This is a genomic window from Bradyrhizobium sp. SRS-191 (genome assembly GCF_024586915.1).
Lineage (GTDB): Bacteria > Pseudomonadota > Alphaproteobacteria > Rhizobiales > Xanthobacteraceae > Bradyrhizobium.
In genome coordinates this window covers 173,015-230,685 of sequence record NZ_JANBVS010000010.1, presented here as the reverse complement: position 1 = coordinate 230,685, position 57,671 = coordinate 173,015, and the positions used below count along the sequence as shown (strand labels likewise).

Here is a 57,671-nt window from a genome sequence, read left to right as displayed (position 1 = left end):
CAAGCCCAGCGATTTCCGCCTCGAGGAGCACGCCATCCCGACGCCCGGCGCCGGCGAGGTGCTGTTGCGCACGATCTGGCTGTCGCTCGATCCCTATATGCGCGGGCGCATGAGCGACGGGCCGTCCTATGCCCAGCCGGTGCCGGTCGGCGGCGTCATGGAGGCGGGGACGGTGTGCGAGGTGGCCGCCTCCAACAATCCGGGCTTCAAGCCCGGCGACATCGTGCTGGCCCGCGCCGGCTGGCAGACGCATGCGATCTCCGACGGCAAGGGCCTCGCTAAGGTCGACCCGAGCCTCGCGCCGATCTCGACCGCCGTCGGCGTGCTCGGCATGCCCGGCATGACCGCCTATACCGGCCTGCTCGACATCGGCCAGCCGAAGGCAGGCGAGACCGTCGTGGTCGCCGCCGCCTCCGGTGCCGTCGGCTCGGCGGTCGGGCAGATCGCCAGGATCAAGGGCGCCCGCGCCATCGGCATCGCCGGCGGCAAGGACAAATGCGACTACGTGAAGTCCGAGTTCGGCTTCGACGACTGCCTCGACCATCGCGACCCCGATCTCGCCGCCAAGCTGAAAGAGGCGTGCCCCAAGGGCATCGACGTCTATTTCGAGAACGTCGGCGGCCCCGTGTTCGAGGCGGTGTTCCCGCTGTTCAACGCCTTCGCCCGCATGCCCGTCTGCGGCCTGATCGCGCATTACAACGATACCCAGTCGGTGGCGCCGAAATGGGCCGGCGCGCTGATGCGCAACGTGCTGACCAAGCGGCTCCTGATCCGCGGCTTCATCGTCTCCGACTTCGCCTCCCGCCATGGCGACTTCCTCAAGGACATGTCGGCCTGGGTCCGCGACGGCAAGGTCAAGTACAAGGAGCATGTCACCGAGGGCCTGGAGAACGCGCCGGGGGCGTTCATGGGCCTGCTCAAGGGCGCCAATTTCGGCAAGCAGCTGGTGCGGGTCGGGCCGGACAAGGCCTGAGCCCAAAGCCTGAGCCACACTTGATGTGAAAGTTCAGCGCGGCGGTAAAATCACGGGAACCACGAGGGCTTATCGGGAGTCCTGAGGGAACCGGTTCATCATGAGGGCCCGGCATCATGCCGGGCCTTCTTCATTCCAAAGGGGGATTTTCGATGTCGCTGCCCATGGTGCTGCTGCCCGTCTTCGTCGAGGTCGCGCTGACGTTTGCGCTGCTGTTCTGGAATAAGAGGCGCGGCCAAGCCACGGACGCCGCCGACGAATTCGGCCTGCCGACCTTGTTCTACGCTCTGATCGCGATTGCGCTGCCGCTGCGCCATGCCGATCTGGTGATCGTGCTGCTGTCCTGGGTGTTCGTCGTCGCCCGCTTCGTCAATGCCGGCTTTCTCAGCGGGGCAGACAAGCGTGGGCTCGCCTGGATCGCCTCGGCGCTGGTGCTGCTGGCGATGTGGCTGTATTTCGCCCTGAAGATGCTTCTCCTGATCTAGAACGGAAGTCCTGATGACCCCCGCCGCCCGGCTGTCCGCCGCCATCGACATCATCGAGTCCATCGAGTCCCAGAGGGCACCGGCGGCGAAGGCCTTGAAGGACTGGGGCACCAGCCATCGCTTCGCCGGCTCCGGCGACCGCGCCGCCATCGCCGGCCTCGTCTGGGACGTGCTCCGCCGCCGCGCCTCCAGCGCCTATGTGATGCAGGACGACACCGCGCGGGCGCGGGTGCTCGGCATGCTCAAGCTCGAGCGCGGCCTGGATGTCCCGACCATCGCCGCGATGTGCGACGGCAGCCGCTTCGCGCCGCCGCCGCTGTCAGCCGCCGAGGAAAAGGCGCTGGCCTCGCGCACCACGGATGGCGCGCCGCCGCCGGTCGCCGGCGACTATCCCGACTGGCTCGACCCGTATGTCGCCGCCGTGTTCGGCGACGACCGCGTCGCGGAGGCCATGGCGATGGCCAGCCGCGCGCCGCTCGACCTGCGCGTCAACACGCTGAAAGCCAAGCGCGAGAAGGTGCAGGCCTCGCTGAAGCATCTCGGCGCGGTGCCGACGCCGTGGTCGCCGATCGGCCTGCGCATTACGCTCGGCGCCGACGCGCGCAATCCCGGCGTCCATGCCGAGGAGGATTTCATCAAGGGCTTTGTCGAGGTCCAGGACGAGGGCTCGCAGCTCGCGGCGCTGTTCACCGCGGCCAAGCCCGGCGAACAGGTCATCGACCTCTGCGCCGGCGCCGGCGGCAAGACGCTTGCGCTGGCCGCGATGATGCAGGGCAAGGGCCGCCTGATCGCCACCGACGCCGACAAGCGCCAGCTCGCGCCCATCCACGAGCGGCTGTCCCGCGCCGGCGTCCACAACGCCGAGATCCGCTCGCCGAAGGGCGACGCCGACCCGCTCGCCGACATCAGCGCCTCGGCCGATCTGGTCGTCATCGACGCCCCCTGCACGGGCACCGGCACCTGGCGCCGCAACCCCGACGCCAAATGGCGCATGCGCCCCGGCGCCCTGGAGATCCGCCTCAAGGACCAGTCCGAGGTGCTCGACCGCGCCGCCCGCCTGGTCAAACCCGGCGGCCGCATCGCCTACATCACCTGCTCGGTGCTGCAGCCGGAGAACGGCGAGCAGGTGAGGGCGTTCGTCGAGCGGCACAAGGCGTTCACCATCCAGCCCCCGGAGCAGACCGCCACCGTCCTCTGGGACAAGGCCGAGGCGTTCGCCGAGGCCGCCCTGCAAACCCCCGAAGGCTGGCTGATGACCCCCCGCCGCACGGGGACGGATGGGTTTTTCGTGTCGGTGCTGAAGAAGGCGTAGCTCTCTCCGCCGTCCGAAGGTCTCTCCGCCCTCGAAGGTCTCTCCGCCGTCATTGCGAGCGCAGCGAAGCAATCCAGGGGCTCGGGTGGGACTCTGGATTGCTTCGCTGCGCTCGCAATGACGGGGGACAGACAGTTGCGCCACCCCACGGCACTGCCCGAGGGGAAAAGGAGGCCGCGGGCCTGTGGCTGCGCCCTCGCCCCCAAGGCGAAGCGAAGCTTCGCCAGGGTGGGAGAGGGCATGCACGACGGTTCGGCAAGCTCGGTTGGGTGAGGGGTATGTTTCCACAGGCGCCGCTCGCGGAAAGATACCCCTCACCCAACCGCGTGCGCGGATGGGCCGTACATGCCCTCTCCCACAAGGGGAGAGGGCGCTGTATCGAACAGCCGCGTTGAAACGCGTCACGGCGCGGTGAATCCCCGCCTTCCAAGGGTTGCGAGTCCCCCCGCAGCGGCGTAATTCCTTGCCATGACAGCCCCATCCAACACCCCGACCGCCGCCGCCACCGACACCTCCGTGGCCGCGCTCCACGACAAGATCCTGATCGTCGATTTCGGCAGCCAGGTCACGCAGCTGATCGCGCGCCGGGTGCGCGAGGACGGCGTGTATTGCGAGATCGTGCCGTTCCAGAAGGCGGAGGCCGCCTTCCGGCAGATGAACCCGAAGGCCGTGATCCTTTCCGGCGGCCCCGAATCCGTCCACGAAGAGGGCTCCCCGCGCGCCCCGCAGCTGATCTTCGATTCCGGCGTCCCGGTGATGGGCATCTGTTACGGCCAGATGACGATGGCCGCCCAGCTCGGCGGCACCGTCGAGGGCGGCCACCACCGCGAGTTCGGCCGTGCCGACGTCGAGGTCAAAACCAACAGCCTGCTCTTCGACGGCGTCTGGCAGACCGGCGAGCAGCACCAGGTGTGGATGAGCCATGGCGACCGCATCACGCAGATGCCGCCCGGCTTCTCCGTCGCCGGCGTCTCGCCGAACGCGCCCTTCGCCGTGATCCAGGACGAAAAGCGCAAGTACTACGGCCTGATGTTCCACCCCGAGGTGGTGCACACGCCCGACGGCGCAAAACTGATCCGCAACTTCGTCCGCAACATCGCCGGCCTCGGCGGCGACTGGACCATGCACGCCTTCCGCGAGGAGGAGATCAAGAAGATCCGCGCGCAGGTGGGCAGTCGCAAGGTGATCTGCGGCCTCTCCGGCGGCGTCGACTCGGCCGTGGCCGCGGTGCTGATCCACGAGGCGATCGGCGACCAGCTCACCTGCGTGTTCGTCGACCACGGCCTGCTCCGGCTCAACGAGGCCGAGACCGTCGTCGATCTGTTCCGGCACCACTACAACATCCCGCTGGTGCATGTGGACGCCTCAAAGCTCTTCCTCGGCGAGCTCGCAGGGGTCACCGACCCCGAAGCGAAGCGCAAGACGATCGGACGACTCTTCATCGACGTGTTCGAGGCGGAGGCGAAGAAGATCGGCGGCGCCGACTTCCTGGCGCAGGGCACGCTCTATCCCGACGTGATCGAGAGCGTCTCCTTCACCGGCGGCCCCTCGGTGACGATCAAGTCGCACCACAATGTCGGCGGCCTTCCGGCCCGCATGAACATGAAGCTGGTCGAACCGTTGCGCGAACTGTTCAAGGACGAGGTCCGCGTGCTCGGCCGCGAGCTCGGCCTTCCCGACGTCTTCGTCGGCCGCCACCCGTTCCCGGGCCCCGGCCTCGCCATCCGCTGCCCCGGCGAGATCACGACAGACAAGCTCGACATCCTGCGCAAGGCCGACGCCATCTACATCGACGAGATCCGCAAGGCCGGCCTCTACGACACCATCTGGCAGGCTTTTGCCGTGCTGCTCCCCGTCAAGACCGTCGGCGTCATGGGCGACGGCCGCACCTACGACTACGTCGTCGGCCTGCGCGCGGTGACTTCGACGGACGGCATGACGGCGGACTTCTATCCGTTCGACATGAAGTTCTTGGGCAATACGGCCACGCGCATCATCAACGAGGTGAAGGGCGTGAACCGGGTGGTGTACGACGTGACGAGCAAGCCCCCGGGGACGATTGAGTGGGAGTGACTGGGCGTCTGGCACTGGCCCGCACCTAGAGGCAACGACGATGAATGGCGGAGAACCGTCAAATCCATTGCGGTAGCGTTGCGGGATACATGGGAAATCGCGGTTGAGGAAATTGTCGGGCACGTTATCCGGCGCCTGTCCAACGGGTCAGAACGCCGGGACTGGTCAAACTGACCGCGATCACTATTGCCGACTGCGAGCCTATACCGGACGCATTCGGGCGTTGCTCGGAGCTGCTGCATAGCGCAGCCCTTGCTTTGAACCGTCCGCTGCCAAGGCCAGATGCACTGTCAGCCGATATTGATGCTCTCGCGACTTGGTCAGATGACCTCCGGCAGCGCCAAGGCGCTGCAAGATTGCCCTGATTTCTAGCCGGTGCCGACTATGACCTTGAAACTGTTAATCGATACATCGGTGTGGCTTGATCTAACAAAAGACCCTCGCCAACTCCCCCTGCTAGACGCTTTGTCGACAATGACAGAAGCGAACGAGGTTGCGCTGATCCTCCCGCAGATCATCATCGATGAATTTGCCCAGAACCGAGATCGAGTGATGGCGGCGAGCAGAGCCAGCCTTTCGAGCCACTTCAAGCGGGTTAGAGAGGCAATCGTGCAGTTCGCTCCCGAAGATGGGCGAGAAGCGACGCTCAAGCGGCTAAACGAGATTGATCATCGCATCGCCACTCGTGGTGAGGCGGTGAACGAGGCTGTGGGCCTGATTGAGAAGCTGTTCGCCACGACGGAGCCTGTGCCAATCAGCGACAGTATCAAGGCACGTGCCGCTGATCGAGCTATCGCCAAGGTCGCACCTTTTCACCGGCAGATGAACGGCATCGGAGATGCGATCATCATCGAGACTTATGTTGACGCGCTGGCTGAGCGTGAGGATGACGACGTGTGCGCGTTCGTGACCCATAATATCCACGATTTCAGCCAGAAGGGAGCGGACACACGCTTACCGCACCCGGACCTAGAAGCTCTCTTCGACGGGGCGCGCTCCCGATACTCGACCAACTTGGGCGCGCTGCTCAATGAGTTTGCGAGCGATCTGCTCGAAGAGATCAAATTTGATCGCGAATATAGCCAGGAACCCCGGCAGCTATCTGAGTTGCTGGAGGCGGAGGAGAAGCTGACCCAGCAGGTCTGGTACAACAGGAAGTGGGGCATCATCGATCGCGTCGAGCGCGGAGCAGAGAAATTGGTGCCCAAGGAGGAGTGGGAGAGGGCGACTCCGGAAGAACGCCGAGGCCTAATGGTTGATACGATTTGGGAAGGAATGCTTGCCGCGATGAAGCGGACCGAAAATGAGCTTGGTCCAGACAGTCTAGGTCCCTGGACCGACTTCGAGTGGGGGATGATCAACGGCAAGCTGTCGGCAATACGTTGGGTGCTCGGCGATGAGTGGGACATGCTGGATACATAGGCGAACTGGAGGTTCCGGGTGTCGCGATGTCTGCGACAGCCATCCCGTAGCACGGGTGAAAGTGCTGCATGAGGGCGCCCATGGCGCCGCACGATGATAAGGGGCCAGCGTGGGCACGGAAATTACGCTCGATGTTGCCGGTGTGATCGTCACGTACAGCAAGAACCACCGAGGGATTGATCATGGATCGCTTTTTCAAGAACGGGACCGAAAGGCGATCAGGAGCGACCAGCTCAACTACGATTGGTATAAAGAGGAGGGCGAGGACCCCACGCCCTCAGAGATGGCGTTCACGCGACCGCTTAAGCACGTCGTTCCGCGCCTCGAACTCCTGGGCTTCAATTTGGAACGCGTCCGCCGTGAATATGACGCAGTCGCGCAAGACTGGCTAGAGGAGAGGCAGTCTCTCCGGGACGATGATGACGAGCCCGTTCCCGACCTGATGAGCTTTACAGAGTTCTGCACGTTCGTCACCGCACACGCGCTCGATGGCCTCGACGACACATTTATCTCGGGTACGGACAATGTAAGCGAAGAGAAGATCCGAGGGCGCTTCAGTGGGATGCAGTTCGAGCGGATTCCCCGCTGCCGCCCCTACGATGTACATGCCTATTCGGAACGAAGCTTCTTCGGCGGGCTGGTAGATATACTTCACCCGTATTCAGTTCTTCGACTCTTTGCGGATTCGAAGGCGAACGAGGACGCTCCCGTTGTCTGGCAGTATGGACCGTTGCTACAGAACGGGTGGGCAACAGAGCGGGAGTTCGTGCCTCAAGCTCGGCGAACGGAGACGTTCCTGATCGCAACCGAGGGCAGCTCGGACGTCCACATCTTGACGCATGCGCTCGCGTTGTTGCGGCCAGGGATCGCGGATTTCTTCCGCTTCATTGACGTGAGTGAAAGCCATCCATTCTCGGGCACAGGCAACCTGGTGAAATTCGCGGAGGGGCTCGCTAAGATAGATGTTCAGAATCAGGTCGTCTTCGTATTCGACAATGACGCTGAGGGGCTCGACGCCCATCAGCGTCTGTCCACACTCACCTTGCCTGCGAATATGCGTGGAATCATGTTGCCTGAACTTGAAGAGTTCCGCTCGTTTCCAGCGGAAGGTCCTGAGGGGCTCCACAACTCGAACATTAACTGCCGCGCTGCGGCAATCGAGTGTTATCTCGATCTCAACGTCGGCGGTCACCCGCCGGCCAAAGTGCTTTGGACCAACTACAAGAAGAGCCTTGGCACGTATCAAGGGGCGCTGGAGTACAAGGAATCCTATAGCAAGGAATTCTTGAAGCAGTTGGCCGAGACGTTGGCTCTAGGTACATACGATGTGCGCAAGATCGAGTCGGTTCTCGATCTGCTCATTGCCGAATGCACAGCAATCGCTCTCGACCAGTGGGACCCGGCGAACATCGAATTGAGAGACGGCTCCTGATCGCTGAGAAAAGCAATTTCCCGTTACGGTGCATAAAACTCTCGTGATCCGATCAGGAGCTTGACGCCTCAGAGCACGCTTCCGCTCCTCACCCTGAGGAGCGCGCCTCTTAGCGCGCGTCTCGAAGGGCGAGGCCCAAGCTGAGGCCTCATGGTTCGAGACGCGCCGCCGTGAACACTTTTCGTCATGGCACGATCCGTGGTGCGGCGCTCCTCACCATGAGGATTTGGCACCGAAGCCGGTGCTGCACATTGACCATGATCACGCCAATCGGCGTTTTCATGGAGACCGGCTAGCTCCGCACCCCGGAGATGCAGGTGAACCATGAGCAGCGGGCTCATCGAAGGTGCTCCTTCACTGCCGCCGATTGGCTGAATGATCCTCTGCCCGACGGTCAATCCTCGCATGCCCCGCATGCGTTAACTGCCCGTCGTGCCAGTTTGTCGCGCACTTCTTTCTTGCCACGTCGGGCAAATCACCTCCACATTCTCGCGCATCCCGGCTCGCTGAAGAGGGACGTTTCGCGATCGTCACGAGCGTCGAGCAGGGGAAGCGATGGGCGCGTTGCTCTGCAGCCTGGTCTCACGACCGGGCCGACGAACGGAGCGAGGCGACGGCGAAATGGTGTGGTCCTGGCGTCCCGATGCTGACGCCAAGCCGGCGGTGATGATGAGCCGCAGGCGACGGGGGCAAGACAGCCGGTCCCCGGGGAGAGCGCCTATAAGTCGCAAAACCGTCGCGCAGGGAAGGCCGGATATTGGGCTGAACCTGTGGTTCTGCCGCGTGCTTTTTGCTGCACGCGGACCGCGGGTATCAGCCGATACCCGGTCTTCCCTGCGCCTCTTCGTCTCGGGAGAGGTTCATTCGAGAGAACAACTCGGGCGGAGATCGCCGCGAGATCGCTCAGCCATGCCTGCTGCTTGAGACGTGCAACACGCGTCCGGTTCGACCTGGTCTTTGGTGGAGACATGGACATCGGGGGATCGGAAAAGAATTCGCAGAACGATCCAATCCGCTTCCGACATGGTCCCTTAGCGTCGTCGGAGTGCCGCAGGGGAAACGCCTGCGGCAACTGACCGAGCGAGGGACAAACATGGACCGATTGTCAGGGAAGATCGCGCTCGTCACCGGCGGAACCAGTGGCATAGGATTGGCGACCGCAAAGCTGTTTGCGGAGGAGGGCGCCTTCGTCTTCATTTCGGGGAGACGGCAGGCTGAACTGGAGACGGCCGTCGCCGCGATCGGGGCGAGCGCCAAGGGCATCCAAGGCGACATTGCGAACCTGGGTGATCTCGATCGTCTGTTCGACGAGATCAGGAGAAGCAAGGGTCGACTGGACGTTCTGTTCGCCAATGCCGGTCTCGGCGAATTCGCTCCTCTCGGATCGATCACCGAGGCGCACTTCGACAAGACCTTCGGCGTCAACGTTCGCGGGACCCTGTTCACCGTGCAGAAGGCGCTGCCGCTCATGGGTGAAGGCTCCTCGATCGTGCTGAACGCGTCGATCGCCGCCATCAAGGGCATTCCCGCATTCAGCGTCTACGCGGCGACGAAGGCCGCGATCAGGTCGTTCGCCCGCGGCTGGAGCGTCGATCTCCGAGATCGAAAGATCCGCGTGAACGTCGTGAGCCCGGGCACGGTGCCCACGCCTGCCTACGACAAATTCGGCATGACGGACGACCAGATGGCTGAGTTTCTGAAGGGCCACAACGATGTGGCGCCGGTCGGGCGGGTTGGACGGCCGATCGAGATCGCGGAGGCGGTGCTTTTCCTGGCGTCCGACAAGAGCTCCTTCGTCAACGGCGCCGAACTCTTCGTGGACGGCGGCGCTGCTCAGGTCTGATCATGCCAACGGTTCGAGAGCATCGCAGCGGATGACTTGGCTGAGGCCATCTTGGTTCGAGGCACACGTCGACGCGACCTGGACGGGGGACCGCGGGCCCCGGCTCGCTCTCGCGTAGGAAGGACAACGGTATGTCGGAACGAAACGGAAGCGAAATCGCCTGGAATCGAAGAAGGATCCTCGCGGCCGCGGCGACGGGTATCGTTGGAAGCACAGTCGCGGGACGCGCGTCGGCAGAAACGCTGGCGGACGTTCCCGCTCGAGAGCCGGGGGCCGATTTGGGCGCGCTCAGCGCGCGGTCGAAATACGTGCAGATCGGGCGGATCCCTGAGGCGGGGCCAGGACGCCGCAACGTCGACCCTGCCGATGCCATCAACTCGAAAGCTCCCTTGCAGAAGCTCATCGGCGCAATCACGCCATCCGACCTGCACTACGAGCGAAGTCATGCGGGCGCACCCGACCTTGACCCGTCAAAGCACCGGCTGCTCGTGCACGGCATGGTCCGCAAACAGCTGGTCTTCTCCGTCGAAGACTTGAAGGCGATGCCGGCAGTCTCCCGTACCATTTTTCTCGAGTGCACCGGCAACGGCTGGGAAAACTGGAAGAAGGCCGACGGTAATCTCACCGTTCAAAACACGCATGGGCTGGTCAGCACCAGCGAATGGACCGGCGTGCCGCTGAAGTTCATTCTTGGTCTGGTGGAGAAGGAGGCGGCTTCCACCTGGATGCTTGCCGAGGGTGGAGATGCGGCCGCCGTGGCCCGCAGCATTCCGCTCACCCAAGAGATCGTCGATGAGGCAATCGTCGCTTACGGGCAGAACGGAGAGCCGATCAGGCCGGCGCACGGTTTTCCCATCCGGCTGATCCTTCCCGGCATGGAGGGCAATCTGAACATCAAATGGCTGCGTCGCCTGAAATTCGGCGAACAGCCGTGGATGACCCGATGGGAGACGGCACGCTACACGCAGCTTCTCGCGAACGGGAAGGCCAGGCAATTCCAGCTGCGGATGGAGACCAATTCGGTCATCACGCAGCCGTCGGGCACCATGCAGATAAAGCCGGGGTACAATCGCATTTCAGGACTGGCCTGGAGCGGGCACGGCAAGATCGCCCGGGTGGAGATCAGCACCGACGGCGCTGAGAGCTGGCAGGACGCTCAATTGAACCTTCCGGCTCTGCCCAAGGCCCAGACACGCTTCCAGATGGATTGGATCTGGGACGGCAAGCCGACGAAGATCGTCAGCCGTTCGATCGACGACAAGGGCAACGTGCAGCCCGACCGGGACTCCTTCATCGCCAAGATGGGGACGAACGCGCTGTTTCACTACAACGCCCAGCAGACCTGGAGCATCGACCAGGCAGGAAGGGTCCAAAATGTCCTGTCGTAGAAAGGTGCTGCTCTCGGGCGCGGCCGTGTTCGCGCTCGTCTCCTCCGCGGTGGCGTCGGAATTCGGCCGCCCTGCGACCCCGAACGAAATCGCGCTATGGGACATCGACGTTCGGCCCGACGGCAAAGGTCTGCCGCAAGGCGCCGGCACGGTTGCCAGAGGCAAGGACGTCTTTTCGGAGAACTGCGCGGCGTGCCATGGCGACAATGGCGTCGGCGGCATCAAGGACCGGCTCGCCGGCGGGCAGGGGACACTGGCCTCTGCCATGCCCGTGAAGACGGTGGGAAGCTTCTGGCCGTACGCCACGACCCTGTTCGACTACATCCATCGGGCCATGCCCTACCAGGCGCCCGGATCGCTCAGCGTCGACGATACCTACGCGGTGGCCGCCTACATTCTCAGCCTCAACGGGATCCTGCCTCCCGACGGCAAGCTCGACAGCCACTCACTGCCTGACATTCGGATGCCCAATCGGGACGGCTTCATCCCGGAACCGGAATTCAGCAATGGCAGCAAATAGGTTCGCAATGAGGGGCGCGGCAAATTCGCAGAATCGCTGCTTGCGGCGGCTCCTGCTGACAGCAACCATCGTCCTCTTTTCCCTCGACCTCACAGGAGCAAAGGCCATGGCCGCAGAAGGATTGATCAGCCAGCAGAGCCACTACGAGCCGAAGGAGACCATGGCGCGGCTCGAATCCGCCGTATCCAGGCGCGGCCTGACCATCTTCGCGCGGGTCGATCACGCGGATGGCGCGGCCCAGGTCGATCAATCGCTGCGCCCGACCGACCTGCTGATCTTCGGGAATGCAAAAGGCGGAACACCGGTGATGCGGGCGGCCCAGACCGCGGGCATCGATCTGCCCCTGAAGGCGCTGGTGTGGCAGGATGCCAACGGCATCACCTGGCTGTCGTATAATGATCCGGCCTGGATCGCCGCCAGGCACGCCGCGAGCCCCGAAGCCAACGCCGCTATCGAGGCCATGACTAAGCTTCTCCAGGGCATTGCAGCCGAAGTTGTGTCGGGAAAATAGCGGCACGTGATGTTGTTGCCGGGGGGGGAATACGTTTGTTGATCGATCCTGTCCCGGTCGTCTAGAGCCGGGAGAGGTACACCAGCAGCGCAATTCCCATCACACTGAGGAGCCCGCCCAGCACGATGTCGATACGTGAGCCGGGGATGCGGCGCTCCTCTTCCTTGTCGATCATGGTCGCGTTCCGCAGAAAGCGAACGGTCGCGAGGACGAACAGGAGCGTTGCCACGGCGATCGCCGAGAGTCCCGCGATGTTTGCGAGTTGGCGCCCGGGCCCATGCGGAGTGGCGGCATCCACGGCCAAGCCTGCGGCCTTCAGCATCAGGTCGAATCTTTCGATCAGGAATCCAAACGCCATGACGGCGATGGCCGTCCGTATCCAAGCCAGGAAGGTGCGCTCGTTTGCGGCATGATCCCGAAAGTTGCGTATCATCTGTTCTCGCCGGTGGTCTCGACGGACGCTTGAGAAGCGGATTCTGTCTCCGTTGTGATGAACACCGCAGGCTCGTCGTAGCCGCTGCGGCTGCTGTAGAACACCAGGCCCATCAGCCCGATCCCGACGGCCAACGAGAGGATGACACCCAGAGCCATCGCGACGTAGCCCGCGGTCGTCACGTCGGCTCCGCTGCCGAGCATCCAGCCGAGATAGGCGACGAAGCCCGATGCTCCCAGGAGCGCGACCAGGATCACGATGATGGTCCAGGATCCCACGCCAAGCCTGGCACTCGCCGTCGAAGTCCCCGCGGCAGTCACCGTTGTCTTCCTGGGGTCGCTCATCTCGGTGCTCCCTGTGATGGCCTCAATTAGCTCAGGAGCTCGTGCGCGCTCCTGAACCGGTGACTGAGTTGCAAACTGTGGAACTAGACTCCCTCATAGACCAGCTTGGTGAAAAAGGCCGGCGTGATGACGAACTGGCCCCACTTCCCGTCGAAGACCGCCGTCGGCTTGGCAGCGACCACCGCTTCGAGTGTCGTCTCCTGCTTCTTGAGCCTCGCGACATTGTCGCGGATGGCGACGAGCATGTCGCGATATTGTTGCAGGTCAGCGCGATTGCAGACGGGAAAACCGTGCCCCGAGATCACGATCGTCCTTTCACCGGCCTTTGCCAAATTCGCGTCCGCGGCGCGGATCATGCCGTCGATGCTTCCCCCGGTCGAGTAGTCGATGAACGGATAGATCCCGTTCCAGAAGGTGTCGGCTGCATGAAGAATATCCGCTTCAACGAAGTGGACCGATATGTCACTGTCGGTGTGAGCAGGCCCATAGTACTGGAGCTCGATCGTAGACCGGTTCACCTTCAGCTGTTTCCTCTCGGAAAAGACCTCCGTGGGAATGGCGCTCGGCACCAAGGCGGGAAAATCGAAGTCCCAGTCCTCGACGCGCTGCATGGTCTTCAGATGTTTCCGTGTGTTCTCGTGAGCTGTAATGGTCGCGCCCTCGGCATGTACCCACTCGTTGCCGTCGGCGTGGTCGAAATGCCAATGCGTGTTGACGAGATGCCGTACGGGCTCGGCTCCAAGACTGGCCAGCGCCTCCAGCATTCTCGGCTTCGAAGCCGTGATTCCGGCGTCGATCATGACCTTGCCGTCCGGTCCGCCGAGCACTCCGACATTGCCGCCCGATCCTTCGAGGACGCTCACGCCGCCGCGCAACTTGTGGACCTTGATGGCTGCCGTGGCTGCGTCCGCACGCATCAGGTCCACGATGTTCCTGGCTTTGGCATAAGCAGCCCGAGGAGTCAGCCATCCTCCACCGGCGGCAAGCGTAGCCGATGCCACGCAACACAGACAAAAACGTCGTCTCGTCAATTGTGACACTTGGCTCATCTTGGCCTCCAATCATCCGCAGGTCTCGTTCGGACATCTGGGGCGAATTCGAGGACAGGTACTTGAATGAAACTCCTCAGCTTTGTACGTTTCGCGCACTCGCAGACGCGAAAGCTGCAAAATGGCCGCGCGGAGCGACCCGTCCACTCTGCAGCTACCGCGGGCGATCTGTTGCAATTTGCCGCAGGTCAATTGCTCAAGATGGGTCCGTATTGGATTGGGTCTCTGATGGATAAGACGTACAGAAATTGAGGCCGGTGGCGCCTCGATAGGAACTGACGAATGATACCTCAGGATCTGTTGTCGCAGGAGGTATCGTTCGGCCCGTTTGTCCTGCGGGTGAGCGAGCGGGTCTTGCGCAAAGGCTCCACGCCGGTACATCTGCCCCCGCGCGCGATGGATATTCTTCTTGTGCTCCTGCAGCGGGCAGGAAGTGTGGTCGACAAGGATGATTTGATAGCGCGTGTCTGGTCCGATGCGACCGTCGATGCCGGAAGCCTGCGATTCCACGTCGGGGTGTTGCGCAGGGCGTTGGGGGATGGAGAAGGCGGCGCCCGATTTGTCGCCACTGTTCCGGGCAAAGGGTACAGCTTCGTTTGTCCTGTCTCATCTGATCTGATGAGCGCAGAGGCAGACGATAGAAATCGAGTTGTCGCGCCAAATCATGGCCTCCCACCGCGCCTTGGCCGGATGATCGGTCGCGCTGACGTGGTCGAAAAGGTCTGCGAGATGCTGCTCGAGAATCGCTTCGTCACGATTGTCGGACCAGGCGGGATCGGCAAGACGACAGTGGCCATAGAAGCTGCCTACAAGAGCAACGCGCGGATCGAGGACCCCGTGGCCTTCTTTGACCTGGGACCTCTCAACGATCCCATGCTGGTGCCGACAGCAGTAGCGTCGACGCTGGGCCTGATGGTTCAAACCGACGATCCGACGCCTGCGATCATCAGCTTCATCCGCGACAAACGCATGTTGCTCATACTCGATAGCTGCGAGCACGTCATCACCTCCGCGGCGGAGCTTGCCGAGCAAGTTTTCCAGAACGCGCCGAACGTACGAATTCTTTCGACGAGTCGCGAGGCGCTGCGGGTGGGAGGAGAGTATGTTCTGCAGCTGCCGTCATTGGAGAGTCCTCCGCTGAATGTGGAGACTGTTTCAGACCTGCTTGCGTTTCCAGCGGCGCAATTGTTTGTCGACCGTGTTCTGGCGAATGGGGCATCATTCGAATTGAGCGATGCGGACGTGCCGACGGTCGGAGAAATCTGTCGGCGCTTGGATGGAATAGCGCTTGCGATTGAAATCGCCGCGAGCCGTGTGAGCGCCTTCGGAATCAAGGAAACCGCTGCTCTGCTCGATGATAGGTTCAGGCTGCTCGGCCAGGGACGACGCACTGCCTTGCAGCGTCATCAGACGTTAACAGCCGCGCTTGATTGGAGTTATGGTCTGCTCTCGGACAACGAAGCTCTTGTCCTGCGGAGGTCATCCGTCTTCGTCGGCTTTTTCTCGATGCGAGCCGTCGCTGCCGTGGTCGGGCCGGATGATCTCAGCGAGGAGCTCGCGTTCGAAGCCGTCGGGAGCCTCGTAGACAAGTCGCTGATCGCGGTGTCTTCTGGGTCGTCTGAGGCGCGCTATCGCCTGCTTGATACCACCCGCGCGTACGCCCTGTCGAAGCTCATGGATCGCGATGGTGGTGGCGAAGGCGTCTTTCAGCGGCATGCGATGTTTTACCTGAGGTGGGCCGAACAGCAGGAGGCTGTTCGATTGGCCGAGGCGGAGCTTGATGGTGGCTCTGCCTACGATCCTCACCTCGGCAACATACGGGCTGCATTGGAGTGGTGCTTTCTTCAGACCGACAAGTCGATCGGTGTTGCATTGGCGGCCGCTGCCGCTCCACTGCTGCTCGAATCGTCACTGGTTACAGAATGTCGTCGCTGGACCGAACTGGCGATCGCCAATCTGGATGATGGAAGCCGGGGGACGTCCCGAGAGGTCGTCTTGCGTGCGGCGTTCGGCCTCTCGCTCATGTTCTCGCAAGGCAACAATGAGGAGGCTCGGACATCGCTCGAAAAGGGGCTTGAAGTGGCCGAGGCCTTGGAAGACTTGCCAAGTCAATTGCAATTGATCGGCCGCCTGCATCTGTTTCACTACAGAACCGGAAACTTTCGCGAGGCCCTCAGATTTGCTGAACGCAGTGAGCCGGTTGCTTTGAAGATGAATGACCCGGGGGCGCTGGCGGCCGCACACTCCCTTCTGGGTGTCTCGCATCATCTCATCGAGGATCTCAAGAAGGCGCGGGGGTACTTGGAATCGGCGATTGGGCACGTCCCTGCCTCGAAGCATGTCGATTCGCTCCGTCTTGGTCTCGACTATCGAAACCGTTCCGGAATCTGCCTGGCGCGCACGCTTTGGCTTCTCGGATACGCCGACCGCGCCACTGAAATGGCTCGGCAGGTCTCGATTGAGGCCGGCAAGTTGAATCACCCTCTCACGCTCTGCATCGCACTGATCTGGGCTGTCTCGGTGTATCTCTGGAACGGAGATTGGGAGGACGCGGAGCAGAGCATCGAGCGTCTGATCGGTCACGCGCGCAGCCGCGCGATAGTGGCCTACGAAGCAGCAGGAATTGGCGTGCGGGGCTATCTCGCCGTTATGAGAGGTGATCATCAAACAGGGCTGCCGATGTTGAGATACGCGCTCATCGAGACGCGCGCGCATCGTTATGAATTGATGACGACGGCCTTCAGGAGTGCTTTGGCGGAGGGGCTGCTGATGGCGGGGCAGGCGAAAGACGCGCTGGACGCCGTGGACGAAGCTCTTGCTACGGTGGCCCGCAACGGAGACGCGTTCAATGTCGCCGAGCTGCTTCGGATCAAAGGTCACGTGTTCATGGCCGATCCGATGAAGGACATGCCTAGAGCGGAGCGTCTTTTCGTTCAATCCCTCGAAGCCGCGAAGGCAAGCGGCGCCCGTGCTTGGGAATTGCGGACGGCGAGCAGCCTGGCTGGCCTGTGGCGTTCGCAGCGGAGGTTCCAGTCGTCCGTGGAGCTTTTGGAGGACGCCTTGACGGGGCGCACGGAAGGGTTTGGTTCTCGCGACTTCGTCAACGCGAAGGAATTGCTCAGGGATTGCGCCAGGCTCGCCGCGCCGGATTGATAAAGACTCTGCGCGGTCGACATGATGTGAGGAGGCTCTCACACAATCTAACAGCCGTCATTCGGCATTCTAACGCGCCTCTCGGATGTTCTAACCCCTGTATTCGCTTGGGAATTGTACGTTGCGCGTGCTGAGAGATCAACCCGAGAGCGTTCACAGATGCAAGGGTTCAGGGACTCCCGAAGGGAGAGAGCACGCGAGTGGTCAAGCTCGCCGCAGCGGCCTAAGGGGCTGCGTTTGCAGTGTTATACCAAGGTGATCAGCGCGCGGCTGAAACATCACAAGGCCACGTATACCTCGAACAATGCGGCACACGCGGGTGGTTTGCGTCCGCTGACCCAATGCCATGCCGTCGTTCCATTGGGACGTTCTCCGGGCGGACGCCCGCGGGCGTCCAGAGCGGTGTCCTCCCGTCGTTCGGGGAGGCTGATATGAGCGTACTCGATCATCACTCTGCCGCACGTGCAGAATGGCCGGCGCAAACGTTCGGATCGATCAAAACGCGCCGTACGCCTCCGAATTGTGGAAGCGTCGTGATCGCACAGACGTCTTTGGCCCGCGTTGATCTCCTGAAGCAATTGAACATTCCGGCCGGCGACGACGATGTCGTGATCTCGCATGCTTCGCGGAGCCGGGCCGGGCACGGTCTTACAGAATCGCAAGCCAAAAAAGCCGGCTACGCCGTGTGCGTGCATCTGGATGAGCTCGCGTCATACGACCTATGGATCGACGAGAGGCATTGTGCCAGTCCTCCTCTCCCGGCGGCCACAATCCACATCAGCGACATGCGACACTCTTGGCAAGCCGATATCCGGAGCTCGTTCCAGGTCGCCAACTTCTACATACCGCAGTCTGCTTTCGACGAGGTCGCCGAAGGGCAGGGGACACGCGTGACCGAGACACTCCATTGTCCCCTTGCCGAGAAGAGAACGGACTCTGTCGTGACAAACGTTGCGATGGCGCTTCTGCCCGCTCTGACCCGTCCCGAGCAGGTGAGCAGGATCTTTCTCGACCACGCCTGGCGAGCGCTGGCGGCCCATTTGCTCAAGGCATATGGATCGCCTGACGCGCGCCCGCAGATGGCCCGGGGCGGCCTTTCTCCATGGCAAGAGCGCCGGGCCAAGGACATGCTGCTCTCAGACCTGAATGGCAATGTGACGTTGCCGGATCTCGCGCAAGCGTGCCGCCTGTCGTGCAGTCATTTCAGCCACGCATTCCGGCGGACGGTGGGCTGCCCGCCGCATCAGTGGCTGTTATCTCAACGGGTCGAACGATCGAAGGAGCTGATGCTCAACAGCGATCAACCGTTGAGCGAAATCGCTCTCAATGCTGGCTTCGCCGATCAAAGCCATTTCACACGCGTATTTTCGCGCTTCGTCAAGACGAGCCCCGCTGCCTGGAAGCGCGCGCAGGAGAGGTAGGTGGGGCGGCGCAAAGAAGTGCTTTCGTCACAAGGAGCAGAGAATACGAAAAGAAGCTGTCGCTCGTGTCCTCAATGATGCGTCAGTTGCAAGCAACGCGGATCTCTGCGGCTTTCATCGATGATCCGGACAAACCGGACAAAACAGCAGGAGCGGACATGAGCACGATCACGACAAAGGACGGTACGACAATCTACTACAACGATTGGGGCTCCGGCCGGCCGATCGTCTTCAGTCATGGGTGGCCGCTGAGTGCGGATGCCTTCGAGGATCAGATGTTCTTCCTCGCCTCGCGCGGCTATCGATGCATTGCCCTGGATAGGCGGGGACACGGCCGTTCGAGCCAGCCTTGGCAGGGCAACGATCTCAGCACCTATGCCGACGACCTGGCGACGCTCGTCGACAAGCTTGATCTGAAACATGTGATCCATGTCGGGCATTCCACCGGCGGCGGCGAAGTGACCCGATATATCGGCCGGCACGGGACGGAGCGGGTGGCGAAGACCGTTCTGATCGGCGCGATTCCGCCGCTCATGCTCAAGACTGAAGCCAACGCCGGCGGCCTTCCGATCGCCGTATTCGATGAGCTCCGCGCCAATGTGGCCGCCGATCGATCGAAGTTCTTCTATGATCTGAGCATGCCGTTCTACGGCTACAACCGATCCGGAGCCAAGATATCGGACGGGGTCCGGCAGTCGTTCTGGCTGCAGGGCATGATGGCGGGGTTCCCCGCGTCCTACTTCTGCATCAAGGCGTTCTCGGAGACGGACCTGACGGAGGACCTGAAGCGGTTCGACGTGCCCACTCTGGTTCTGCACGGCGACGACGACCAGATCGTTCCGATCGGTGCCTCCGCGCTGCTCTCCTCCAAGATCATCAAGGACGCGAAGCTCGTCGTCTACGAGGGCGCACCCCACGGCATGTGCACGACCCTCAAGGACCGCGTCAACGCCGAACTGCTCTCGTTCATTCAGGGCTAGCGGCTCATGGGCCGGCGCCAGGCGGGCGCCGGCCGGCTGTCAGAGCCTGTCCTACATCGGCGGACATTTGGCAAACAGCGCGCAGGGGTGGGGACGATGATATGCGTTTCCGGCTTTGGCGGCTGCTCGATCTCTCGCCGGCGAAGTCTCGGAAGCGAAAAATCTAGGAGGAGCAGACATGACCCGACTGTTACGATATTTCAAGATCGCGGCTCTGGCCGCAGCCATTGCTGCACTTTCGCCAATCCCGGCGGCGGTGTCCGGACCGGGGCAGGCCATCGATGCGAGCTCGAGCCCGATCCCGGTCACTCATTATCGGACGGTGAAGATCGACGACGTCGACATCTTCTATCGCGAAGCTGGGCCTGCGGATGCTCCGGTCGTTTTGCTCCTGCACGGATTTCCGACATCGTCGCACATGTTCCGCAACCTGATCCCACAGCTGGCGTCGCGTTACCATGTGATCGCGCCGGATTATCCGGGCTTCGGCCAGAGCGCAGCTCCCGACCACAAGGCGTTCGCCTATACGTTCGCTCACTTCGCCGACCTGATGGACGGCCTGCTGGGTAAACTCGACGTCAAGAGCTACGCGATGTATGTCATGGACTACGGCGCACCGGTCGGCTATCGGCTCGCGCTGAAGCATCCGGAACGGGTGAGCGCGCTGATCATCCAGAACGGCAATGCCTATGAGGAGGGGCTCAAGACGTTCTGGGATCCGATCAAGGCCTACTGGGCCGACGGATCAGCGGCCCACCGCAAAGCGCTGGAAGTCCTGATGAAGCTGGAGACCACGAAATTCCAGTACACTGACGGGATGAGCGACGTCAGCCGGATCGATCCGGATAGCATACTGCACGATCAGACGTTGCTGGATCGTCCGGGCAACATGGATATCCAACTCGACCTCTTCTATGACTACGGATCGAACGTTCCGCTCTATCCGCAATTTCAGGCGTTCTTCCGGGAACGCAAGCCTCCGACCCTGATCGTCTGGGGCAAGAACGACTTCATCTTCCCGGCAGATGGCGCGGGTCCTTATCTGCGTGACCTGCCAGATGCCGAGCTGCATCTGATCGACACCGGCCACTTCGCACTCGAGGACAAAGCGGACGAAATGGTTCCCTTGATCCGTAGCTTTCTCGAACGAAAACTGCCAGGCACCTGACGATCGCCGCACTCGTTCGTGCCTTGGAGGCGCAGCGCCAGGTTTGCACTGCGCCTCCCCGGTGCAAGACGACGTAAGCGTCGTTTCGGCGCCGGACCACCTCACCTCACCTCACGCAAGGAGATCCATCATGGACGCCTCTTTCGATATGGACGCCAAGCCGGCCGGCAATGGGCTGGAGGTGACGCTCCATGCGGCGACGGCTCGCGATGTTCGCGGTCCGTCGGCTTTGCTCGCCCTTGATCATGAAGCGCCCCCCAGGCTGATCGTCGATCCGCCGCTCGCAGAGCCGCTCAAGGCGGGACGGGTCTTCATCCAATATCGGACGGAAAACCTGCGGGTGCTGCCGGTGTTCGGCGCCGGCGCCTTGGACGTGTCGCCGAGGGTCGGACACGTGCACATCACGGTGGACGATGCGAGCTGGCACTTCATCGACGCATCCGGCGAAACCGTTGTCGTCGTGGGGCTTGCTCCGGGCCCGCACCGGATCCTGTTCGAACTGGCAGACCCGACTCACCGCGTGATCGACCGTCAAACGGTGCGATTCACAATACCGGCGTGAGATTGGCCGAGAGACCGGACGTTCATCCTATCGCTCTGTCGTCCCGGGTGAGACGGTTGATTTCACGGAGTCGTGGACACAAGGTGGGAGAGATCGAAAATGGATGTTGGAGAAGCGAAGACACGCCGGGTCGCACCGCTGCAGACGCCAAGCGGCCTGGGTGCAGATGCTGTGCGCGACGTCTCAGGCGCGTTGACCGCGCTGCTGGCGGACATGCTGGCGCTTTACCTGAAGACCAAGAACTTCCACTGGCATGCATCGGGGCCGCACTTCCGCGATCATCACCTGATGCTGGACGATCAAGGTGCTCAAATCCTCGCGACGACGGACGCCATCGCGGAGCGCGTGCGCAAGGTCGGCGGAACGACCATCAAATCCATCGGGCATGTCTCGCGATTGCAGCGGGTCATCGACAACGATGCGGAGTATGTGACGCCGCTCGACATGCTCGCGGAGTTGCGCGACGACAACATGCAGCTGATCGCCCGGATGCGGGAGGTCCACCAGCTCTGCGAGGAGCACCGGGACGTCGCGAGCGCCAGCCTGCTCGAACCGTGGATCGACGAAGCCGAAGGCCGGGTCTGGTTCTTGTTCGAGAGCAGCCGCCGATCACAATCGCCCGCCGGCTAGCGCCAGACCGCAGCCAACCGAAGCGAGAAGGCTGCGGCCACACCAAGCGGCGCTACCGGCTAGTTGTAAAGTCGGCGCAGCGCCTTGATGGCCTCTCGTTGCTCGTCGATTTGTTGCTGGATCGCCTTACGGAGCTCCTTCGATCGCAACCTGTTGCTATCGCGCTCGACCTCCTTGAGGGCAGATTCGGCGTCAGTCAGGATCTTCATCGTCATCACAATACCGAGCTATTCGAGGCCATCACCGGCCGCACGACGTCTGTTCGAGTACGAAACACACCTTTCCTGAATTCGACAGAAAGCGCCTTGCGATAGCTCAAGTGTGCCGAGCCGGCTTTGAGAATTGTGCGGGCGGCCGCCGGTCGATCCTTGTCAAACGGCGTTACGGGCTTCGGGTGAACCGTGGTAATCCGGATAGGCGAACTGCTATCGTGGTCCCCCTAATTCTGTTCGCCCTGGGAGAGGGTGGAGGCTCGGCCGTACGGATGGAACAGATCCTTTCGACCCTGCTGCCATGCCGCTCTCAGTTCCGGCGTGGTGATGTCCCAGTCCGGTCTGCATTTCCTGCTGACGGCTCGCAGGTCCTGCCGGAGTTCTTCGATGGTGGGACGTCCGAAGAACCAGTAGCCGTTGTAGATCTTGTGAATGATACGGCTCGGCTCCAGCACCACGACGTGCGGGATCATCGGGTTATGGACGGGATCGGTGTACTCGGCGATGTCGAGGTCCTTCTGCACGATCCGCCGTGTGTCGGACAGAAACGGCCAGTGCGCTCCGACGCCGCTGCGACATTCGGCCGTCTGGGTGATGTTGTCGGTCGTGATTGTGACCAGCCTGCAATAGCCGACCTCCATCTCACGGTGGAGCTCTAGCAATCCCTCGGCCTGACGGCGATCTTTCGGACAGAAGCCGCCGCGACCGAGCACGACGACCATCGGATCCTGTCCCTGCAACTCGGACAGCTTTCGATGCGTCCCTGTGTGGTCGCTAAGCTCGTAGTCCGGGAAGATGGCTCCTTGTGTCATGTCGGATCGCATTTGACGTCTCCTTTACGGTTTCATGAAACCGCGGCCATCACAGATCGATCACGATGTCGCCCTGGGGACGAGCGCAGCAGATCAGCACGTTGCCGTCCGTCGGGGCATCGGCGGGAGCCGGCTGATAGTCCACCGCTCCTGCCACCAGCCCGGTCTCGCAGGTGTGGCATACGCCGGCTCGACAAGACCATCGCACAGGCACGTCACAGGCCTCAGCGAGCTCTAGCAACGTCTTGTAGGACGAACTCCAGCGAACATTGAGACCGCTCCGGGCGAACGACACCACCGGTCCCGCACCTGTCGGCCCTGCCGGCAGGTGCGGCGCCTTGCGCGGCGACGCGGCGATGCCGGGTGAAATCGATGGGCCGGTTCCGAACAGCTCGGTATGGATGCGGTCAGGCGAGACGCCCAGCGCGGCCAGGCCGGCGGTCAAGTCGCTCATGAAGGTCGACGGCCCGCAGATGTAGAAATTGCCATGGAGGGGAACGCCGAGTTCGGTGAGGGCCTGCGCGTTCAGCCGGCCTGCAGCGTCGAAATCGGACGCGAGTCGATCTCCAGCCTCTGGCGCGCTGTAGAAGATGTAGCTGTGATGATGCGGGAGCGTCGCGAGCAGCTCGCGGCTCTCGGCGGCAAACGCATGCTCCCGGCCGTTGCGGGTCCCGTGCAACCACCAGACCTCTCTGGTCAAAGCTTCGGCGGCTAGCGCGTGGAGCATCGCGAGCACTGGAGTCACGCCAATTCCTGCGCTGAGGAGAATAACGGGCGCGTCACCCGGGCGCAGCGTGAAACTGCCGCGCGCCGCACTTGCCTGCACGATGTCGCCGGCATCGAGTTGGTTGTCGATGTAGGTGCCGGCTGCACCATGCGGTTCGCGCTTGACGCTGATGCGGTAGACTGCGGCGTTTGGCTGTCCCGACAGCGAATAACTCCGCATGAGCCCGGTTTCGGATGGCGTTCCGAGGCGCACGACAATGAATTGTCCGGGGAGGGCGGTGGCGACGGGCTGACCATCAGCTGGCGCAAGCAACAGCGAGGTGACATCGTCGCTCTCGTGCACTTTGCGCGCCACGCGGAAGGAGCGAAACCCGGACCATGCCGGCGCTGGGCCGGATGGGGGACTCAGTCCAACGTTTCCCGATGCGCCACCACGCTCGTCCTGGCTGAGTAATGCCGCGAAGGAACGGCGCCAACCTGCGCTCAGCGCCGGAATGCGCAGGGCACGCTGCAGCTGTTCGTGAGGGTGACCTGGCAGATAGAGCAGGGCGTCGATCTCGGAGACGGTCATGCGCTCGGGCCCGGAAGCGATCAGCGCGATCTCGTCGCCGGCTTCGACGTCACCTTCTTCCAGCACACGAAAATAGAAGCCGGGCCTGCCGTGCTTCACCAGCAGCGCGGCCATGTCGGGCTCGTTCGTTCGGATGCCGACCCGGTAACACGTCACCCGAGGCTGCGTCACCTCGAACACAGCGCTGCCGATCCGGTAGCGGTCTCCGATGCACACTTCAGCATCCGGCAGGCCGTCGACGGTCAGATTTTCGCCGAACTGCCCGTAAGTCAGGTCGGCGCGACCCAGCTGCTTCTGCCAATACTGGTAGGATTCGTGCTGATACACCAGCACGGCCCGTTGCTCGCCGCCGTGGCCCGCCAGGTCTCCCTGTCCATCGCCGTCAATATTGAGGCGGCGGACCTTGCGCGGTCCACTCACCGGCGCTTTCCAAATGCCAGTATGGACCGTCTTGCCTTGCCAGGGGATGTCACATGGCAAGCCGACATTCACCGATAGCACGCGTCCCATGAGGTTTCTCTCCCACGTCGCAAATCCAGGTCAGCTGACCAGCAAAGGCGGATCGAGTTGGATCAGCCCCAGGACCACACGCTTGTCTTGCGACCGCTACTCGAAAGAGGCGTCGAATATCTCGACGTCCATCAGAACAGGCCTGGCGTTCACGGTTCCATCGGGCTGACGGGTCTGCGAGCGGCGCAGGGTTGGCACCAGAACGCCGCCGAAGCTCTCATGGGCCCACGAGGAATGCGCGACGGTCATGCCAAGAAGATCGTGATCGGTCCGGCGTTGCAGGGCATTCTCGTCGAAGTAAAAGATCTGCTCGCCTGCAAAGGTGACAAGGGTGGGCGGCAATTGTGCACGCAGGCGCCGCCAGGTTTCGACGCCTTCCTGCCACGGCGGCAGTTCCTCGACGACGACATCGGGACGCGCGAGGAGAAAGGGCGTGGTCAAATAGTTCCAGATCGTGACGCCGCAGAAGAAGATCAGATGCAGTTCGTCCGCCAGAGCCTGCGGGCCGGCGTCAAATGCGAGGCTGGGGTTGTTCCAGGTCTGCAGGACCTCGCCATCGACGCTTTCGATGGTGATCGCGTCCGGCTGAAACGAGCCCGACTGCTCGCCGCCGGTGATTCCGGTGAAGCGGACGGACTGTGCCCGTGTTGATCCCTCCGCGATGACGTCCTTGAATTCGCGGGCATGTCCTGCGCTCGAGAACAGCGTCCCACCGACGGAAAGATGCAGCGTGAACCGGCTCAGGCTGTTCCAGCGTGCGATGCCGCCATTCGCATCGATGACTTCGTCAAGAAGAGCCATGTCTTGTCCACCCGGAAGCGGACCCACCATGGCGGTGCATTGACGGCTTGGCGTGTTAAAATATGTTAGGAGTTGCAAGAGCTCGACGCGGGAGCTTGGCGTATGACGATCTCCATCAATTGATGGCGCCGAGGAAGTCCGTCGCACGTGCCAAATCTCGGCTTGTGAGCCCTTCCTGAAACTGCGCCACGAGGGGCTCCAGCATGCGGCTTGCCTCGTCGCCACGTCCGGTCCGCCGCCAGATGCCGCAGAGGCTCAAGGCTCCGCGCAATTCCCACGCGATCGCGCATTGCCGGCGTGACAAGTCGAGCGCGCTCTGAAGGCAGATCTCTGCCTCCGCGTCGTTCCCCAACTGGGCCAGGATATCCCCCCTGACCCGCAGCATCTCCGGCATGTCGAAGGATTCGCCGTGGTCGCCGATCTGGGCGATCGCCTCGTCGACCGTGGCCAGCGCTTCATCAAGCCTGCCTTGCGACGCCAGTCCTTCCGCCAGCGCTGTGGCGAAGACGGTGGTCATGATCCTGTGCCGCGTCGCATACAGGGTGGCCTGGCTGCGGCGCAGGTGCTCGATGCCGCCGTCGACGTCGCCGCGCTGCAGGAGAAGCAAGCCTTTCTGACCGACGCCGACCGCGTGGTAAGGGCCGAGGAAGTGTCGGGCGGCGTGGTCGATGAGCCGCTCGATCATGCTCTCGGCGCTGGCGCAGTCGCCGACCCACAGAAACACATAGATCGTCCAGATCAGCGCAATGCCGAGCGTCAGCGGCTGTTCGAGCTGCTCCGCCTCGCGAACGGTGTACCGGGCCGTCTCGATGGCGCGATCGGGGCGGCCGGTAAGCCAGAGGCCGCGCGCCAGCGCGACCAGCGCGACGATGCGGTCGTCATAGCCGAGATGCCCGATGTTCAACCGCTGCGAGCCCGGGTTGTGCACCATCGCGCTTTCACAGAACTGAACGGCCTTGTCCTGATGGCCGATCAAATGATGCGCCACGCCTAGCATCCATTCGCCGTTCAGTGTGCTGGTCGGATCGTTCAGCCGGCTGGCGACGCTCTCGCCCTGCAAGCCGATTCCGAGCGCTCCGTGAAAATCCCCGACGCGGGTCAGGTAAATGTGCAGTCCGCGCAACAGCCATAGCTGCCAATGCAGGTCGTCGAGCTCGCGGGCGAGCTGCAGGCTTCGTGTGAAGGCCGACCGGACCGCGTCTGTATTGCCCTGCGTGAACATCACGGAGACGCCGAGCGCGGCCTGCAGGGTCATCTCCTGTCGGGTGTCCGCAGGCGCCGTGTCGAGTGCCGCCAGCGCCTGCTGGGTCCAGCGATAGCACTCCGTCAGCAGCGTCAGCTCCAGGAAGAACTGCGCCGCGGACGCGGCCAGATCGACGCCGACGGCCCGGTCGCCTTCCTCGGAGAAGCCCCAGGCCAGCGCGGCCCGCACATTGGACAGGTGATCTGCGTAGGGCAGAAATCCACCTGCGCTCTGCAGGCCGTTGGACTTGAGCGAAATGTCGCGCAGGAAGCCGCGGAAATATTCGGCGTGAGCGCGCGCGACAAGCGGCGCCTCTCCATGCTCGACGAGCTTGTCGGCCACGAAAGCGCGGGTGGTATCGAGCAATCGATACCGGAGCCGCCGCTGCGCGGGAGAGGTCGCGATCAGGGATTTGGAGAGCAGGTTCGAGATCGCCTCCATGCCCTCCTGCTCGTCGATGCCCTGGCATGATGCGACAGCTAGCGCGGCCTCCAGCGTGAACGGGCCGACGAACACCGAGAGGCCGCGTAGCATGGCGCTTTCAACCGGTGGCAACAGGTCGTAGCTCCAGCTGAGCGCCGCGCTCAGCGTCTGGTGCCGGGGGATTGCGGTGCGCCGCCCGCGCCACAGCAGCGAGAAGCGGCTGTCGAGGAGTTCGGCGGTTCCGGCGATTCCGTAGGCGTTGACCCGGCCCGCGGCGAGCTCGATCGCCAGGGCGATGCCGTCGAGACGCCGGCAGATGTCGGCAACGAGAGGCGCCTCGTCCTGGCTCAGCTCGAATTCGCTGAGGCTCTCGGCGATCCGCTCGACGAAGAGTTGGCTCGCGGGATAGGCGAGAATTTCGGCGACGCCAAGTCCGTCCTGTTGTGGCGGACAGTCCAGCGGGAACAGCCGATAGACGCGCTCGCCCTCGGAGCGGAGGGATTCGCGACTCGTCGCCAGGACGTGCAGGTTCGGCGCCTCGCGAACCAGGCGTTCGGCCAATGGCGCGAGCTCGTCGAGGAGATGCTCGCAGCTGTCGAACACCAGCAGCATGTGCCGGCTGCGCAGGAATGTCAGCAGTCCCGGTATCGGATCCTCGGAATTGACGGTCAGGCCGAGGGCGCTCGCGATGCTGCCCGGCACCAGCCTGGGATCGGTCACGGCGCCGAAATCGACGAAGCTGACTTGACCGTCGAACAGGGGGAGCTGGCGATGCGCAACGGCCAGAGCGACCGAGGTCTTGCCGATGCCGCCCGGACCGACAATGGTGACGAACCGATGCAGGGAGAGCTCGGACGTGATCTTTTCAACCGCATCGTCCCGCCCGATCATCCTGGCGAGGGGCGCGGGGAGGAGGCGGACCGACGAGGCGATTTCGGCCGGTCGAGCCTGCGACAGCGCCGGCCGCGATAGCGGCACGGCGAAACAATAGCCGCGTCCAGGCACGTTCACGATGTAGCGGGAGCCTTCGCCGCCTTCGCCGAGCGCCTTGCGCAGCGCGGCGATGTGGAACCGCAGGCTGCCTTCGTCCACATTGACATCGGCCCACACCCGTTTGACGAGCTCACGCTTGTCGACGACTTCACCGGCGCGTTCGGCAAGACAGATCAGGATATCGAGCGCGCGGCCGCCGAGATGCAGCGGAGCGCCATTCTTTTCCAGCAGCCGCGACTTCGGACGCAGCCGGAATGGTCCGAAAGCAATGGCTGAATCCTGGTTGTCATACTCCGTCACGCACGTCTCGCCCGTCGAACGTTTCGCTTATTTGCGTATGATACTTTGAACCAGAACCGTCAGCCGAGCGGTCTCCCGAGCCGACAACACGGCCATTTCGCCCAGCGATCATAACAAATTCTTGCAACGTCTAACGAGCGAAAATTGCGGGCATCCTCCATTGTGGTCGCAGTCCAAGGCTGACGATCAGCGGGGAGGCTGCGATGCCCGGAATTGGAACTCGTCTCAAGAGCGATCTTGTCCAATCTCATCTGGCTGCCGATCTCGGCGACCAAGCGGATTGGGACCTGGTGCTGCGGGAGTCGCATCATCGGATGAAGAACACGCTGACGCTGCTCGGTGCGTCGGTGCGTCGCGATCTTATGCGGGTGAGGCCGGGAGAAGTGTCGGCCGCCGTGGACCGCTTCGAGCGGCGCCTCGTCGCCTTCGGCAAGCTCTATCAGGTCTTGTCAGATGACGGGGATCTTCCGGCCGTGTCCGTTGCGACCTTCTTCGAGGCACTCTGCGGGGCTGTGTCGGAGGCCATCTTGGAGCCTGCGGGAATCCGTTGCGAAGCTGCCATTCAGGACGGCATGCTTCCCGCGTCGCAATGTCATCGGCTGGCTCTGATGCTGACCGAGCTCATCACTAACGCTGCTAAGCATGCCTTCCCGGCCAAGAATGATGCACTCATCCGCGTCGATGTGCTCCAGCGCGATGGCTGCTGGTTCTGCACGGTGGCCGACAACGGCATCGGTGCAACCGGTCCGCTTCAGGGCACCGGTCGTCGTATTCTGGACGGCTTGGCGCGAAGCATTCAGGCTCGGATGCACGGCGAGACGGGAAAGAACGGCACGCGTGTGACCATTGCAATACCAGCTCTTGCTGGTTGACCCGGTCTACGAGATATTTGCGGCCACCGAAGTTCAGTCGCATCGATGTGATCAAGATAAGCTCGCTAGCAGGGGAGCGAGTGCTTAACGCAGGTCGCAGCCTTGGGAAGAGCTGCTATGCTAGCTGAAACGCCATCTCGATAAATGGAGCACATCACATGACGACAGAGCGCGCAGTACTTGCCGGAGGGTGTTTCTGGGGCATGCAGGATCTCATCCGCAAGCAGCCGGGCGTGATCTCGACGCGAGTCGGCTACACCGGAGGTCAGGTGACGAACGCGACCTACCGCAATCACGAAGGGCATGCCGAGGCGATCGAGATCATCTTCGATGCCGCGACGACGAGCTACCGGACGATGCTGGAATTCTTCTTCCAGATTCACGATCCGACGACGCTCGATCGTCAGGGCAACGATCGGGGCACGAGCTACCGCTCTGCCATCTTCTACACGAGCGACGAGCAGAAGAGGATCGCCGAAGACACGATCGCCGACGTCGATGCCTCGCATCTTTGGCCCGGCAAGGTGGTGACCGAAGTCGCGGCCGCCGGCGCGTTCTGGGAGGCCGAGCCCGAGCATCAGGATTATCTCGAGCGTTATCCGGACGGCTACACCTGCCATTTCATTCGTCCGGGCTGGAAGCTGCCGCGGCGCGCGCAAGCTGCTGCGGGAGGCTGAGGCATCGCGCGGGAATACTGGATCTGCTGATGGAGCAATCCACGTGCCAACGAGATCGCGTCGATCTTGTTTTATAGATCACGTCGAAGCTGCGTCATCAGGGCTCGCGCCATCCGCACGTCGGCGGTGTTCGCCCCTTCGGTAAGCCGCTCGCAGACGGTCCCGAGAACGTCGGCTGCCTCCTCGTTTCGGTTCTGCGTCATTCCAAGGCGAGCGAGGCTGATCGCACATCTCAGCTGCCAGAAGCTGGCTCCCTGCTGGGCCGCGATAGCCATGGCCTCGCGAAAGCACGCCTCGGCGCCCGCGGATTGCTCGGCGTCCCCCAGCATCAGTTCGCCCTTGATACGGATCAACTCCGGCAGATACCACCGCTCCTGCCGCTCGTCGCAGCGCTTGAGGACGTCCTCGACGGCGGCGAGGCCGCGATCGGTCTGGCCTGCCTCGCCAAAGCAAGCGGCCAGTTCGCCGAGCAGAGGAAGAAAGCGCGGCAGGAAACGGGCGTCGCCTGCGCGATCGAGCTCCTCGCGCAGCAGCGGCAGGCCTGCCGCGATGTCTCCGCTTCTTGCGATCGTCATCGCGTTGAAGGCGCGCGCCCAGAGACTCCAGGGTCGGACCGCATGGCGGTCGGCATGTCCGAGCAACTCGGCGCCATGGCGTCGCGCTGCATCGTAGTCGCCGGCGAAGAAGGCGAGGAGGCAGGCGCTTTGTCCGAGCACGCTGCAGAAAGTGAGCGCATGGCCGTTCGCGCGGCCTTCCTCGATGTTGCGTGCGGCGAGCTCCAGCGCCTGGTCGGCCAAGCCCCGCAGCCACAGGATGCGGGCGCGAAAATACTGCGTTGATACCCGGAGATCCAGCGGGAAGATCTTCGGCTTCTCGGTCAGCACATGCAGCGATGCATTGACCCGGTCGATGCGGATGCCGGCCTCGGTCTGGTCTCCGAGATAATGCAGCGCGACCGCCATGAGCCGGTCGGCCAGCATCAGGTCGGTCTGGTCGGGCGAGCTTGCCGCGATGGCGGTGAAACGATCGGCAAGCGCGCGCGCCCTGCCGAACTCACCATTGTTGAACTGGTCGATGCACAATCCCCAGAGGGCCCGCAGCCGAAAATCCTTGTCATCGAGCCGGTCCGCGAGCTCGAGCGTCGCCTCGAGGATCGGGCGGGCTTCGCGCGCGCGGCCTTCGCCGTACATCAGCGACCAGCCGAGGGCGGCCAGGAGCTGCATGCGCAGCCGATCGACGCCGTCCGTGCTGTCGCCCAGCACCGCGAGCGCGGTCCTCGCCCGTTCTCGGCATTCGGCAAACAGCGACAGGCGTACCCACAGCGTGACGGCGGCGGCCGTCAGAGCGATGCCGAGCGAAGCGTCACCATCAGCGGAGAAGGCCCAGTCCAGCGCGGCGCGGACATTGTCCAGCTCGCCGCCATAGGTATTCAACCAGGCGTGCAGCGGCGCGGATGTCTCGGTTTCGGCGTGATTGAGCAGGTTGCGGAAATACTCCGCGTGGCGCTGCGCAAGACGTCGTTCTTCGCCCGAGGCGGCGAGCTTTGCGTGAGCGTAGGTTCGCGTCATGTCCAGCAGGCGATAGCGCAATGTCCGAGCGCCGGACGTGACGATCAGCGATTTGGTGACGAGGTTGTCGATCGCCTCGCTCGTTTCGGACGGGCTGAGTCCGTCGCCGGATGCGACAGCCGCGGCAGCCTCCGGCGTGAACGGTCCGACGAACACGGACAGTCGTCGCAGGACGGTGCCTTCGGACGCCGACAGCAGATCGTAGCTCCAGTCGAGCGCGGCGCTGAGTGTCTGGTGTCGTGCAATGGCTGTGCGCCGGCCGCGCCATTGCAACGAGAAACGGCTGTCGAGCAGCGATGCCGTGCCGGCGATGCCGTAGGCGTTGACCCGGCCGGCCGCCAGCTCGATCGCAAGCGCAATGCCGTCGAGGCGGCGGCAGATGTCCGCCACCAGCGACGCATCTTCGGAGCTGAGCTCGAATGGCCCGGAGCCTTGAGCGATGCGTTCGACAAACAATTGTGCGGCGGGGTAGGCGAGAATCTCCGCAACGCCGAGACCGTCGCGCCGGGGCGGACAGTCCAGCGGGAAGAGTCGAAAGATCCGCTCGCCCTCGCTGCGGAACGACTCACGGCTGGTTGCGAGGACGTGCAGTAGCGGCACGTCCCGGATGAGACGTTCGACAAGCGGCGCCAGGATGTCCAGAACGTGTTCGCAGCTGTCGAAGACCAGCAGCGTCCGCTTATCCTGCAGATTGGCCAGCAGCGCCGGTAGCGGATCGTCCGCGCCGACGGGCAGCCCCACTGCGGAGGCGATTGCGGCTGCGACGAGCCTGGGATCGCGCAGCGGTCCGAAGTCGATGAAGAAGACCTGTCCGACGAAATCAGCGGAGCGGCGATGCGCGACGGTGACCGCGACGGCGGTCTTGCCGATGCCGCCCGGGCCGACCACGGTGATGAACCGGTGCAACGAGAGTCCGCTTGAAATCTTGTCAACGACGTCCTCCCGTCCGATCATCTTTGCGAGCGAAGGCGGCAGCGGTGCGCGCAGCGCGGCTTCGACGGGAGCAGGCGCGACTGAAGATGGGGGAGGGGCGAGCGGAGCGGCAAAGCAATAGCCGCGTCCGGGAACGTTCACGACATAGCGCGCTGATTTTCCTTCATCGCCGAGAACCTTGCGCAATGCGGCGATATGAAAACGAAGGCTGCCTTCATCGACATGCACGTCGGCCCAGATGCTCTTGACCAGCTCCCGCTTGTCGACGACCTCGCCGGGCCGCTTGGCAAGCACGATGAGGATGTCGAGGGCGCGCCCGCCGATGTGAAGCTGCGCACCATCCTTCTCCAAGAGCCTGGACTTGGGGAATAGTCTAAATGGTCCAAATGAAATGACCGAGTCTTTATTATTATTTTCCGGCACGCGCCATCGTCCCCTGGGCAGGGAAGCTGTATGGTTTTTTGTACCAGATGGAGGCGTGGAGTAAACTGGCGGAAGCGGCAGGATCTGCCTGGTATGCAACCTGGTTCCTGTGCTTCGTGCTGGGCAAATGCTGCTGTTGGCAACCGGAGCGCGAGAATTTGACAATGCCCTTGCTCTCACGCCGACAACTCATCGGCGCCGCTGCTGGCGCAGGCGGGCTTGCTGCGGTCTCACGCAACGCGAGAGCGGCCGATTATCCGACACGCCGTATTCGGCTGGTCATTCCCTATGCCGCGGGAGGAGCAGGTGACCAGATCGGGCGCCCCTGGGTCGACGGCATGTCATCACAGCTCGGCCCGGTCTACGCCGAGAACATCGGTGGCGCGGGCGGAGCAATCGGCGCCGCGGCAGTCGCGCGCGAAAAGCCTGACGGCTACTCGCTACTTCTGGGCAACGGCAGCACGCAGGTCATCATCCCCTTGGCAGAACGGCCCGCCTATTCCGCGGGGGACTTCCGGGCCATCTACCGGCTGGTCTCGAGCGCACTGGTCTTCGCCATTCATCCGTCCGTGCCTGCGCAGGATCTGCAAGCCCTGATCGCCTACGCCAAGGCCAATCCCGGCAAGCTGTCCTATGGGACGCCCGGCGTTGGCACCGGAAATCATCTCGTTGGCGAAATCTTCAAGCGGCAGGCAGGTGGGCTCGATATCGTCCACATTCCCTATCGTGGCATCGCCCTGGCAACGAACGATCTGGTCAGCGGTCAGATCCCGCTGTTGATCGCCGTCATGTCGGTGCACTTACAGCAATTGAGCCGGGCCGGTGCGATTCGGCTACTCGCGGTCAGCACCGACACGCGACTGCCCGGAGCGCCGGAGATACCGACTGCCGTCGAGTCCGGCATGCCGGACCTCCGATACGAGGGATGGTTTGGTCTGTTTGCACCCCTCCTGACCCCCGACTCGATCGTCGACCGGATCGCGCTGTCGACGCGTGCCGTCATGGCGGAACCGGCTTTGCAGGCAGCCTACCGGTCCCAAGGTCTGGAGCCGGACAGCCGCTCAAGCCCTGCCCAGTTCCAGCGCATTGTTGACGCCACGTCAGCGAGCCTAGGTCCCGTGATCAAGTCCATCGGGCTCAAGTCTGGTTAGTCAGGGAGAAATTTGGCTTAGTTCGGAGCATCGACCTGCGCTTTGGTCTGATGGTGTCATCAAGTGCGGTCCGAGATACGCCATGAGCTGAAACGGCCAACCCCTCACCCAGCCGTGCTGCTGAATGCAGCGGGAAGCGTAGCGAGGAACGTCTGCATCACGTAGAGAGGCTCAGCTCGCCTCGTCGCGCAGGTGATACCAGCGATAGAGCAGGCGCTGGCCGATGCGGCGGAATGGCGCGAAGGGGTGCGTCGGCAGCGGCGAGGTGAAGATCGGCAGGTCCTGTCCCTTGAAGGATTGGCCCGCGAGCATTTGCGCCATGCGGCGGCCGGCCTGAGCCGAATAGGACACGCCGTTGCCGCCATAGCCGAGCGCATAGACCAGCTTCTCCTGGGGATCGGGGCGCACGATGCGCGGCATCATGTCGTGGCTGACATCGACCCAGCCCCACCACGAATAGTCGATCTCGATGCCCGTGAGCGCGGGAAATTTGCGATGCAGGCCGTCGACCAGGAGCTGGAGGTGTCGGTCTTGCGTGGCATCGGCGCCGGTGATGGCGCTGCGGCTGCCGATCTGGACGCGGTCGTCCGGCAGCAGCCGGTAGTAGAAGCGCAAGGTGCGCGTGTCCGTGATCACCTGTCGCGTCTTGAAGCCGGTCGCCGCAAGCTCGGCCGCGGTGAGCGGCCGCGTGACCAGCGAGTTCGACAGGATCGGCATGCAGCGACCTGACAATTCCGGCGTAAGCCCGAGGGAGGTATAGGCACCGGTGGCGATGCCGACGCCGTTCACACCAACGGCACCGCCCGGCGTATGCAGAACGAACTTGCCGTTGCGCTGCTCGATGCGCGTCACGGGGCTCGCCGTATGAACGCGGACGCCGAGGGCACGCGCCATCTGCAGATAGCCGAAGGCGAGCTTGGCCGGATGCACGCCGGTTCCGAGCGGCTCGTGCACCGCGCCGACGGCCTCGGCCTCATTGACGAAGTCGCTCGCCAATTCCTCACGCGAGATGACGCGCGAGGCGTAGCCGAACACATCGTTGAGCACCTTCGATTCCGCCGCGATCTTGTCGAGATTGCGCTGGCGGTGAGCAATGTAGAGATGACCGCCGCGCTGCGGCTCGACATCGATCGGGCTCGATCGCACCAGCTCCTCGAAGGCCTCGAAACCCTCAGTGACCTCGGCATGCATGCGCCTGGCGACGTCGAGCCCCCAGCGCTTGATCCATTGTGAGCGCGTCAGGCGGCCGGAGGCATTCTGGGCCTGGCCGCCATTGCGCGTGCTGCAGCCCCAGGCCACGCGGTTGGCTTCGAGGACGATCGCCTTGATACCGTGCTCGCGGGCCAGGAAGATCGCGCAGGCGAGTCCAGTATAGCCCGAGCCGATGATGGCGACGTCGGCCGTCGTATCGGTCGTGATCGGACCGTCGCTCTCCGGCGGCGTGCCGGCGGTGGCGATCCAGTAGGTCGGAGCGTAGTCGCGGTTACGACCGGGGCCGTCGGCGACCAGCGGGTCGTAGTGGGGGTCGTACGCGGCCGTCGGCAAGGCATGCATGTTCATCGCGCGGCACTCCCGCTCGCGGCGGGCTGCGGCGGCCGGTCCTTGCGGAAGGCGCTCTTGGTGCAGATCTTGTCGCCGCGGAAGCCGAACAGGTCGCAGCCCTGCACCTCGATGCGCCGGCCATCCGGCGCCGTTGCTCGGAAGATCCATTCGGACAGGGCCCGGTCGCCGAACACCGCATGGCCCGTGCATTCCCAGCTGACGTCGGGCATGCCGCCCCAGGTGGCCTCGAACGCGGCGCGCACATCGGCCGCGCCGCTGATGCGGCGGCCGCAGCTGTCGGGGCCTGCGGCCGCGTCGAAGATGATGTCATCGGTCATGCAGGCCATCACGCCCGCACTATCGTGTCGGTTAAAGGCGGCGAACAGCGTGGCGAGCAGTTCGCTGCGGACGGTTTCGAAATCGGCCATGTCATGTCCTCCGCGGCTGGAGCTTGGCTCGCATGTGCCATGCCGGCGGCTGGAGGCCCTAGAACCAGAGCGGGCGAGCTCTGTAGCCAGAACTGGCCCGGTGGTCGGGCGCGGTTGGCCCTTTCACGATCATGGCGATCCTGCTGACTGGGCGGATGACGCCGCCTTTGAGTCCCTACATCACACCCTGACGATGGCCCTGCAAGAACTGGCCGTCGCGGTCCATGACATCGCCGCCACCTCGCTGCCGAGCTCCGCGCTGGTGCTCGCTGCGGCGCTCTCGATCTTTGCCGCGGCGCTGGTGCGCGGTTTCACGGGCTTCGGTTTTGCGTTGACAGCTGTTCCGCTGCTCGGCCTGTTCATGCCGCCGGCGCAATCGGTGCCGGTTGCGGTCTGTCTGCAGCTTCTGATCGGGCTCGGCGACCTGCCGCGCGCCTCGCGTGTCTGCGACTGGCCCTCGCTGCGTTGGCTGGTGCTCGGAGGCGTGATCGGCTCGCCGATCGGCGTGCTGGTGCTCAGCCTGGTCTCGGCGGCCGCGGCACGTCTCCTGATTGCCCTGATCACCATCGGCGCTGTCGTACTGCTGAATGCGGGATTTCGGCTGACGGCGAGGCCGGCGCGCTGGATCACGACGCTGGTCGGTCTTGTCGCTGGTCTGTTCAACGGCCTTGCGGGCATGCCCGGACCGCCGGTGATCGTCTACTACAATGCGGGCGCATTTGGCCGGGTGGCCGCGCGTGCCTCGATGATGGTGTTCTTTCTCGTTTCGTCGATCGTTGCGACCACCAGCCTCGCCTGGTTCGGTCTCCTCGACCTGCACATCGCCGTTCTGACGGCGCTCGGCATTCCCGTGATGCTGGTCGGCACGTGGCTCGGCGATCTCGGTTTTCATCGCGGCAGCGACACGCTGCATCGCCGGGTGTCGATGGCAAGTCTCGCGGTGGTCGCGCTCGGCAGTGCGCTGAAGGGGCTTAGCGACCTGCTGTAGCCGCTCAGGTCGTTTGCAACGATGTGTACTGGGCAAAGATCTGGCCGAGCTTGGCGATCCCCGGGGCGATCCGGTCGGTGCGGATCGAGGAGAAACCGAGACGGAAGCAGTTTCGCGTCGCCTCCGGGTTGATCGAGAACACGTCGCCGGGCTCGATGACCACGCCTTCGGCGCGCGCGATCTCCGACAGCCTCACCGCATCCGTTCCCGCAGGGCAGGTGATCCAGTAGCTGGTGCTGCCCGGGCCGCGCGACCAGCTGCAGCCCGGCAGCGCCTGCGGCAGCAGCGCGTCGAGCAGGGCGGCGCGTTCGAGCAGCACGCGGCCGACCTGCTGCAGATGCGAGCGGTAGTGCCCGAGGCCGATGAACAAGGCCGCGACGCGCTGGTTGTTCAGCGGCGGATGGCGCAGCATCAGCCGGCGCAGCGCGCGCAACTCGCGGATGACGGGCGCGGGCGCCACGACGTAGCCGAGCCGCAGGCCGGGCGCCAAGGCCTTCGACAGGCTGCCGACATAGAGCACGCTCTGATCGCGGTCCAGGCTCATCAGCGGCGGCAGGCCGCTGCCCTCCGGCATCAGCTCGCTTTCGTAGTCGTCCTCGATCAGGACGATGTCGCGCTCGCGCGCGACCTTGAGAATCTCCTCGCGGCGCGCCCGCGACATCGCGGTGGTGGTCGGGCATTGGTGGCTCGCCGTGACATAGGCCAGCGCGCAGCGCGCGAACGCTTCGTCAGGGACCAGGCCCTGATCGTCGAGCCGTAGCGGCACGACCTGTGACGTCATCATGCCGAAGATATTGCGCGCATCCGGATAGCCGGGGTCTTCGATGCCGATCGGGGTGTCGGGCCGCAGGAACAGTTTCGCAATCAAATAGAGGGCGTGCTGTGCTCCGATCGTGAGCATGATCTCGTCGGCGCGGGCACGAATGCCACGGCGCGGCAGCACCTGCCGCTGCAATTGTTCGATCAGCGCCGGATCGTCGCCGTCGATCATGTCGCGCGCCCAGTTGTTGATCTCGGGAACGCTGAGCGCCGCGCGCGCGCTTTCGCGCCAGTCATTGGTCGGAAACAGGCTCGGATCGAACTGCCCGAAGATGAAGGGATAGGGATAGGTCTGCCAGTCGAGCGGCTTGACGATATTGCGAAGCGCCGACGGCTGCAGCGCGAACCGCTCGGTCCAGCGGCGGCTGTAGACCTCCGTCGCAGGCTGCCTGGCTTCGCCGATATGCTTGGGCAGGCCGGCCACGAAGTAGCCGCTGCGCTCGCGCGACACCAGGAAGTTCTGGTCGACGAGCTGTTCATAGGCGATGACGATGGTATTGCGGGAGACTTTCAGCAGAGCGGCGAGATCACGGCTGGACGGCATGCGGACGCCGAGCGGCAGACGGCCATCCTCGATTGCCGTCACGATCATCTGTCGGATCTGAAGTTGCAGGAAGGTGCCGCCGCGGTCGAGGCCGTCGAACAGCGAGACCCAGAACAGCACGTCGTGAATCGGAACTGTCGGCCGGTCCGCTTCGGATCGCAGCAAGGGCGCGAATTTTGCCATCGAGGTATTTGGTCCTGACCCTGTGAGCTGCTGAAATTAAAGCAAAAACTGCGCCATGGTGGACTGTCTGCGGCCGTGTTTCGCATGGGCTGGCTCCATTTGTGCATGGCATCTGGCGCTGGCCTGGACTCATCCGACGCCGCAGGTTTCAACAACGGCTCTTGGTTGGGAAGTTGAAGGAGTTCGCGGTGAGCCCAGATACTGTCGTCTACGCGGCCCGCAGGATCGTGACGATGAATCCGTCGCGGCCTTTTGCGACGCACGTTGCGGTGCGAGAGGGGCGGATCGTCGCGGCTGGCAGCGAAGCTGAGATCGCGCAGTTCGTCCCGCATGGCGGGATCGACATGCGCTTCCGCGACAAGGTGCTGCTACCTGGGTTCGTCGAAGGCCATAGCCACATCATGGAAGGCATGATGTGGTCGCTGCCCTATGTCGGCGCTTTCGAACGGCGATCGCCGGAGGGCAGGGCGGTGGCCGGTGTGCCTGATATCGATGCGATCGTGGCACGGCTTCGCGAGGCCGAAGCCGCGATAGCCGATCCCAACGCAACGCTGTTCGCCTGGGGTTTCGATCCGCTGCATATCGGCGGCGAGAAGCTGACGCGCGAAGCGCTGGACCGGGTCTCGACCACGCGGCCGATCATGGTGCTCCACGCCAGCTTTCATATCAGCGTGGTCAACACGCTGGTGCTGGAGCGCACGCAGCTCCTTCATGCCACCGACATCTCCGGTGTCGTCGCCGGAGCGGACGGCCGGGCCAGCGGCGAACTGCAAGGCATCGCAGCGCGGCTGCGCGCGTTCCGTCTGGTGGGCAATCCGCTGTCGGAGCTGCTGACGATGGCCGATGTGCAGCGCTACGCGTCGTCGGCCTGCGTGCAGGGCGTCACCACGATCACCGATCTGCACAATGATCTCACCGACAACACGCTGGAGCTTTACCGCGCGGCGACGCAGCAGGCGGAGTTCGGTGTGCGCCTGGTGCCGGCGCTGGCGTCAGCCACGCATCCTCCGGACAAGGCGATCGAGAAGATCGTTGGCTTGCGCGAGTCCGGTAACGACAAGCTGCATTACGGCATCGTCAAGCTGGTCGTCGACGGATCGATCCAGGGCTTCACCGCGCGCTTGCGCTGGCCCGGTTATCACAACGGCGCGCCGAACGGCCTCTGGTACATCGCGCCGGAGGAACTGCCGCGCCTGGTCGATCTGTATCACCGGGCAGGCATCCAGCTTCACATCCACACCAATGGCGACGAAGCGACCGAGCTGGCGCTGGACGCGGTGGAGAAGGCGCAGACCGCTCACCCGCGGCCGGACCACCGCCACACCCTGCAGCACTGCCAGATGGCCGACGCCGCGCAGTTCCGCCGCATGAAGGCGCTCGGCATGTGCGTCAACCTGTTTGCCAATCATGTCTTCTACTGGGGCGATTCCCACTACGAGCTGACGATGGGACCGGAGCGGGCGAACCGCCTCGATGCCACCGGCACGGCGCAGCGGATTGGCGTTCCCTTCTCGATCCACTCCGATGCGCCGGTCACGCCGCTGTCGCCGCTGTTCACCGCGTGGTGCGCCGTGAACCGCGTGTCCTCGTCGGGCCGCAAGCTCGGCGCGGAGACCGAGGCGCTGAGCGTGGAGCAGGCACTGAACGCCATCACGATCGGTGCCGCCTACACGCTCAATCTCGATCATCTCATCGGCAGCATCGAGACCGACAAGTACGCCGACTTCGCGGTCCTCGAGCAGGATCCATTGACGGTCGCTCCGGAGACCCTGAAAGACGTCGCGGTCTGGGGCACGGTGGTCGGCGGCGTCGTCAAGGAGGCGCCGCGCGCATGACGATGTCCGCGCCTATTCCGTTCACCGTGATCGGCGGCTTTCTCGGCGCCGGGAAGACGACACTGCTCAACCGGCTGCTGTCCGCCAGCACGGAACGCTGCGCGGTGCTGGTGAACGATTTCGGCGAGATCAATATCGATGCCGCTTTGATCCAGAGCCATGACGGCACCACAATGTCGCTGACCAATGGCTGCGTCTGCTGCAGCATCGGAACGGGCTTTCTCGACACGCTGGCGCGGCTGCTCGACGATATCGGGCGCTTCGATCGCGTGGTGATCGAGGCCAGCGGCGTCGGCGATCCCTGGCGCATCGCGGAGATCGCGCTGGTCGAGCCGTCGCTGCGGCTCGACGGCGTCGTCGTGCTGGCCGATGCGACCCGCATCGCGACGCAATGCGAGGACCGGCACATCGGCGAGACCGTCCGCAATCAGTTCGCCAAAAGTGATGTGGTTCTGCTCAGCAAATGCGATCTGGCCAGCGACAGCCAGCGCGAGGCGGCGTGCGCCGTGATCGGCGCGATTCGGCCGGATGTGCCGATCGAGCCATTGTCGACACTGACCCCTGCGCATGAGGCCGTTTTTGGACGAGGGCGGCTCGCGCGTTTCCGCGCCGAGCCGGTGGCGGAGACGGTGGATCACGAGGGCGGCTTCCGGCGCTGGACCTATCAGCGCGCCGGCCGTTTCGATCGCGACAGGCTGGCCGCCGCCGTGCACGACCTGCCGGGTCAGTTGCTGCGGCTGAAGGGGATTTGCCGGGTCGACGGCGACGACCGGGCGCAGGTGTTTCAGCTGGTGTCGCGCAACTGGTCGCTGACGCCGGCGGGAGATGCTACGCTCGATGTGGCCGAGACGATCGCGCTCGCGGGCGTGGGCACCGCGAACTTGCCATCGGATCACGAACTCGACGCGATCCTCGACCGCGCCCTGACCGCCGCGGCGTGACGCGATGATCGCAGAGCATATCGGACCACCAAGCCACTTTCTCATCATCCACCCTGTCGTGAATCAGGAAGCGGGATAGCCATGTTGATCAGACGACATTTCGTGCTCGGAGCTCTCGGTCTCGCCGCGGCCACAGTCGCCTCGCCGGCGGCGCGAGCGCAATCAGCGGGCGGCAATACGCTGGTGGTCGCGACGACGCAGGTGCCGCGGCATTTCAACGGCGCCGTGCAGTCGGGCATGGCGACGGCCATGCCGACCGCGCAGATCTTCGCGAGCCCCCTGCGCTATGACGACAAATGGAATCCGCAGCCCTATCTGGCGCAGTCGTGGGAGGTCGCGCCTGACGGACTGTCCGTCACGCTGCATCTGGTGAAGGATGCGGTCTTCCATGACGGTCACCCCGTGACGTCGGAGGACGTCGCCTTCTCGATCATGGCGATCAAGGCCAACCATCCGTTCCAGACGATGCTGGCGGCGGTCGACAAGGTCGAGACGCCCGATCCTGCGACTGCGATCCTCCGCCTGAAGAACCCGAGCCCGTCGCTGCTCCTGGCGATGTCGCCGGCGCTGATGCCGATCCTGCCCAAGCACGTCTATGGCGACGGACAGGACCTCAAGACGCATCCGGCCAATCTGAAGCCGATCGGCTCCGGCCCGTTCAAGCTGACCGAATACAAGCAGGGCGAATACTACACGCTGGAGAAGTTCGACAAGTTCTTCATTCCCGGCCGGCCCAAGCTCGACAAGATCGTGGTCAGGCTGGTGTCGGATCAGAACGCCGCCGTCGTCTCGCTGGAGCGCGGCGATTTCAGCGCGTTTCCCTTCATCGCCGGCGCCCGCGATATCGATCGCCTGCAGAAGTCACCGAACCTGGTCGTGACCGACAAGGGCATGGCCGGCGTCGGCCCGCTCAACTGGCTCGCCTTCAACACCAGGAAGAAGCCGCTCGACGACGTTCGCGTGCGCCAGGCGATCGCCTATGCGGCCAATCGCGACTTCATCGTCTCCAAGCTGATGGGCGGCAAGGCCACGCCGGCGCTGGGGCCGATCGCACCGGATTCGCCGCTCGCCGAAGCCGCCGTCGAACCCTACAAGGTCGACTACGCCAAGTCGGCCGCGCTACTGGACGCCGCGGGCTATGCCAAGGGCGCCGACGGCTCGCGCTTCTCGCTCACCATCGACTACATTCCGGGCGGTGACGAGCAGCAGCGCAATGTCGCCGAGTACATGCGCTCGCAGCTCAAGCGCGTCGGCATCAATCTCGAGGTGCGCGCCGCGCCTGATTTCCCGACCTGGGCGCAGCGCGTCTCGAACTTCGATTTCGACCTGACCATGGACACCGTCTACAACTGGGGTGATCCGGTGATCGGCGTCAACCGCACCTATCTGACCTCGAACATCCGCAAGGGTATTATCTGGTCGAACACGCAGCAATACTCCAACCCCAAGGTGGACGAGCTGTTGCAGGCGGCGGCGGTCGAAACCTCGCCCGAGAAGCGCAAGGCGCTGTACTCGGAGTTCCAGAAGATCGTCGTCTCGGATGTGCCGATCTACTTCATCAATGTCAGCCCGTACTACAACGCCTTCGCCAAGGGGCTCGGCAATCTCCCGAACTCGATCTGGGGCATGATGTCGCCGCTCGACGAACTCTACTGGGAAACGCCGCCGAAGACCTGAGGCGAAGCTATCCCCGATTTCGTGAGAGCCACGAGGAGACTTTCTGCACCATGGCCTTCGCCACCCATCTGGCCCGGCAGATCATCAATGCAGTCGCGCTGCTGATCGCCGTGCTGGTGCTCAACTTCTGCCTGATCCATCTTGCGCCCGGCGATCCCGTCCAGGTGATCGCCGGCGAGATGGGCGGCGCTTCGGCGGAGGTCGTCGCGGCACTGCGGGCCAAATACGGCCTCGACCAGAGCCTGTTGCAGCAGCTGTCCATCTATCTCGCCAATGTCGCCGTCGGCGATTTCGGCTACTCCTACTACTTCAACCAGCCCGTGCTCGGCCTGATCCTGCAGCGGCTGCCGGCAACGCTGTATCTGACCTTGTGCGCGCTGTCCGCCGCGCTCGCGATCGGGACCCTGCTCGGGGTGGTCAGCGCGCGGCGGCCGAACGGCGCCTTCAGCCACGCCGTCACCGTGGTCTCGCTGGCGGGCTATGCCGCGCCGATCTTCTGGACAGGGCTGATGTTGCTGCTGCTGTTCGGCTCGGTATGGCCGATCCTCCCAGTCGTCGGCATGACCGACGTGGTGAATCCCAAGCACGGCTTCGCCTATGCGCTCGATGTCGGCCGTCATCTGGTGTTGCCGTCGCTGACGCTCGCACTGGTGTTCATCGCGCAGTACAGCCGGCTGGCGCGGGTGAACATGATCGAGGCGCTATCGGCCGACTATGTCAGAACCGCCCGCGCCAAGGGGCTCCCGGAATGGCTGGTGGTCGGCAAGCACGCGCTGCGCAACACGCTGATCCCGATCGTCACCGTCGCCGGCCATCAATTCGGCAATCTGTTCGCCGGCGCCGTGCTGGTCGAGACGGTGTTCAGCTGGCCGGGCATGGGCCGGCTCGTGTTCGATTCCATTCTGCGCCGCGACTATCCGACCCTGATGGCGGTGCTGTTCTTCTCTGCGCTGATGGTGATGACCGCCAACATTCTGACCGACGTGGTCTACCGCCTCGTCGATCCACGAATTCGGACAGGACGGCGATGACGGTGATCGAGAGCACCTCGCAGGTGTCAGCGCCGCAGACCGATCTTCCCGCGCGGACCGCCGCGTCGCCGGGCCGCCTGGCGCTGCGGCAATTCACGAAGAGCCCGTCGGGCGTGGCCGGCGCCTGCATGCTGATCCTGATCATCCTGGTGGCCGTGGCCGGGCCATCGCTCTATCCGGTCGATCCGCTCGATCTCGTCGGCGCCCCGTTCATGCCGCCTGATGCCGATGCCTGGTTCGGCACCGACTATCTCGGCCGCGACGTCCTGGCCGGGCTGATCCATGGCGGTCGCGCGACGCTCGCGGTCGGTGCTGTCGCGGCGCTCATCACGATCGTGATCGGGCTCGTCATCGGCGCGGTCGGCGGCTTCTTCGGCGGCGCGATCGATGCCACCATGGTCAAGATCACCGAGTTCTTCCAGATCCTGCCGCCGTTGCTGTTTGCGATGGTGCTGGTGACGCTGTTCGGGCCGAAGCTGACCACCATCACGCTCGCGATCGGAGGCGTGAGCTGGACCTCGGTGGCGCGGTTGACGCGGGCGGAATTCATGCGGCTGCGCGATCTCGATTTCGTCAAGGCATCGCGCGCCGCAGGCGCCTCCAACGTGAACCTGATCCTGCGCGTGCTGTTGCCGAATGCGCTGCCCGCGGTGATCGTGTCGGCGACGCTCGCGATCGGCGTGGCGATACTGTTCGAGGGCGGGCTGAGCTTCCTGGGCCTGGGCGATCCGAACGTCATGAGCTGGGGACTGATGCTGGGCCAGAACCGCAACTACATTCTCGACGCCTGGTGGGCGGTGATGTTCCCGGGAGCGGCGATCTTCCTTGCGGTGCTCGCGATCAGCCTGGTCGGCGACGGCCTCAATGATGCGATCAATCCGCGGCTGCGGCGGAGGTCGTGATGAGCGCGCTGCTCGAAGTCGATGATCTCAATGTCAGCATGCGCAACGGGTCCGGTCGCCTCGTCCCGGTGATCGAGCACCTCTCGTTCACGGTCGCCCCGGGGCAGACCCTGGCGCTGGTCGGTGAATCCGGCTGCGGCAAGAGCATGACGGCGCTGGCCCTCATGCGGCTGCTGCCGGAGGATTTCGTCATTACCTCGGGCCGTATCGTGCTGGAGGGCAGGGACGTGCTGGCGTTGCCGCCAAAGGAGATGCGGAGCCTGCGCGGCAGCGCCATGTCGATGATCTTCCAGGAGCCGATGACGGCGCTCAATCCGCTGTTCACGGTTGGCGATCAGATCGGCGAGGTGTTGCGCTGGCACCAGGGGCTCGATCGCGCGGCGGCGCGCTCGCGCGTCATCGAGCTGCTCCGCGCCGTGCAGATCCCGGCGGCCGAGCAGCGGATCGATGCCTATCCGCACCAGCTGTCGGGAGGCATGCGCCAGCGCGTGATGATCGCGATGGCGCTGGCCGGGCGGCCGAAGTTGCTGATCGCCGACGAGCCGACCACCGCGCTCGACGTCACCGTGCAGGCGCAGATCTTCGATCTGCTCGCGGAGCTGCAGCGCAGCACCGGGACGGCGATCCTGCTGATCACCCACGATCTCGGCGCGGTCGCCGAGCTCGCCGACGAGATGCTCGTGCTCTATGCCGGTCGCTGCATCGAGGCGGGGGCGTCGGATACGATCGTGACGGCGCCGCGCCATCCCTATACGCGGGGCCTGCTCAATTGCGTGCCGCACCTCGCGATTGGGGAGCCGCCAAAGCCCTGGGTCGATCTCGGCGAGATCCCCGGCATGGTGCCGCCGCTCGGCGCGCGCGGGGCCGATTGTGCGTTTCTTGCGAGATGCGCGCAGGCCTGCGACGTTTGCCGTGCGAAGCCGCAGCCTGCGCTCGAGTCGATCGCGCCTGATCACGCCGTGTCCTGCTGGCGCAAGACGGAGCTCGCGGCATGAGCATGGCTGAGGCAATCCGAGGAACGGGCACCCGCGAGGTGCTGCTCGACGTCAACGATCTCGTCGTGCACTTCCCGGCCGGGCGCCGCCACGGCAAGCCGTCGTTCGTGCACGCGGTGGACGGCGTCAGCTTCCGCGTTCGCCGCGGCACCACCTTCGGCATCGTCGGCGAGAGCGGCTCCGGCAAGTCGACCACCGCGCAGGCCGTGATGCGGCTGGTGCCGGCGACATCGGGGCAGATCGTGTTCGGCAATCGCGACATCGCCGGCCTCACTGGCCGGTCGCTGCGCGAGGTGCGGCGGCATCTGCAGATCGTGTTCCAGGACCCGTTCTCGGCACTGAATCCGCGCCGCCGCGCGGGCGACCAGATCCGCGAGCCGCTCGACCTGCTCGGGATCGGCACGCGCAGCGAGCGCGACGAGCGCGTGCGCAGGCTGCTGGCCGAGGTCGGTCTGCCGCCGCAGGCCGCCGACCTGTATCCGCATCAATTTTCCGGAGGCCAACGCCAGCGGCTGTGCATCGCGCGGGCGATGGCGCCCGAGCCCGACCTGATCGTCTGCGACGAGGCGGTGTCCGCGCTCGACGTGGCGATCCAGGCGCAGATCTTGAACCTGCTGAAACGTCTGCAGCGCGAGCGCGATCTCACCTACATCTTCATCTCGCACGATCTTGGCGTGATCCAGAAATTCTGCGATGAGGTCGCTGTGATGTATCTCGGCAAGATCGTCGAGCAGGCGCCGGCCGCCGACATCTTCGCCGCGCCCCGTCATCCCTACACGTGGTCGCTGGTCGCCGCCGCCGCGCCGCCCGGGCCGATGCGCGAGGATCTCAAGCGTCGCTATCTCGTCAAGGGCGATCCGCCGAGCCCCGTCGACCCGCCGCCCGGCTGCCGCTTCGCGCAGCGCTGTCCGATGGCGATCGAGGCCTGCTCGCAGCGTCTCCCGGCGCTGGACGCGATCGGACCCCACCATTACGTCGCGTGTCATCGGGCGGCCGAGCTGGCTTGATGCGAGGACGTCTTGCGGGATCATCGCGACAGCGCAAACGGGTCTGATACGCCGGTGTGGGCTGTCTCGATCAACGCCGGACCCCAAGCTTGCGTCGGCGGCTGAGTACGAGCCATGGCGTTCGCCAGCCCTCTGGTGCTGGCACCAGCCACGAGGTCGCCTATTGCCGCCCAGGCGATAGCAGCCGATAGTCCTCGAAGCGCGCTCGGCATGAGCGCGCAAAATAATCCTGTGGAATCAATAGCAAAGAAAATCTTCGGTCCCGCCATCGGCGTCTCGATGCGATATGTCGGGAAAAGCGTTTCGGATCAATGCTTTAATGCCACGCAAGATGATCGAGCGGGAGTGAGTAGAGCCAAATTCGGGCTTTGAACGCGGAGGCAGCCGCTTGAGTGATCGACCGTGGACCAAGGATTTCCAAATTCAGTCCGTGGCGGATTTAGACTTCGTTATCGGCCAGAGTGTCGGATTTCCAGTTGGGATGTCTAGAAAGAGTGCGCCTGAGTTTCGGCGGCGTGTTCTTGCGGCCTTGCTATCTCACCGGATGGGGTTGTCATCGATTGACTATGTTCTCAAGCGCTACGTTGAACCAGGATTGTACGAGGACGAAAATGTCGGGCTGGGCGACGAAGCGAGCGATTTCTTGCGAGGTAGCGTTGACAAACTGATGCGCGGGTTGCGCGACCTGCATACCGCAAATCCAGGGTTTGGTGTCTTTGGGGCTGAGATAACGCTTTATCGGTTACCGCATAGTCTAGATGCAGCTCGATTGTTGTCGAATAGGGGGCTGTTACTTGAGGTCGTTCCTATATTGCGTCTGTGTTTTGAGATGATGTCGTGGGCAAATGCGGCCTTCTACCTGCAGGACGAAGATGCCGTTGTTGGCTTGAAGGCGCAGTCATGCATTACGTCCATGAAAGAAGTCTACGCAACGGCTGGTAAGATCTACGGATATTTATCTACATTCTCTCATTGGGTGCATACTATCCATGAGCAGTTCATTCAAGTGGAAGCGGAGCAAGTTTCCGTCCTCAATGCGTCTGTGCGTTACCGTGCTATGGCGCTCGGATTGTGCTTGGTCATCACGGATGTATTGCTTTCGGTCATACACAAACTCTACAAAGAGCGTAGCGAAGCGTTGATAACGAGCGTGCAAGGTGTGCTTGGTTCTGGCTCTGATCGCAAAGCGTTCGAGATATTGTCTCGGATAGAAGTCGCTACCGGTTTGAAGGAAATGCGGGAGATCAAGACGCTAGTGCAGTGATTGCGCTACCTTTTTTATGAGTGATCGATAACAGGGATTGGGGGCGGCTGAAGCGTGTTTCCTCGTTCTACAGCACAGAATTGACGACCACGCTGCCTACGCTGGATGGTTGGGACAGCGATACGGTCTGAGAAGTCAAGCTTGCGTCTTAGCTCTTGAGCAACCAACGGCAGTACGGTGACAGTGCACAAAACTCTCCTGATCCGATCAGGAGCTTGCCGCCTCAGAGCACGCTTTCACTCCTCACCCTGAGGAGCGCGCATCTTGGCGCGCGTCTCGAAGGGCGAGGCCCGAGCTGAGGCCTCGTGGTTCGAGACGCACCGCCATGAACACTTTTCGTCATGGCACGACCGGTGGTGCGGCGCTCCTCACCATGAGCCTCCAGCACGGGAGCCGGTTGGTGCACACGGACAATGGGGTCGCTGTCGGGCTCCCATAGCAACCACATGGAGAAGCGGGAACCAATCGACCTCGCCGCGGGCGCGACGGCCGTGACTGCGCCTTCTCCCACCCTGGCGAAGCTTCGCTTCGCCTTGGGGGCGAGGGCACTGCATCGCGGAGCGGTGCGGAGGTTGCAGGCTGGTTTGAACGCGATCATCAAAGGACAGAGATCGTCCGGCTCCGAAGCCGGAATGCACATCGACCTGAGCCGCGTCCTCATGGAGAGGGGCTAGCTCGGCCCCCCGGAGCTGCAGGTGAACCATGAGCAGCGGACTGATCGAAGGCGCTCCTTCGCTGTCGCCGATTAGCTGAATGATCTCCTTCACACGACGGGCAATCCTCGCATGCCCCACATGCACCAACTGTCCGTCGTGCCAGTTTGTCGCGCACTTCTCCCTTGCGCCGTCGGGCAAATCACATCCACAGTCTCGCGTATCCCGGCTCGCTGAAGAGGGACGTTTCGCGATCGTCATGAAGCGTCGAGCCGGAAGATGCGATGGGCGCGTTGCTCTGCAGCCTGGTCTCACGACCTGTGCCGACGAACGGAGCGAGGCGACGGCGAAATGGTGTGGTCCTGGCGTCCCGACGCTGACGCCAAGCCGGCGGTGATGATGATCCGCCAGTGACGGGGGCAAGACAGCCGGTCCCCGGGGAGAGCGCCTATAAGTCGGAAAACCGTCGCGCAGGGAAGGCCGGATATTGGGCTGAACCTGTGGTTCTGCCGCGTGCTTGTTTGCTGCACGCGGACCGCGGGTATCAGCTGATACCCGGTCTTCCCTGCGCCTCTTTTTCCAGGAAGAGGTCGACTGATGGCAAAGCTCGGGCGCAGGGGGCCGCGAGAAGGCTCAGTCACGCCCGCTGTTTGAAAACGTGGAGCAAGTGGCCGTGACGATGGGCCGTGCTGACGCACGGGGACGAGGATGTGCGCCGAGCCGGCGGACGTCGATCCGCCGGTGGGCGTTAGCCATCCTTCGCGAAACTAACGCCACAGCGCCACGGACCGCCGCTCGAACACCTCGCGGAACTGACGTGTGGATTCCGGCAGCAGCGCGCCGCTCTCCCAATCGAGGATCACCGCATGCTGGCGGATCGTGTCCATCGCGTCGAGCTCGCCCTTCCGGTAGCGTTCGGCGACGACCGCCGGATCAAGCCTCGCCTTGGCGACACGCTCCGCGCGGATGCCGTCGCGCAGCGCCTGCGTGGCGGGCAGGTCGACCTCGTACTCGCACAGCTCGGCGTCGATCGTGCGCACCACGACGCCATAGTCCTTGGCGGCGCGCGCCACCGAGACGTAGTCGTCCTTGATGTCCTCGACCACGGCCGCGGGATCGCGCAGCAGCGGATCGCCGAAGCCGCCGCCGCCGGCGGTCGGGCGGGAGAACTCGTCGCCCGCGCCGATCGGCACGTCGGAGAAGATCGAGCCGAGCCGCTCCTCGGTGTCATGGCCGGCGCGGCGCAGGGTGAGGCCATGCGGCATCGACGGCAGGCCGCCTTCGATGCCCCACACCACCGCGCGCTCGCGGTCGCAGATGTAGGAGATCACCGTCTTCTCGGCCTGAAGCATGCGCGAGCTCTTCAACACGCCGGCGCCGCCGCGCCATTGGCCGGGCCCGGGCGAGTCGGTGAGGATCTCGCAGGCCGTGGTCAGGATCGGGTTGGCGCGCTCCTGGCCTTCGATCGGCTGCGACATCAAGCCGGTGCCGAAGCAGGCGGTGGTGACGTTGCTGCCGTCCTTGCCGTTGCGGCCGCCCCAGCCGCCGGGCAGCCAGTCGTAGAACATGAAGATCGGCTTGTCCTCCGAGCGGCCGTCGAGGCCGCCGGTGAGCAGATATTCGAGATTGAAGGCGCAGGCGAGCGCGCGGGCAGGCATCAGCTTCGACCACATCTCGTAGATCGAGTTCATGATCTTCTCGAACGGCATCAGGAAGCCGGTGACCGCGATCGGCCATTTGGCGTCGACGATCGAGCCTTCGGGCGCGATGATGTCGAAGCAGCGATAGAAGCCGGAGTTGAGCGGCAGGTCCGGGAAGAACGTCTTCATGCCGGCCGCCACCGCCGAAAACGTCGCGCCGAACGCCGAGTTGTAGATCGAGCCGATGGTCGAATGGCTGCCGGTGAAGTCGTAGGTGACACGGTCGCCCTTGATCGTCATCTTGATCCGGATCGGGATCATGCCTTCGCCGCCGGCCGGATCGCGGTCGATGAAATCGACCGTCTCCCAGCTGCCGTCAGGGAGTGCGGCGATGCGCTGGCGCGCCGAGCGCTCGACATAGTCCTGCACGGCGGCAAGGCCCGTCTCGACGGTGTCGCGGCCATATTTGCCGACCAGCCGCAGGATCTCGCGCTCGCAGACCTGGGTCGCCTGCGCCTGCGCCTGGATGTCGCCGATGATCGATGCGGGGTCGCGCGTGTTCGAGGCGATCAGATGCGCGACGTCCTTGCAGAAGCGCCCCTTGTCGAACAGCCGCACCGGCGTGATGCGCAGGCCTTCGCGGAACATCTCGCGCGCGGCGACGTCGAACGAGCCGGGCACGCTGCCGCCGACATCGGACCAGTGGCCGTTCGACTGGCTGAAGGCGATGATCTCGCCGTCGGCAAAAATGGGCCGGATCAGCCTGACGTCGGAGAAATGCGTGCCGCCGGCATAGGGATCGTTGATGGCGAACACGTCGCCCTCGTGCATGTCGCCTTCGAAATGCCGGATGACCTCCTGGCAGGTGAAGTGCAGCGTGCCGACATGGACGGCGATGTCCTGGTTGCCCTGCGCTGCGCATTCGCCCTTGGCGTCGTGCAGCGCGCTGGAGAAGTCGTGGTTGTAGATCACGAAGGAGTAGCAGGTGCGCAGCACCTGCTCGCCCATCTGGTCGACGCTGGTGATGAAGGAGTTCTTCAGCACCTCGAAGGTCACGGGATCGAGCGCCAGATCTTTTTTCATGGCGTCACTCCTTCACGCGGATGATGATGTTGAGATATTTGTCGACCTCGGCCTTCGCTCCCGGCGGCACCACGGTGGTGGCGTCGATCTGCTCGATGATAGCCGGGCCGTTGAAGCTGAAGCCGCACGGCAGATGCTCGCGCGCGAACACCGGCGTGTCGTGCGCCTCGCCCTCGAACCAGACCGGACGGCGCGCGACCGGATCGGGCGAGACGCCGGTCGGCTCATGCACCGCGAAGGCCGCCTTCGGCACGATGCCGACGGCCTTGAGGTTGAGCCGGAAGAAGCTGACCGGCGCGCTGTCGCGGCGGAAATTGTACTCGCGCTGGTGTTCGACATGAAAGCTGGCGACGAGATCCTCGATCGCCCCCAGCGGGCGCGGCGCATTGACCGCAAGCGAGCGCCACTGGCCGCGATACATCATGTCGATCGAGCGCTGCAGGACGATATTCTCCGGCGCGACGCCTTCATGGGTGAGGCGATCCAGCGCCTCCTGTTCGATTGCGGCGAACTGCGCCTCGATGGCGGCCGGATCGGCCGTTGCCGCATCCACCATGCAGCTCTGCGAGAAGTCGTGCTGCATGTCGACGAGCAGGCAGCCGAGCGCCGAGGTGACGCCCGGGTTCGGCGGCACGATCACGACGGGAATGGCGAGCTCGCGGGCGACGTCGACGCCATGCAGCGCGCCGGCGCCGCCGAACGCGACCAGCGCGAAATCGCGCGGATCATAGCCGCGGCTGATCGAGATCAGCCGGACGGCATCGGACATGTTGGCGTTGGCCACTTTAAGGATGGCGTCCGCCGCCTCGTGCACGCCGAGCCCGAACGGTTTTGCGACGCCGTCCTCCACGGCCTGGCGGGCCAGCGCGGGATCGAGCATCACCTTGCCGCCCGCGAGACTGGTGCCGAGCCGGCCGAGCGTGACGCTCGCATCGGTGTTGGTGGGCTGCGGATTGCCGTTGCCGTAGCAGGCCGGCCCCGGATAGGCGCCGGCCGATTGCGGGCCGTTGCGCAAGGAGCCTGCGGGATCGGTCCAGGCCAGCGATCCGCCGCCGGCGCCGATGGTCAGCACCTCGATCGAGGCGAAGCGGATCGGATAGCCGAACTCGACATACCAGTCCTTGGTGACGCGCGACTGGCCCTCATAGGCGAGCGACACGTCGGTCGAGGTGCCGCCCATGTCGAGCCCGATCGAGTTCGGATAGCCGCACAGGCTCGCGATGGTGCGGCTGGCGATCGCGCCGGCGGCAATGCCGGAGCCGGCGAGGCGGGCCGCAAAATCCTTGACGCTCGCCGGCGTCATCACGCCGCCGCCGGTGTGCAGCAGCAGGAGATCGCGAGTGTAGCCGTCATTGGCGAGGCGATCGCCGAGCCTCGTGGTGTAGTCGACCACAACGGGGCTGACGATAGCGTTGGCGACAGTCGTCGAAAACCGCTCGTGCTCGAAGATTTCCGGCAGCACCTGCGAGGAGATCGAGACCGGCACGTCGGGCATCGCCTCGCGCAGGATGTCGCGCATCGCGCGTTCGTTCTCGCCGTTGAGATAGGCGTTCATGAAGCACACGGCCACGGCGGCCACGCCGCGGCGCTTGAGGATGCGCGCGACCTCGCGGGCGGCCTCGACATCGAGCGGCTCGATCACCTTTCCGCTGGCATCGACGCGCTCGGGCACGGTCAGCCGGTCGCGCCGCGGCACATAGGGCTTCACGACATCCTTGTAGGTGTCCCAGAGATCCTCCTTGTTGGCGCGGCGGATCTCGATGACGTCGCGGAAGCCTTTCGTCGTGACCACGGCGGTGCGCGGCAGCCGGCGGGTGATCAGGGCGTTGGTCGCCACCGTGGTGCCATGCGAGAACAGCGCGACCTCGGCGAGATCGATGCCGGCCTTGGCGACGCCGCCCATGATGCCGTCGATGGGGTCGCGGGTCGACGACGTCTTCTCGACGCGGATCAGGCTCGTGACCTCGTCCATGATGCAGATGTCGGTAAAGGTGCCGCCGACGTCGACGGCCACGCGGAGGTGCTGCACGAGACAAAGCTCCTTTCACGCCCGCTCGCCGAGGGGACATGGCGGCGGCTGCGCGGGCTCGGTCGGAGCCACGACCGGCCAGCCGAACGGCGTGTTCAGGCTGCGGGCGTGGCGGGTTCGACGTGGATTATGCGCAAGGCCGGGAGGGCGTGCTTGACGCTGAGCGCAGGACCATTTGCGCCGGAGTGCGCTGGCGGTCCAATTCGGGTCGAGGGCAGGGAAGCGGAGGGCGAATGCCGGCAAGACTGGGCGGTCCGACCAAGTCGTGAGTTGACCCGAAGAAGGATTTGGGGAGCTTTAGGGCCGCAGGGGCAGCCATTCGTCGAGCCTGACAAGGTCGCTACGGCACAATTCGGGACGGACGAGATCGACAAGCTCGCGCAAGATCGCACTCTCGATGTCGATCTCGCCGTCGTCCAACCATGCTCCCGACATCGCATACGCCGTCATGCCCGGGCATGACGGCGCAACTGATGAGTAGGCGTCGATGTCGCGATTGCCAGTTTCTGTAGCGGCCGAAGCTCAGCCCTCCGGCATGCCGGCGTTGACCCAGGCGGTGACGTCGTCGAGCGTCGCCCTGAAGCGCCTCAGCAGCTCGTCCACCTGGGCTGCGGTGATGATCATCGGCGGGCAGATCGCGATGCTGTCGCCGACGTTGCGGATGATCAGGCCGTGCTGATGGGCGGTGTCGAAGAACTTCAGCCCGACCTTGCCGACCGGCTCGAAGCGGGCCTTGGTCGCCTTGTCCGCGACCAGCTCGACGGCGGCGATCAGGCCGCGGCCGCGGACCTCGCCGACCAGCGGATGATCGGCGAGACGCGCCAGTCCCGCATGCAGGTGCGCACCGACCTCGGCGGCATTGGCGACGAGGTTGCGCTCTTCGATGATCGCGAGGTTTTCCAGTGCGACGGCGGTCGCAACCGGATGGGCGCTCGCTGTATAGCCGTGGCCGAAGGTGCCGAGCCGGTCGGACTGGTCGGCCATCGCCTGGTACATCTCGTCGCTGATCAGCACGGCGGCGAGCGGCTGGTAGGACGAGGTGATCTGCTTGGAGCAGACCAGGATGTCCGGCTTGATGCCAAAACTGTCGCAGCCGAACAGGGTGCCGAGCCGGCCGAAGCCGTTGATGACCTCGTCGGCGATCACCAGCACGTCGTATTTGCGGCAGACCTCCTGGACGCGTTGCCAATAGTTCACCGGAGGCACGATGACGCCGCCCGCGCCCATCAGCGGCTCGCCGATGAAGGCGGCGACCGTATCAGGGCCCTCGCTGAGGATCAGGTCCTCGAGCTCCTTGGCCAGCCGCTCGGTGAACGCTTCCTCGCTCTCACCGGGCAGGCCGAAGCGGTAGTAATGCGGGCAGGTGAGATGCCGCGCGAACGGCAGCGGCAGATCGAAGCCGCGCTGATTGGCCTGCAGGCCGGTGAGGCTGCCGGCGGCGATGGTGATGCCATGATAGGCGCCCTGGCGGGCGATGAACTTCTTCTTCTCGGTGCGGCCGAGCGCGTTGTTGTAGTACCAGACGAACTTGATGGCGGAGTCGTTGGCTTCGCCGCCGGAGCTGGTGAAGAACACGTGCTTCAGGTTGGCCGGCGCCATCGACACCAGCTTCTCGGCCAGCAGGGTCGAGGGCTCGTGGGTCTTGTGCGCGAAGATGTGGTAGTAGGGCAGCTTGGCCATCTGCCGCGTCGCGGCCTCGACCAGGCGCTTCTCGCCGAAACCGACGCCCACGCTCCAAAGGCCCGCGAGGCCCTCGATATATTCGCGCCCCTCGTCGTCATAGACATAGATCCCCGACCCGCGGTCGATCACGATCGGACCGATGCGCTCGTGCCGCCGCATATTCGTCGCGGGATGGATCTGATGGGCGATGTCTTTGCTCTGCAGGGAATTGGTTCGCATGGAGGAGGAGACTTTCTGGTGACGGAAGCGGGCAGTCTATCGCGATCGGGACGAAAACCATAATGTCTTCATGGGGCGGAGGCCCGGTACGCGGCGCGTGCCTCGCTCGGCGAGCGGCCGAAGCGGCTGCGGTAATGGCGGCTGAGCTGGGCCTGGTCGCCATAGCCCCAGCGGTAGGCGATGTCGGCGATGCTGTTGCGGCAGCGGGGATCGCGCAGCGCCGCGTCGCACGCCGCCAGCCGTTGATTGCGGATATAGCTGCAGACGGTGATTCCTTCGGCCTCGAAGATCTGGTGCAGATAGCGCAGCGAAATGCCGCAGCGATCGGCCACCAGCTGCGGCGCCAGCCTGATGTCGTGCAGGTGGGTCCGGATGAAGTGCTCGCAGCGATGCAGATGCGCGTTGCGCGTCGGCGAGGCGTGGCCCGTGAGCAGGCGATCATCGGCCTCGACCGCCATCGCCAGCAGCTCGAGCAGATGTGTGCCGGTCACGGCGCGCGCGGCATCGCTCATCTCGTCCAGCCGCAAGGCGAGGAGGCGCAGCGTGTCGACGAACAGCGCGCCGACCCCACGTGTCGCATCGAATTGCAAGGTCGCCAGCCGTTCCGGGCATGCGATGCGGGTACGCATGACAGCCCTCGGGATCTTGATCACCCAGAGCGCGGCCGGGTCGTCATGGCTGAACTCGTAAGGCAAATGGCTGCGCTCGACGAGGAAGGCGCCGGGGCGGCAGCGCACATCCTTGCCGTCCTGCACGAAGCGGATTTCGCCCTGGTCCGGTATCGTGACCAGAAAGCTCTCCTCGCGCTCGGCCACGAGATGATGCTTCCGGCGCCGGTAGAGCAGGCCGTCGCAGACGTTGCGCGACATCGAGAGCGGGCCGAGGGTCCACGCCTGCAGATGGCCGTCGAGTGCGCTGCCACTGGCGAAGCGCAGATCGAGCGGGAAATAGGTCTGCGAGACGATGTCCTGCCAGTACTGAGGCCGGCCGGGACGGGGAACATCGCTGGTCGTAAAACTCATCCGCATCGCAAGGACTCCGAATGAACAGCAACGTGGCAGAAGGAGGCAGCAGGCAGCATCTAGGATTCCGATGCGCCGTGCGGGCGCACCAGATTGTCACTCCAACGGTCGGAGATATGCGGGAAGGCCAGCTCGGGTGTACGGCCGAGCATCAATCCGAGGACGCGGGGCGGCGTCAGCGGCAACTCCTGCACGCGCGTGGCCGTGGCGTTGGCGACGGCGCAGGCGATCGTGGCACCGACATTCAGGATCGGCACCTCGCCGGCGCCCTTGGTGCCGAGCGGTCCCTTCGACGGAGCGCCTTCATGCAGGCAGATTTCCACGGGCACGACGTCGAGCGCCAGCGGCACGCGATAGGTCTCGAAGCCGGTCTGGCAGACGCGGCCATCGCTGCCGATGGTCACCTCTTCATGCAGGGCATAGCCCAGCCCTTGGGTGACGCCGCCCTGGATCTGGCCGCGGATGGCGCGCGGGTTGAGCGCGCGGCCGACGTCCTGCACCACGCGGTAGCTCAGGACCTCGACATGGCCGGTGTCCGGATCGACCGCGACCTCGCAATCATGCACGGCGAAGACGGGGATCTCGATGGCCTCAATGAAATGACCGGCGGCGCAGCCGGGCATAGAGGGTACAGTGCCGCCGGTGAATGCGCCGGTGCCGGAGACCGGCCCGAACGTGGCCTGGGCGCGGGTGGCGACCTCGACAATGGTGCGGCCCGAGCCTGGAGCTCCCGCGATCTCGATGCGTCCGTCGCGCAGGACGAGATCCTCGGGCGCGGCCTCGATCATCTCGGACGCCACCTTGAGCAGCTTGGCCCGCACCTCCTGCGCGGCCGAGAGGCTGGCGGCGCCGAGCGACACCGTGGTGCGGCCGCCGCCGACGCCGACGTCATAGCCCGCGGCGTCGGTGTCGGCGGCGCGCACGATGACGTTGGCAGGATCAAGGCCGAGCGTCGCGGCGACGATCTGCGGCAGGCCCTGCATCATCGAGCCGGAGCCGATCTCGACTCCCGACGTGACCAGCGTGGCGGTGCCGTCGGCATTCATGTTCACCGTCGCCGCCGACGGCCCGACGAACACGAACCAGGTGCCGACCGTGGTGGCGCGGCCATGGAGCCGGCCGTCGCTGCCGATCTGCCGCGCAGGCGTCGACGGCCGCATCTCGGCCATGCGGTCGAGCATCGGGCCGAGGACGTCGCCCTCGAACGTCTGCCCGGTGGCGCCGAGATCGCCGTCGCCGAGCACGTTGCGGCGGCGGAAGGCGAGCGGGTCC

45 protein-coding genes (2 of these 45 running past the window's edge) are annotated in these 57,671 nt (G+C 64.1%); 28 read left to right on the top strand and 17 right to left on the bottom strand.

Features of this window, described 5'->3' with window-relative positions:
* From NLR35_RS19715 to NLR35_RS19670, 10 genes are all read left to right on the top strand, one after another.
* Nucleotides 1–973: the 3' portion of an NADP-dependent oxidoreductase gene (locus tag NLR35_RS19715; RefSeq protein ID WP_257168183.1), read on the top strand. It extends 50 nt beyond the left edge of the window; only the last 973 of its 1,023 coding nucleotides appear in the window; the start codon falls outside the window, past its left edge; it ends in the stop codon at nucleotides 971–973.
* 152 nt (nucleotides 974–1,125) lie between these two features.
* Complete coding sequence (locus tag NLR35_RS19710; protein WP_257168182.1) at nucleotides 1,126–1,458, top strand: MAPEG family protein; 333 nt, start codon at nucleotides 1,126–1,128, stop codon at nucleotides 1,456–1,458.
* Nucleotides 1,459–1,471: 13 nt separating this feature from the next.
* Complete coding sequence (locus NLR35_RS19705; protein ID WP_257168181.1) at nucleotides 1,472–2,770, top strand: RsmB/NOP family class I SAM-dependent RNA methyltransferase; 1,299 nt, start codon at nucleotides 1,472–1,474, stop codon at nucleotides 2,768–2,770.
* Between the two features lie 468 nt (nucleotides 2,771–3,238).
* Nucleotides 3,239–4,843, top strand: coding sequence for a glutamine-hydrolyzing GMP synthase (guaA, locus tag NLR35_RS19700; protein ID WP_257168180.1), 1,605 nt, complete (start codon nucleotides 3,239–3,241; stop codon nucleotides 4,841–4,843).
* Nucleotides 4,844–5,227: 384 nt separating this feature from the next.
* Nucleotides 5,228–6,265: a PIN domain-containing protein gene (locus tag NLR35_RS19695; RefSeq protein ID WP_257168179.1), complete on the top strand. Its 1,038-nt coding sequence runs from the start codon at nucleotides 5,228–5,230 to the stop codon at nucleotides 6,263–6,265.
* A 109-nt stretch (nucleotides 6,266–6,374) separates the two neighbouring features.
* Entirely contained in the window at nucleotides 6,375–7,697 is a 1,323-nt protein-coding gene (locus NLR35_RS19690) for a HEPN/Toprim-associated domain-containing protein (protein WP_257168178.1), read from the top strand.
* 1,093 nt (nucleotides 7,698–8,790) lie between these two features.
* Entirely contained in the window at nucleotides 8,791–9,540 is a 750-nt protein-coding gene (locus NLR35_RS19685; RefSeq protein WP_257168231.1) for an SDR family oxidoreductase, read from the top strand.
* Nucleotides 9,541–9,671: 131 nt separating this feature from the next.
* The gene (gene soxC / locus NLR35_RS19680) at nucleotides 9,672–10,928 is read left to right on the top strand and encodes a sulfite dehydrogenase (RefSeq protein WP_257168177.1); all 1,257 of its coding nucleotides are present in this window, start codon (nucleotides 9,672–9,674) and stop codon (nucleotides 10,926–10,928) included.
* The gene (locus NLR35_RS19675; RefSeq protein ID WP_257168176.1) at nucleotides 10,915–11,448 is read left to right on the top strand and encodes a c-type cytochrome; all 534 of its coding nucleotides are present in this window, start codon (nucleotides 10,915–10,917) and stop codon (nucleotides 11,446–11,448) included. Before soxC ends, NLR35_RS19675 begins: the two co-directional genes overlap by 14 nt.
* A gap of 106 nt (nucleotides 11,449–11,554) precedes the next feature.
* A complete protein-coding gene (locus NLR35_RS19670) occupies nucleotides 11,555–11,959 on the top strand; it encodes a DUF302 domain-containing protein (RefSeq protein ID WP_257168230.1) in 405 nt (134 codons plus the stop codon).
* A 61-nt stretch (nucleotides 11,960–12,020) separates the two neighbouring features.
* Here NLR35_RS19670 and NLR35_RS19665 read toward each other — a convergent pair whose 3' ends face one another.
* From NLR35_RS19665 to NLR35_RS19655, 3 genes are all read right to left on the bottom strand, one after another.
* Nucleotides 12,021–12,317 carry a hypothetical protein gene (locus tag NLR35_RS19665; protein ID WP_374940832.1) on the bottom strand — a complete coding sequence of 99 codons (297 nt, stop codon included), beginning with the start codon at nucleotides 12,315–12,317 and terminating at the stop codon, nucleotides 12,021–12,023.
* 71 nt (nucleotides 12,318–12,388) lie between these two features.
* Nucleotides 12,389–12,736, bottom strand: a complete 348-nt coding sequence (locus tag NLR35_RS19660) for a hypothetical protein (RefSeq protein WP_257168174.1) — start codon at nucleotides 12,734–12,736, stop codon at nucleotides 12,389–12,391.
* Nucleotides 12,737–12,819: 83 nt separating this feature from the next.
* Entirely contained in the window at nucleotides 12,820–13,785 is a 966-nt protein-coding gene (locus NLR35_RS19655) for an MBL fold metallo-hydrolase (RefSeq protein WP_257168173.1), read from the bottom strand.
* A 282-nt stretch (nucleotides 13,786–14,067) separates the two neighbouring features.
* Between NLR35_RS19655 and NLR35_RS19650 the strand changes: the two genes are divergently transcribed.
* From NLR35_RS19650 to NLR35_RS19625, 6 genes are all read left to right on the top strand, one after another.
* Nucleotides 14,068–16,938: a winged helix-turn-helix domain-containing protein gene (locus tag NLR35_RS19650; protein ID WP_257168172.1), complete on the top strand. Its 2,871-nt coding sequence runs from the start codon at nucleotides 14,068–14,070 to the stop codon at nucleotides 16,936–16,938.
* Between the two features lie 431 nt (nucleotides 16,939–17,369).
* Entirely contained in the window at nucleotides 17,370–18,359 is a 990-nt protein-coding gene (locus tag NLR35_RS19645) for an AraC family transcriptional regulator (protein ID WP_257168171.1), read from the top strand.
* Nucleotides 18,360–18,517: 158 nt separating this feature from the next.
* Entirely contained in the window at nucleotides 18,518–19,339 is an 822-nt protein-coding gene (locus NLR35_RS19640; protein WP_257168229.1) for an alpha/beta fold hydrolase, read from the top strand.
* Between the two features lie 178 nt (nucleotides 19,340–19,517).
* Entirely contained in the window at nucleotides 19,518–20,507 is a 990-nt protein-coding gene (locus NLR35_RS19635; protein ID WP_257168228.1) for an alpha/beta fold hydrolase, read from the top strand.
* Nucleotides 20,508–20,637: 130 nt separating this feature from the next.
* Complete coding sequence (locus tag NLR35_RS19630) at nucleotides 20,638–21,069, top strand: DUF6130 family protein (protein WP_257168170.1); 432 nt, start codon at nucleotides 20,638–20,640, stop codon at nucleotides 21,067–21,069.
* Nucleotides 21,070–21,168: 99 nt separating this feature from the next.
* Entirely contained in the window at nucleotides 21,169–21,699 is a 531-nt protein-coding gene (locus NLR35_RS19625; RefSeq protein ID WP_257168169.1) for a Dps family protein, read from the top strand.
* Nucleotides 21,700–21,758: 59 nt separating this feature from the next.
* Here the strand turns inward: NLR35_RS19625 and NLR35_RS19620 are convergent, their stop codons facing one another.
* The 5 genes from NLR35_RS19620 to NLR35_RS19600 all read right to left on the bottom strand — a co-directional run bounded on the left by NLR35_RS19620 (nucleotide 21,759) and on the right by NLR35_RS19600 (nucleotide 28,290).
* The gene (locus NLR35_RS19620; RefSeq protein ID WP_257168168.1) at nucleotides 21,759–21,914 is read right to left on the bottom strand and encodes a hypothetical protein; all 156 of its coding nucleotides are present in this window, start codon (nucleotides 21,912–21,914) and stop codon (nucleotides 21,759–21,761) included.
* 224 nt (nucleotides 21,915–22,138) lie between these two features.
* Nucleotides 22,139–22,735 (bottom strand): redoxin domain-containing protein, encoded by a 597-nt coding sequence (locus NLR35_RS19615; RefSeq protein WP_257168167.1) that lies wholly within the window; start codon nucleotides 22,733–22,735, stop codon nucleotides 22,139–22,141.
* A 37-nt stretch (nucleotides 22,736–22,772) separates the two neighbouring features.
* A complete protein-coding gene (locus tag NLR35_RS19610; protein ID WP_257168166.1) occupies nucleotides 22,773–24,530 on the bottom strand; it encodes an MOSC and FAD-binding oxidoreductase domain-containing protein in 1,758 nt (585 codons plus the stop codon).
* Between the two features lie 96 nt (nucleotides 24,531–24,626).
* On the bottom strand, nucleotides 24,627–25,331 hold the full coding sequence (locus NLR35_RS19605; protein WP_257168165.1) for a hypothetical protein: 705 nt from the start codon (nucleotides 25,329–25,331) through the stop codon (nucleotides 24,627–24,629).
* 115 nt (nucleotides 25,332–25,446) lie between these two features.
* Nucleotides 25,447–28,290 carry a helix-turn-helix transcriptional regulator gene (locus NLR35_RS19600; RefSeq protein ID WP_257168164.1) on the bottom strand — a complete coding sequence of 948 codons (2,844 nt, stop codon included), beginning with the start codon at nucleotides 28,288–28,290 and terminating at the stop codon, nucleotides 25,447–25,449.
* Between the two features lie 203 nt (nucleotides 28,291–28,493).
* Here NLR35_RS19600 and NLR35_RS19595 point away from each other — a divergent pair, with 203 nt between their 5' ends.
* Together NLR35_RS19595 and msrA are read left to right on the top strand one after the other, a co-directional pair.
* Nucleotides 28,494–29,162: a sensor histidine kinase gene (locus NLR35_RS19595; protein ID WP_257168163.1), complete on the top strand. Its 669-nt coding sequence runs from the start codon at nucleotides 28,494–28,496 to the stop codon at nucleotides 29,160–29,162.
* Nucleotides 29,163–29,320: 158 nt separating this feature from the next.
* Entirely contained in the window at nucleotides 29,321–29,839 is a 519-nt protein-coding gene (msrA, locus tag NLR35_RS19590; protein ID WP_257168162.1) for a peptide-methionine (S)-S-oxide reductase MsrA, read from the top strand.
* 71 nt (nucleotides 29,840–29,910) lie between these two features.
* Here msrA and NLR35_RS19585 read toward each other — a convergent pair whose 3' ends face one another.
* Nucleotides 29,911–32,763 carry a helix-turn-helix transcriptional regulator gene (locus NLR35_RS19585; protein ID WP_257168161.1) on the bottom strand — a complete coding sequence of 951 codons (2,853 nt, stop codon included), beginning with the start codon at nucleotides 32,761–32,763 and terminating at the stop codon, nucleotides 29,911–29,913.
* A 164-nt stretch (nucleotides 32,764–32,927) separates the two neighbouring features.
* On the opposite strand from NLR35_RS19585, the gene NLR35_RS19580 reads away from it, so the two are divergent.
* The gene (locus tag NLR35_RS19580; protein ID WP_257168227.1) at nucleotides 32,928–33,914 is read left to right on the top strand and encodes a tripartite tricarboxylate transporter substrate binding protein; all 987 of its coding nucleotides are present in this window, start codon (nucleotides 32,928–32,930) and stop codon (nucleotides 33,912–33,914) included.
* 171 nt (nucleotides 33,915–34,085) lie between these two features.
* On the opposite strand, the gene NLR35_RS19575 is transcribed toward NLR35_RS19580, so the two are convergent.
* Nucleotides 34,086–35,474: an FAD-binding oxidoreductase gene (locus tag NLR35_RS19575; protein ID WP_257168160.1), complete on the bottom strand. Its 1,389-nt coding sequence runs from the start codon at nucleotides 35,472–35,474 to the stop codon at nucleotides 34,086–34,088.
* Complete coding sequence (locus NLR35_RS19570) at nucleotides 35,471–35,884, bottom strand: nuclear transport factor 2 family protein (protein ID WP_257168159.1); 414 nt, start codon at nucleotides 35,882–35,884, stop codon at nucleotides 35,471–35,473. Before NLR35_RS19570 ends, NLR35_RS19575 begins: the two co-directional genes overlap by 4 nt.
* A 193-nt stretch (nucleotides 35,885–36,077) precedes the next feature.
* On the opposite strand from NLR35_RS19570, the gene NLR35_RS19565 reads away from it, so the two are divergent.
* Nucleotides 36,078–36,872, top strand: a complete 795-nt coding sequence (locus NLR35_RS19565) for a sulfite exporter TauE/SafE family protein (RefSeq protein ID WP_257168158.1) — start codon at nucleotides 36,078–36,080, stop codon at nucleotides 36,870–36,872.
* Nucleotides 36,873–36,876: 4 nt separating this feature from the next.
* Here the strand turns inward: NLR35_RS19565 and NLR35_RS19560 are convergent, their stop codons facing one another.
* Nucleotides 36,877–38,418: a PLP-dependent aminotransferase family protein gene (locus tag NLR35_RS19560; protein ID WP_257168157.1), complete on the bottom strand. Its 1,542-nt coding sequence runs from the start codon at nucleotides 38,416–38,418 to the stop codon at nucleotides 36,877–36,879.
* A 188-nt stretch (nucleotides 38,419–38,606) separates the two neighbouring features.
* On the opposite strand from NLR35_RS19560, the gene NLR35_RS19555 reads away from it, so the two are divergent.
* The 8 genes from NLR35_RS19555 (at nucleotide 38,607) to NLR35_RS19520 (ending at nucleotide 48,070) form a co-directional block, all read left to right on the top strand.
* Entirely contained in the window at nucleotides 38,607–40,253 is a 1,647-nt protein-coding gene (locus NLR35_RS19555; protein ID WP_257168156.1) for an amidohydrolase, read from the top strand.
* Nucleotides 40,250–41,194, top strand: a complete 945-nt coding sequence (locus NLR35_RS19550; protein ID WP_257168155.1) for a GTP-binding protein — start codon at nucleotides 40,250–40,252, stop codon at nucleotides 41,192–41,194. Before NLR35_RS19555 ends, NLR35_RS19550 begins: the two co-directional genes overlap by 4 nt.
* Before the next feature lie 81 nt (nucleotides 41,195–41,275).
* Entirely contained in the window at nucleotides 41,276–42,871 is a 1,596-nt protein-coding gene (locus NLR35_RS19545) for an ABC transporter substrate-binding protein (protein WP_257168154.1), read from the top strand.
* A gap of 50 nt (nucleotides 42,872–42,921) precedes the next feature.
* Nucleotides 42,922–43,902: an ABC transporter permease gene (locus NLR35_RS19540; RefSeq protein WP_257168153.1), complete on the top strand. Its 981-nt coding sequence runs from the start codon at nucleotides 42,922–42,924 to the stop codon at nucleotides 43,900–43,902.
* Nucleotides 43,899–44,804 (top strand): ABC transporter permease, encoded by a 906-nt coding sequence (locus tag NLR35_RS19535; protein ID WP_257168152.1) that lies wholly within the window; start codon nucleotides 43,899–43,901, stop codon nucleotides 44,802–44,804. The genes NLR35_RS19540 and NLR35_RS19535 overlap by 4 nt, the downstream gene beginning before the upstream one ends.
* Entirely contained in the window at nucleotides 44,804–45,799 is a 996-nt protein-coding gene (locus NLR35_RS19530) for an ABC transporter ATP-binding protein (protein ID WP_257168151.1), read from the top strand. Before NLR35_RS19535 ends, NLR35_RS19530 begins: the two co-directional genes overlap by 1 nt.
* Nucleotides 45,796–46,806, top strand: coding sequence for an ABC transporter ATP-binding protein (locus tag NLR35_RS19525; protein ID WP_257168150.1), 1,011 nt, complete (start codon nucleotides 45,796–45,798; stop codon nucleotides 46,804–46,806). The genes NLR35_RS19530 and NLR35_RS19525 overlap by 4 nt, the downstream gene beginning before the upstream one ends.
* Nucleotides 46,807–47,194: 388 nt before the next feature.
* A complete protein-coding gene (locus tag NLR35_RS19520) occupies nucleotides 47,195–48,070 on the top strand; it encodes a hypothetical protein (protein ID WP_257168149.1) in 876 nt (291 codons plus the stop codon).
* A 1,420-nt stretch (nucleotides 48,071–49,490) separates the two neighbouring features.
* Here NLR35_RS19520 and NLR35_RS19515 read toward each other — a convergent pair.
* From NLR35_RS19515 to NLR35_RS19495, 5 genes are all read right to left on the bottom strand, one after another.
* Complete coding sequence (locus NLR35_RS19515; RefSeq protein ID WP_257168148.1) at nucleotides 49,491–51,446, bottom strand: hydantoinase B/oxoprolinase family protein; 1,956 nt, start codon at nucleotides 51,444–51,446, stop codon at nucleotides 49,491–49,493.
* A gap of 4 nt (nucleotides 51,447–51,450) precedes the next feature.
* The gene (locus tag NLR35_RS19510; RefSeq protein ID WP_257168147.1) at nucleotides 51,451–53,475 is read right to left on the bottom strand and encodes a hydantoinase/oxoprolinase family protein; all 2,025 of its coding nucleotides are present in this window, start codon (nucleotides 53,473–53,475) and stop codon (nucleotides 51,451–51,453) included.
* 522 nt (nucleotides 53,476–53,997) lie between these two features.
* Nucleotides 53,998–55,377 carry an aspartate aminotransferase family protein gene (locus tag NLR35_RS19505; RefSeq protein WP_257168146.1) on the bottom strand — a complete coding sequence of 460 codons (1,380 nt, stop codon included), beginning with the start codon at nucleotides 55,375–55,377 and terminating at the stop codon, nucleotides 53,998–54,000.
* Nucleotides 55,378–55,445: 68 nt separating this feature from the next.
* Complete coding sequence (locus NLR35_RS19500) at nucleotides 55,446–56,405, bottom strand: helix-turn-helix domain-containing protein (protein ID WP_257168145.1); 960 nt, start codon at nucleotides 56,403–56,405, stop codon at nucleotides 55,446–55,448.
* Between the two features lie 53 nt (nucleotides 56,406–56,458).
* Nucleotides 56,459–57,671: the 3' portion of a xanthine dehydrogenase family protein molybdopterin-binding subunit gene (locus NLR35_RS19495; protein ID WP_257168144.1), read on the bottom strand. 1,154 nt of this gene lie beyond the right edge of the window; 1,213 of the gene's 2,367 nt are visible here — the last part of the coding sequence; the start codon falls outside the window, past its right edge — the gene reads right to left on this strand; it ends in the stop codon at nucleotides 56,459–56,461.

What these genes read in the sequence shown, in the direction of transcription:
- NLR35_RS19710 (WP_257168182.1), top strand. Translation starts at nt 1,126, where the DNA reads ATGTCGCTGCCCATGGTGCTGCTGCCCGTCTTCGTCGAGGTCGCGCTG.
- NLR35_RS19705 (WP_257168181.1), top strand. Translation starts at nt 1,472, where the DNA reads ATGACCCCCGCCGCCCGGCTGTCCGCCGCCATCGACATCATCGAGTCC.
- guaA (WP_257168180.1), top strand. Translation starts at nt 3,239, where the DNA reads ATGACAGCCCCATCCAACACCCCGACCGCCGCCGCCACCGACACCTCC.
- NLR35_RS19695 (WP_257168179.1), top strand. Translation starts at nt 5,228, where the DNA reads ATGACCTTGAAACTGTTAATCGATACATCGGTGTGGCTTGATCTAACA.
- NLR35_RS19685 (WP_257168231.1), top strand. Translation starts at nt 8,791, where the DNA reads ATGGACCGATTGTCAGGGAAGATCGCGCTCGTCACCGGCGGAACCAGT.
- soxC (WP_257168177.1), top strand. Translation starts at nt 9,672, where the DNA reads ATGTCGGAACGAAACGGAAGCGAAATCGCCTGGAATCGAAGAAGGATC.
- NLR35_RS19675 (WP_257168176.1), top strand. Translation starts at nt 10,915, where the DNA reads ATGTCCTGTCGTAGAAAGGTGCTGCTCTCGGGCGCGGCCGTGTTCGCG.
- NLR35_RS19670 (WP_257168230.1), top strand. Translation starts at nt 11,555, where the DNA reads ATGGCCGCAGAAGGATTGATCAGCCAGCAGAGCCACTACGAGCCGAAG.
- NLR35_RS19665 (WP_374940832.1), bottom strand. Translation starts at nt 12,317, where the DNA reads ATGGCGTTTGGATTCCTGATCGAAAGATTCGACCTGATGCTGAAGGCC.
- NLR35_RS19660 (WP_257168174.1), bottom strand. Translation starts at nt 12,736, where the DNA reads ATGAGCGACCCCAGGAAGACAACGGTGACTGCCGCGGGGACTTCGACG.
- NLR35_RS19655 (WP_257168173.1), bottom strand. Translation starts at nt 13,785, where the DNA reads ATGAGCCAAGTGTCACAATTGACGAGACGACGTTTTTGTCTGTGTTGC.
- NLR35_RS19650 (WP_257168172.1), top strand. Translation starts at nt 14,068, where the DNA reads ATGATACCTCAGGATCTGTTGTCGCAGGAGGTATCGTTCGGCCCGTTT.
- NLR35_RS19645 (WP_257168171.1), top strand. Translation starts at nt 17,370, where the DNA reads ATGAGCGTACTCGATCATCACTCTGCCGCACGTGCAGAATGGCCGGCG.
- NLR35_RS19640 (WP_257168229.1), top strand. Translation starts at nt 18,518, where the DNA reads ATGAGCACGATCACGACAAAGGACGGTACGACAATCTACTACAACGAT.
- NLR35_RS19635 (WP_257168228.1), top strand. Translation starts at nt 19,518, where the DNA reads ATGACCCGACTGTTACGATATTTCAAGATCGCGGCTCTGGCCGCAGCC.
- NLR35_RS19630 (WP_257168170.1), top strand. Translation starts at nt 20,638, where the DNA reads ATGGACGCCTCTTTCGATATGGACGCCAAGCCGGCCGGCAATGGGCTG.
- NLR35_RS19625 (WP_257168169.1), top strand. Translation starts at nt 21,169, where the DNA reads ATGGATGTTGGAGAAGCGAAGACACGCCGGGTCGCACCGCTGCAGACG.
- NLR35_RS19620 (WP_257168168.1), bottom strand. Translation starts at nt 21,914, where the DNA reads ATGACGATGAAGATCCTGACTGACGCCGAATCTGCCCTCAAGGAGGTC.
- NLR35_RS19615 (WP_257168167.1), bottom strand. Translation starts at nt 22,735, where the DNA reads ATGCGATCCGACATGACACAAGGAGCCATCTTCCCGGACTACGAGCTT.
- NLR35_RS19610 (WP_257168166.1), bottom strand. Translation starts at nt 24,530, where the DNA reads ATGGGACGCGTGCTATCGGTGAATGTCGGCTTGCCATGTGACATCCCC.
- NLR35_RS19605 (WP_257168165.1), bottom strand. Translation starts at nt 25,331, where the DNA reads ATGGCTCTTCTTGACGAAGTCATCGATGCGAATGGCGGCATCGCACGC.
- NLR35_RS19595 (WP_257168163.1), top strand. Translation starts at nt 28,494, where the DNA reads ATGCCCGGAATTGGAACTCGTCTCAAGAGCGATCTTGTCCAATCTCAT.
- msrA (WP_257168162.1), top strand. Translation starts at nt 29,321, where the DNA reads ATGACGACAGAGCGCGCAGTACTTGCCGGAGGGTGTTTCTGGGGCATG.
- NLR35_RS19580 (WP_257168227.1), top strand. Translation starts at nt 32,928, where the DNA reads ATGCCCTTGCTCTCACGCCGACAACTCATCGGCGCCGCTGCTGGCGCA.
- NLR35_RS19575 (WP_257168160.1), bottom strand. Translation starts at nt 35,474, where the DNA reads ATGAACATGCATGCCTTGCCGACGGCCGCGTACGACCCCCACTACGAC.
- NLR35_RS19570 (WP_257168159.1), bottom strand. Translation starts at nt 35,884, where the DNA reads ATGGCCGATTTCGAAACCGTCCGCAGCGAACTGCTCGCCACGCTGTTC.
- NLR35_RS19565 (WP_257168158.1), top strand. Translation starts at nt 36,078, where the DNA reads ATGGCCCTGCAAGAACTGGCCGTCGCGGTCCATGACATCGCCGCCACC.
- NLR35_RS19560 (WP_257168157.1), bottom strand. Translation starts at nt 38,418, where the DNA reads ATGGCAAAATTCGCGCCCTTGCTGCGATCCGAAGCGGACCGGCCGACA.
- NLR35_RS19550 (WP_257168155.1), top strand. Translation starts at nt 40,250, where the DNA reads ATGACGATGTCCGCGCCTATTCCGTTCACCGTGATCGGCGGCTTTCTC.
- NLR35_RS19545 (WP_257168154.1), top strand. Translation starts at nt 41,276, where the DNA reads ATGTTGATCAGACGACATTTCGTGCTCGGAGCTCTCGGTCTCGCCGCG.
- NLR35_RS19540 (WP_257168153.1), top strand. Translation starts at nt 42,922, where the DNA reads ATGGCCTTCGCCACCCATCTGGCCCGGCAGATCATCAATGCAGTCGCG.
- NLR35_RS19535 (WP_257168152.1), top strand. Translation starts at nt 43,899, where the DNA reads ATGACGGTGATCGAGAGCACCTCGCAGGTGTCAGCGCCGCAGACCGAT.
- NLR35_RS19530 (WP_257168151.1), top strand. Translation starts at nt 44,804, where the DNA reads ATGAGCGCGCTGCTCGAAGTCGATGATCTCAATGTCAGCATGCGCAAC.
- NLR35_RS19525 (WP_257168150.1), top strand. Translation starts at nt 45,796, where the DNA reads ATGAGCATGGCTGAGGCAATCCGAGGAACGGGCACCCGCGAGGTGCTG.
- NLR35_RS19515 (WP_257168148.1), bottom strand. Translation starts at nt 51,446, where the DNA reads ATGAAAAAAGATCTGGCGCTCGATCCCGTGACCTTCGAGGTGCTGAAG.
- NLR35_RS19505 (WP_257168146.1), bottom strand. Translation starts at nt 55,377, where the DNA reads ATGCGAACCAATTCCCTGCAGAGCAAAGACATCGCCCATCAGATCCAT.
- NLR35_RS19500 (WP_257168145.1), bottom strand. Translation starts at nt 56,405, where the DNA reads ATGCGGATGAGTTTTACGACCAGCGATGTTCCCCGTCCCGGCCGGCCT.